This is a genomic window from Caulobacter sp. SLTY (genome assembly GCF_009905535.1).
In the GTDB taxonomy this organism is placed as follows: domain Bacteria; phylum Pseudomonadota; class Alphaproteobacteria; order Caulobacterales; family Caulobacteraceae; genus Caulobacter.
This window is the reverse complement of record NZ_JAAALA010000024.1, coordinates 1-54907: the sequence shown is the minus strand read 5'-3', so window position 1 is coordinate 54907 and position 54907 is coordinate 1. Positions and strand designations below refer to the sequence as shown.

Annotated in this window: 56 protein-coding genes and 1 tRNA gene (1 of these 57 cut by a window edge); 29 read left to right on the top strand and 28 right to left on the bottom strand. The window is 68.5% G+C overall.

The window, feature by feature from the left end; genetic code table 11:
- The 5 genes from GVN21_RS14275 to GVN21_RS14255 all read right to left on the bottom strand — a co-directional run.
- Positions 1–590, bottom strand: partial view of a carboxylesterase family protein gene (locus tag GVN21_RS14275; RefSeq protein ID WP_240902948.1) — the 5' end (the start) only. Its footprint begins 1030 nt before the window's first position; only the first 590 of its 1620 coding nucleotides appear in the window; the start codon lies at positions 588–590; its stop codon lies beyond the left edge, outside the window.
- 209 nt (positions 591–799) lie between these two features.
- Positions 800–2113 (bottom strand): MFS transporter, encoded by a 1314-nt coding sequence (locus tag GVN21_RS14270; RefSeq protein WP_166575429.1) that lies wholly within the window; start codon positions 2111–2113, stop codon positions 800–802.
- On the bottom strand, positions 2113–4359 hold the full coding sequence (locus tag GVN21_RS14265) for a TonB-dependent receptor (protein WP_166575428.1): 2247 nt from the start codon (positions 4357–4359) through the stop codon (positions 2113–2115). The genes GVN21_RS14270 and GVN21_RS14265 overlap by 1 nt, the downstream gene beginning before the upstream one ends.
- Positions 4360–4518: 159 nt before the next feature.
- The gene (locus tag GVN21_RS14260) at positions 4519–6081 is read right to left on the bottom strand and encodes an AbgT family transporter (RefSeq protein ID WP_166575427.1); all 1563 of its coding nucleotides are present in this window, start codon (positions 6079–6081) and stop codon (positions 4519–4521) included.
- A 79-nt stretch (positions 6082–6160) separates the two neighbouring features.
- On the bottom strand, positions 6161–7573 hold the full coding sequence (locus GVN21_RS14255) for a LytTR family DNA-binding domain-containing protein (RefSeq protein ID WP_166575426.1): 1413 nt from the start codon (positions 7571–7573) through the stop codon (positions 6161–6163).
- A gap of 111 nt (positions 7574–7684) precedes the next feature.
- On the opposite strand from GVN21_RS14255, the gene GVN21_RS14250 reads away from it, so the two are divergent.
- Complete coding sequence (locus GVN21_RS14250; protein WP_166575425.1) at positions 7685–9124, top strand: alpha/beta hydrolase; 1440 nt, start codon at positions 7685–7687, stop codon at positions 9122–9124.
- Here the strand turns inward: GVN21_RS14250 and kdsA are convergent.
- Positions 9121–9975 (bottom strand): 3-deoxy-8-phosphooctulonate synthase, encoded by an 855-nt coding sequence (kdsA, locus tag GVN21_RS14245; protein WP_166575424.1) that lies wholly within the window; start codon positions 9973–9975, stop codon positions 9121–9123. The two genes, GVN21_RS14250 and kdsA, sit on opposite strands and share 4 nt — an antisense overlap.
- A gap of 147 nt (positions 9976–10122) precedes the next feature.
- Here kdsA and GVN21_RS14240 point away from each other — a divergent pair, with 147 nt between their 5' ends.
- Positions 10123–10623, top strand: coding sequence for a CinA family protein (locus GVN21_RS14240; RefSeq protein WP_166575423.1), 501 nt, complete (start codon positions 10123–10125; stop codon positions 10621–10623).
- A 6-nt stretch (positions 10624–10629) separates the two neighbouring features.
- Here the strand turns inward: GVN21_RS14240 and GVN21_RS14235 are convergent, their stop codons facing one another.
- Complete coding sequence (locus GVN21_RS14235; RefSeq protein WP_205690098.1) at positions 10630–11226, bottom strand: TetR family transcriptional regulator; 597 nt, start codon at positions 11224–11226, stop codon at positions 10630–10632.
- 81 nt (positions 11227–11307) lie between these two features.
- On the opposite strand from GVN21_RS14235, the gene GVN21_RS14230 reads away from it, so the two are divergent.
- The 7 genes from GVN21_RS14230 to GVN21_RS21195 all read left to right on the top strand — a co-directional run bounded on the left by GVN21_RS14230 (position 11308) and on the right by GVN21_RS21195 (position 16489).
- Complete coding sequence (locus GVN21_RS14230; protein ID WP_166575421.1) at positions 11308–12231, top strand: SDR family oxidoreductase; 924 nt, start codon at positions 11308–11310, stop codon at positions 12229–12231.
- Positions 12232–12260: 29 nt separating this feature from the next.
- Positions 12261–13103 (top strand): SDR family oxidoreductase, encoded by an 843-nt coding sequence (locus GVN21_RS14225; RefSeq protein WP_166575420.1) that lies wholly within the window; start codon positions 12261–12263, stop codon positions 13101–13103.
- 532 nt (positions 13104–13635) lie between these two features.
- Entirely contained in the window at positions 13636–14202 is a 567-nt protein-coding gene (locus GVN21_RS20935; protein WP_346764268.1) for a TonB-dependent receptor, read from the top strand.
- A gap of 66 nt (positions 14203–14268) precedes the next feature.
- Entirely contained in the window at positions 14269–14784 is a 516-nt protein-coding gene (locus GVN21_RS14215) for a GntR family transcriptional regulator (protein ID WP_166575418.1), read from the top strand.
- Positions 14781–15518, top strand: a complete 738-nt coding sequence (locus GVN21_RS14210) for a GntR family transcriptional regulator (protein WP_166575417.1) — start codon at positions 14781–14783, stop codon at positions 15516–15518. Before GVN21_RS14215 ends, GVN21_RS14210 begins: the two co-directional genes overlap by 4 nt.
- A gap of 88 nt (positions 15519–15606) precedes the next feature.
- Complete coding sequence (locus GVN21_RS21200; protein ID WP_276608523.1) at positions 15607–16023, top strand: TauD/TfdA family dioxygenase; 417 nt, start codon at positions 15607–15609, stop codon at positions 16021–16023.
- On the top strand, positions 15998–16489 hold the full coding sequence (locus tag GVN21_RS21195) for a TauD/TfdA family dioxygenase (protein WP_276608522.1): 492 nt from the start codon (positions 15998–16000) through the stop codon (positions 16487–16489). Before GVN21_RS21200 ends, GVN21_RS21195 begins: the two co-directional genes overlap by 26 nt.
- Positions 16490–16535: 46 nt before the next feature.
- On the opposite strand, the gene GVN21_RS14200 is transcribed toward GVN21_RS21195, so the two are convergent.
- The 5 genes from GVN21_RS14200 to GVN21_RS14180 form a co-directional block, all read right to left on the bottom strand.
- A complete protein-coding gene (locus tag GVN21_RS14200) occupies positions 16536–16931 on the bottom strand; it encodes a MerR family transcriptional regulator (RefSeq protein ID WP_166575416.1) in 396 nt (131 codons plus the stop codon).
- 22 nt (positions 16932–16953) lie between these two features.
- The gene (locus tag GVN21_RS14195; protein WP_166575415.1) at positions 16954–17706 is read right to left on the bottom strand and encodes an enoyl-CoA hydratase/isomerase family protein; all 753 of its coding nucleotides are present in this window, start codon (positions 17704–17706) and stop codon (positions 16954–16956) included.
- 90 nt (positions 17707–17796) lie between these two features.
- A complete protein-coding gene (locus GVN21_RS14190; protein WP_166575414.1) occupies positions 17797–19176 on the bottom strand; it encodes an MFS transporter in 1380 nt (459 codons plus the stop codon).
- A 14-nt stretch (positions 19177–19190) separates the two neighbouring features.
- Positions 19191–21044, bottom strand: a complete 1854-nt coding sequence (locus tag GVN21_RS14185; RefSeq protein WP_166575413.1) for a feruloyl-CoA synthase — start codon at positions 21042–21044, stop codon at positions 19191–19193.
- An 83-nt stretch (positions 21045–21127) separates the two neighbouring features.
- Positions 21128–23365, bottom strand: a complete 2238-nt coding sequence (locus GVN21_RS14180; RefSeq protein WP_166575412.1) for a TonB-dependent receptor — start codon at positions 23363–23365, stop codon at positions 21128–21130.
- A 226-nt stretch (positions 23366–23591) separates the two neighbouring features.
- On the opposite strand from GVN21_RS14180, the gene GVN21_RS14175 reads away from it, so the two are divergent.
- Complete coding sequence (locus GVN21_RS14175; RefSeq protein WP_166575411.1) at positions 23592–24557, top strand: LysR family transcriptional regulator; 966 nt, start codon at positions 23592–23594, stop codon at positions 24555–24557.
- Here the strand turns inward: GVN21_RS14175 and GVN21_RS14170 are convergent.
- The 6 genes from GVN21_RS14170 to GVN21_RS14145 form a co-directional block, all read right to left on the bottom strand.
- Positions 24554–25306, bottom strand: coding sequence for an SDR family oxidoreductase (locus GVN21_RS14170; protein ID WP_166575410.1), 753 nt, complete (start codon positions 25304–25306; stop codon positions 24554–24556). The genes GVN21_RS14175 and GVN21_RS14170 overlap by 4 nt on opposite strands.
- Positions 25307–25313: 7 nt before the next feature.
- Positions 25314–26087 (bottom strand): enoyl-CoA hydratase/isomerase family protein, encoded by a 774-nt coding sequence (locus GVN21_RS14165; RefSeq protein WP_166575409.1) that lies wholly within the window; start codon positions 26085–26087, stop codon positions 25314–25316.
- 3 nt (positions 26088–26090) lie between these two features.
- Positions 26091–27362 (bottom strand): MaoC family dehydratase N-terminal domain-containing protein, encoded by a 1272-nt coding sequence (locus GVN21_RS14160; RefSeq protein ID WP_166575408.1) that lies wholly within the window; start codon positions 27360–27362, stop codon positions 26091–26093.
- Between the two features lie 30 nt (positions 27363–27392).
- Positions 27393–28907, bottom strand: coding sequence for a fatty acid--CoA ligase family protein (locus GVN21_RS14155; protein ID WP_166575407.1), 1515 nt, complete (start codon positions 28905–28907; stop codon positions 27393–27395).
- A 94-nt stretch (positions 28908–29001) separates the two neighbouring features.
- Positions 29002–30381, bottom strand: coding sequence for an MFS transporter (locus tag GVN21_RS14150; protein WP_166575406.1), 1380 nt, complete (start codon positions 30379–30381; stop codon positions 29002–29004).
- A gap of 26 nt (positions 30382–30407) precedes the next feature.
- On the bottom strand, positions 30408–31217 hold the full coding sequence (locus tag GVN21_RS14145; RefSeq protein WP_166575405.1) for an enoyl-CoA hydratase-related protein: 810 nt from the start codon (positions 31215–31217) through the stop codon (positions 30408–30410).
- Positions 31218–31340: 123 nt separating this feature from the next.
- Here GVN21_RS14145 and GVN21_RS14140 point away from each other — a divergent pair, with 123 nt between their 5' ends.
- From GVN21_RS14140 to GVN21_RS14130, 3 genes are read left to right on the top strand one after another with little or no spacing between them, the layout of a single operon-like run.
- Positions 31341–32570 (top strand): CoA transferase, encoded by a 1230-nt coding sequence (locus tag GVN21_RS14140; protein WP_166575404.1) that lies wholly within the window; start codon positions 31341–31343, stop codon positions 32568–32570.
- A complete protein-coding gene (locus GVN21_RS14135) occupies positions 32567–33373 on the top strand; it encodes a thioesterase family protein (protein ID WP_166575403.1) in 807 nt (268 codons plus the stop codon). Before GVN21_RS14140 ends, GVN21_RS14135 begins: the two co-directional genes overlap by 4 nt.
- Complete coding sequence (locus GVN21_RS14130) at positions 33370–34149, top strand: thioesterase family protein (RefSeq protein ID WP_166575402.1); 780 nt, start codon at positions 33370–33372, stop codon at positions 34147–34149. Before GVN21_RS14135 ends, GVN21_RS14130 begins: the two co-directional genes overlap by 4 nt.
- On the opposite strand, the gene GVN21_RS14125 is transcribed toward GVN21_RS14130, so the two are convergent.
- On the bottom strand, positions 34146–34988 hold the full coding sequence (locus tag GVN21_RS14125; RefSeq protein ID WP_166575401.1) for an enoyl-CoA hydratase-related protein: 843 nt from the start codon (positions 34986–34988) through the stop codon (positions 34146–34148). The genes GVN21_RS14130 and GVN21_RS14125 overlap by 4 nt on opposite strands.
- A 2-nt stretch (positions 34989–34990) precedes the next feature.
- Positions 34991–35998, bottom strand: coding sequence for a nitronate monooxygenase (locus GVN21_RS14120; protein ID WP_166575400.1), 1008 nt, complete (start codon positions 35996–35998; stop codon positions 34991–34993).
- Between the two features lie 140 nt (positions 35999–36138).
- Between GVN21_RS14120 and GVN21_RS14115 the strand changes: the two genes are divergently transcribed.
- A complete protein-coding gene (locus GVN21_RS14115) occupies positions 36139–36900 on the top strand; it encodes a GntR family transcriptional regulator (protein ID WP_166575399.1) in 762 nt (253 codons plus the stop codon).
- Positions 36901–36903: 3 nt separating this feature from the next.
- Here GVN21_RS14115 and GVN21_RS14110 read toward each other — a convergent pair whose 3' ends face one another.
- The gene (locus tag GVN21_RS14110) at positions 36904–38115 is read right to left on the bottom strand and encodes an acyl-CoA dehydrogenase family protein (protein ID WP_166575398.1); all 1212 of its coding nucleotides are present in this window, start codon (positions 38113–38115) and stop codon (positions 36904–36906) included.
- 99 nt (positions 38116–38214) lie between these two features.
- A tRNA-Ile gene (locus GVN21_RS14105) sits at positions 38215–38290 on the bottom strand.
- Between the two features lie 118 nt (positions 38291–38408).
- Here GVN21_RS14105 and GVN21_RS14100 point away from each other — a divergent pair.
- The 3 genes from GVN21_RS14100 to GVN21_RS14090 are packed head-to-tail and all read left to right on the top strand — an operon-like array spanning position 38409 to position 41317.
- A complete protein-coding gene (locus GVN21_RS14100; RefSeq protein ID WP_166575397.1) occupies positions 38409–39425 on the top strand; it encodes a sterol desaturase family protein in 1017 nt (338 codons plus the stop codon).
- Positions 39422–40525: an acyltransferase gene (locus GVN21_RS14095; protein WP_166575396.1), complete on the top strand. Its 1104-nt coding sequence runs from the start codon at positions 39422–39424 to the stop codon at positions 40523–40525. Before GVN21_RS14100 ends, GVN21_RS14095 begins: the two co-directional genes overlap by 4 nt.
- Positions 40526–40579: 54 nt before the next feature.
- A complete protein-coding gene (locus GVN21_RS14090; protein WP_166575395.1) occupies positions 40580–41317 on the top strand; it encodes an SIMPL domain-containing protein in 738 nt (245 codons plus the stop codon).
- A gap of 11 nt (positions 41318–41328) precedes the next feature.
- Here GVN21_RS14090 and GVN21_RS14085 read toward each other — a convergent pair whose 3' ends face one another.
- Both GVN21_RS14085 and panD read right to left on the bottom strand, forming a co-directional pair.
- Positions 41329–41805 carry a hypothetical protein gene (locus GVN21_RS14085; RefSeq protein ID WP_166575394.1) on the bottom strand — a complete coding sequence of 159 codons (477 nt, stop codon included), beginning with the start codon at positions 41803–41805 and terminating at the stop codon, positions 41329–41331.
- Positions 41806–41935: 130 nt separating this feature from the next.
- Positions 41936–42292 carry an aspartate 1-decarboxylase gene (panD, locus tag GVN21_RS14080; protein ID WP_166575393.1) on the bottom strand — a complete coding sequence of 119 codons (357 nt, stop codon included), beginning with the start codon at positions 42290–42292 and terminating at the stop codon, positions 41936–41938.
- Positions 42293–42506: 214 nt separating this feature from the next.
- Between panD and GVN21_RS14075 the strand changes: the two genes are divergently transcribed.
- Positions 42507–43022, top strand: a complete 516-nt coding sequence (locus tag GVN21_RS14075) for a DUF3828 domain-containing protein (protein ID WP_166575392.1) — start codon at positions 42507–42509, stop codon at positions 43020–43022.
- A gap of 3 nt (positions 43023–43025) precedes the next feature.
- Here the strand turns inward: GVN21_RS14075 and GVN21_RS14070 are convergent, their stop codons facing one another.
- Together GVN21_RS14070 and GVN21_RS14065 are read right to left on the bottom strand one after the other, a co-directional pair.
- Entirely contained in the window at positions 43026–43883 is an 858-nt protein-coding gene (locus GVN21_RS14070) for an alpha/beta hydrolase (RefSeq protein WP_205690096.1), read from the bottom strand.
- A gap of 11 nt (positions 43884–43894) precedes the next feature.
- Complete coding sequence (locus tag GVN21_RS14065) at positions 43895–44284, bottom strand: VOC family protein (RefSeq protein ID WP_166575390.1); 390 nt, start codon at positions 44282–44284, stop codon at positions 43895–43897.
- A 169-nt stretch (positions 44285–44453) separates the two neighbouring features.
- Here GVN21_RS14065 and rpmI point away from each other — a divergent pair, with 169 nt between their 5' ends.
- The 9 genes from rpmI (at position 44454) to GVN21_RS14020 (ending at position 51332) form a co-directional block, all read left to right on the top strand.
- The gene (gene rpmI, locus GVN21_RS14060; RefSeq protein WP_166575389.1) at positions 44454–44654 is read left to right on the top strand and encodes a 50S ribosomal protein L35; all 201 of its coding nucleotides are present in this window, start codon (positions 44454–44456) and stop codon (positions 44652–44654) included.
- 16 nt (positions 44655–44670) lie between these two features.
- Positions 44671–45027, top strand: a complete 357-nt coding sequence (gene rplT / locus GVN21_RS14055) for a 50S ribosomal protein L20 (RefSeq protein WP_166575388.1) — start codon at positions 44671–44673, stop codon at positions 45025–45027.
- Positions 45028–45131: 104 nt separating this feature from the next.
- The gene (locus tag GVN21_RS14050) at positions 45132–45605 is read left to right on the top strand and encodes a YdeI/OmpD-associated family protein (protein ID WP_205690095.1); all 474 of its coding nucleotides are present in this window, start codon (positions 45132–45134) and stop codon (positions 45603–45605) included.
- Entirely contained in the window at positions 45602–46543 is a 942-nt protein-coding gene (locus GVN21_RS14045) for a polysaccharide deacetylase family protein (protein WP_166575387.1), read from the top strand. The genes GVN21_RS14050 and GVN21_RS14045 overlap by 4 nt, the downstream gene beginning before the upstream one ends.
- A 40-nt stretch (positions 46544–46583) precedes the next feature.
- Positions 46584–47696, top strand: coding sequence for a phenylalanine--tRNA ligase subunit alpha (gene pheS, locus GVN21_RS14040; protein WP_166575386.1), 1113 nt, complete (start codon positions 46584–46586; stop codon positions 47694–47696).
- A gap of 42 nt (positions 47697–47738) precedes the next feature.
- Positions 47739–48137: a hypothetical protein gene (locus GVN21_RS14035; RefSeq protein WP_166575385.1), complete on the top strand. Its 399-nt coding sequence runs from the start codon at positions 47739–47741 to the stop codon at positions 48135–48137.
- Positions 48134–48526, top strand: coding sequence for a hypothetical protein (locus GVN21_RS14030; RefSeq protein ID WP_166575384.1), 393 nt, complete (start codon positions 48134–48136; stop codon positions 48524–48526). Before GVN21_RS14035 ends, GVN21_RS14030 begins: the two co-directional genes overlap by 4 nt.
- A complete protein-coding gene (gene pheT / locus GVN21_RS14025; RefSeq protein WP_166575383.1) occupies positions 48523–50961 on the top strand; it encodes a phenylalanine--tRNA ligase subunit beta in 2439 nt (812 codons plus the stop codon). The genes GVN21_RS14030 and pheT overlap by 4 nt, the downstream gene beginning before the upstream one ends.
- The gene (locus GVN21_RS14020; RefSeq protein WP_166575382.1) at positions 50958–51332 is read left to right on the top strand and encodes a VOC family protein; all 375 of its coding nucleotides are present in this window, start codon (positions 50958–50960) and stop codon (positions 51330–51332) included. The genes pheT and GVN21_RS14020 overlap by 4 nt, the downstream gene beginning before the upstream one ends.
- On the opposite strand, the gene GVN21_RS14015 is transcribed toward GVN21_RS14020, so the two are convergent.
- Both GVN21_RS14015 and GVN21_RS14010 read right to left on the bottom strand, forming a co-directional pair.
- A complete protein-coding gene (locus GVN21_RS14015; RefSeq protein ID WP_166575381.1) occupies positions 51329–51937 on the bottom strand; it encodes a DUF1134 domain-containing protein in 609 nt (202 codons plus the stop codon). The two genes, GVN21_RS14020 and GVN21_RS14015, sit on opposite strands and share 4 nt — an antisense overlap.
- Before the next feature lie 114 nt (positions 51938–52051).
- On the bottom strand, positions 52052–52999 hold the full coding sequence (locus GVN21_RS14010; RefSeq protein WP_166575380.1) for a tetratricopeptide repeat protein: 948 nt from the start codon (positions 52997–52999) through the stop codon (positions 52052–52054).
- 149 nt (positions 53000–53148) lie between these two features.
- Between GVN21_RS14010 and GVN21_RS14005 the strand changes: the two genes are divergently transcribed.
- Both GVN21_RS14005 and GVN21_RS14000 read left to right on the top strand, forming a co-directional pair.
- Positions 53149–53667, top strand: coding sequence for a CPBP family glutamic-type intramembrane protease (locus GVN21_RS14005; protein WP_166575379.1), 519 nt, complete (start codon positions 53149–53151; stop codon positions 53665–53667).
- A gap of 75 nt (positions 53668–53742) precedes the next feature.
- Complete coding sequence (locus GVN21_RS14000) at positions 53743–54681, top strand: ribose-phosphate pyrophosphokinase (protein WP_166575378.1); 939 nt, start codon at positions 53743–53745, stop codon at positions 54679–54681.
- Positions 54682–54907 lie beyond the last annotated feature (226 nt).

Here is a 54907-nt window from a genome sequence, read left to right as displayed (position 1 = left end):
GCGATGTTGCGCTTCACCCACTCAAGGCCGGCGACCTGATCGAGCAGGCCGTAGTTGCCGGAGACGCCGTCGGGCGATTCCGCCGACAGGTCGGGGTGGGCGAGGTAGCCGAGGACGCCGAGGCGGTAGTTGACGGTGACCACAATGACGCCCCGGCGGGCCAGGGCGGCGCCGTCATAGAGGCCTCCGCGGGCGCCGCCGGCGACCAGGGAGCCGCCGTGGATCCAAACCATGACCGGAGCCTTGGCGGCATTGGCGGGGCGCCAGATGTTCAGCGACAGGCAGTCCTCGCTGAAGGCGCCGAGGTCTTCGGAATAGATGCTGCGGACGACCGAGGGGGGCTGGATGCAGGCGGGGCCGAACTTGGTCGCGTCGCGGACGCCGGACCAGGTGGGGGCTGCGGTCGGGGGCTTCCAGCGGTTCTGGCCTGTCGGGGGGCCGGCGAAGGGCAGGTTCTTGAAGGAGTCGACACCGTCGAGGGATTGGCCTTTGACCGTGCCGGCGGGGGCTTTGACGACCGGCGCCTCGGCCGCGAAGGCGGGGGCGGTGAGGAAGAGCGCGGCGATGAAGGCGAGCAGGATGTTGAGCAAGGAATGGCTGTTACCCTTCTCACCCTGCCCTGCCTCTTTTCCGTCATCCCGGAAGGCCGCGAAGCGGGCTATCCGGGACCCAGGAGGGCGTGAACTCGCTGTCGAACCCAGCGTATCGGACGGCGCTCTGTCACCCCTGGGTCCCGGATAAGCGCTGCGCGCTTTCCGGGATGACGGGGATGTTTTCTGGGGTTGGAGTGACAGGTTGCTCATGCGGCCACTCCCGCTTTCGTCGCCGCTTCCTCGCGACCGAGCGCCCGCGCCAGGAACAGGTAGAGCACCACCGCCAGGCCGTAGAAGAAGACCAGGGTGTAGAGGGCCATCTGCAGGCTGTTGTCGGGGTTGGTCGCCTTGAACCAGTCGCTGATCGCGCCGAGGTAGGTGGGGCCGAAGCCCAGCCCGATCATGTTCATCACCAGCAGCAGCAGGGCGCCGGAGAGGACCCGCTGATGTGGCTTCACCTCCTCCTGGACCAGGGCCACGGAGGGGGAGAGGTAGAAGTAGTTGAGGAACATCGGCACGGTCAGGAACAGCAGCGACAGCTGCCAGGTCGGAGCCCAGACGAAGCCGATGAAGAAAGGGACTGCCAGCGTCAGGGAAACCGCCGGCAGCCAAGCGTAGGCCCTCTTGGTCTTCGGCACGAGCCAGTCGGCGAGACGGCCCGCGAGGAAGATGCCGCCGCCGCCGGCAATGCCGATGACGAGGGCGTACCAGAGGGCGACCTGCTGCAAGGTCATGCCCTTTTCCCGCATCAGGAACAGGGTGGCGAAGTTGAGCAGGGCGTAGGTGACGAACTGGGTCGCGCCGCCGGCCAGGGCGGTCAGCCGCAGGACCGGGCGCGAGAAGAACATGGCGCAGGTCTTCCAAAACCCTTCCGGCGGCTCGGCAGCAACCGGGGCCGCGTCGAGGCCGCCGCGCTTGGGCTCCTTGACGGTGAAGAAGACCAGGACGGCGGTGACCACCCCGACAGCGCCGATGGCGATGAAGGCGCTGCGCCAGTCATAGGCGGCGGCGATGGAGGCGCCGAAGGCAACCCCCAGCATCTGCCCTAGGGCCGGCCCGACGTTGAAGAAGCCAAGCGCCGTGCCGCGCGTGCCGGGGCCGAAATAGTCGCTGATAATGGCGTAGGAGGGCGGCACGCCGCCGGCCTCCCCGACCCCCACCGCCATGCGGGCGGCGACCAGCTGCGGGTAGTTGGAGGCCACCCCGCAGGCGATGGTGGCCGCGCTCCACAGGCCGCAGGCGACGGCGACCAGCTTCACCCGGTTGGTCCGGTCGGCCAGCCAGCCGACCGGGATCGAGATCGTACAGTAGAACAGGGCGAAGTAGAGCCCGGTGATCAGGCCGATCTGGCCGTCGGTGACCCCCAGGTCGTCCTGGATCGGCTTGGCCAGGATCGACAGCAGCTGGCGGTCCAGGAAGTTCAGCACATAGACGAAGCAGAGGACGCCGAGCACGAACCAGGCGCGCGCGCCCGGCTTGGCGGACGCAACAGCGCCCGCCGCCTGAGGAGTCGTGGCCATCAGAAGTCGTAGCTCAGCCGGACGCCGATCGTACGCGGACGCTGGGTCGCATACTTGTTGGCGACGAAGGCCTCGGGGTGGACGTAGGTGATGTTGTGCTCGTCGAAGAGGTTTTCGACGTAGACGCCGGCGGTCCACTTGTCGAAGGCCACGGCGAAGGTCGCGTTCACGTTGTCCCAGGTCTCGGTGTAGTCGAACACCGGGCTGGGCACGGTGGGCCGGCCGGGGGTGTTTGGGAAGGAGCCGGGGTAGGAGCCCACCCGCGAATAGACCATCGAGAAGTTGGCTTCCGCGCTGTCGCCAATCTGCCAGCGGTAGTTGAAGTAGGCCGAGCCCTGGAAGCGCGGGAAGGCAAGACGCCAGCCCTTCACGGCGCCGGAAATAGCGGCTTCCTGGGCGGTCAGGTCGGTGATCTCGGACTCGTTGAACGAGGCGTTGAAGCCGACGGTGAGGCCCTCGAACGGGAAGTAGACCACCTCCATCTCAACGCCCTTGCTGACCGCGCCGCCGATGTTGGTGGCGAACTGGACGGAGTCCGACACGCGGTTGGCCTGGACCTGGATGTTCTGCCAGTCGATGTAATAGAGGGCGATGTTGGCGTGCAGGCGGTTGTCGAACCAGCGGCCTTTGACGCCGACCTCGTAGTTGGTCAGGTCGTCGGAATCGGCGCCGAACGGTATGATGAGATCGGTCGGATCCACGATGCTGGGCCGGCCGGCGAAGGCGTTGACCACCGGGGTGCGGAAACCGGTCGAGTAGGTGACGTACGTGGTCACCGTGGGCACGGGGCGCCAGGACAGGCTGAGCTTCCAGGAGGGGCCGGTTTCCTCGACCTCAACGCCCGTGGCCTTGGCGACCGGAACGATGGTCAAGGGGCCCGGAATGAAGAACAGGGCGTTGACCAGATAGTTGGAGTTATAGCCGCCCTCGGTGAAACCCTGGGACTGGACCGAGCCGTAGCGGGCGCCGGCGGTGGCCCACAGATCGTCGGTGAAGCGCCAGGTGAACTCGCCGAACAGCGCCTTTTCGGAGCTGTTAAAGTGGGTGTAGGTCTTCTGGTAGTACTCGTCGGTCAGGCCGGTGATGCCGCGGGCAATCAGGAAGTCCTCCCGCGAGCGGTAGAGGTAGTCCACGTCTAGCCGGCGGTCCATGTAGAAGCCGCCGATCACCCAATCGAACCGGCCGCCGGGGTCGGAGACCAGCCGCGCCTCCTCCACGAAGGTATCCATGTAGCCGTAGGCGTCGAGACCGAAGGCAATGGCGCCGGCGAAGGTGCCGGCCAGGTCGACCCGGAACTCCTGGTCGAAGTTGGACTGGGTGGTCGAGCTGGTGAAGTGGAAGCCGTCGAACTGGTAGTCGATGGTGGCGTTGAAGGTGGTCAACTCGCCGACGAAGCGGTCGGGGCGATCGGAGACGCGCTTGTCCCAGCCGAGCGCCGGGTTGATCAGGGAGGAGTCCTCCGGTTCGCTCATCTCGTAGGAAGCGAGCAGCTTGATCGACAGGCGGTCGGTCGGCTCCCAAAGCAGGTTCACCCGACCGCCGTAGTTGGTCAGGGTGTTGGCGTTCTGGATGCCGGTGCCGAGGTTGTCGATGTAGCCTTCCTCGTCGCGGTAGAAGAGGACAGCGCGGACACCCAGGGTGTCCTTCACGATCGGCACGTTGCCCATGACGCTGTAGCGCTGGCGCAGGGAGCCGCCGTCGGTGAGGCCCAGATCGACCATGGCCGAGGCGTCGAACTCGGTCAGCTCGGGCTTCTTGGTCAGGATACGCAGGGCGCCGGCCAGCGAGCCGGATCCGAACAGGGTGCCCTGCGGCCCGCGCAGGAACTCGACCCGCTCGACATCGTAGAGATTGGGGTCGAGGTTGGTGGAGTTGCCGATGGTCGAGATCGGCAGCTCGTCGATGTAGATGGCGACCGTACCCTGCAGGTTGGCGCCGTAGCCGTTTGTGGCCACGCCCCGGGCGGTGAAGTTGTTGAAATTGGCGCTGGCCCGGTTGAGGACGATGCCGGGCGTTTCCTGGGCCAGGCCCTCGTAGCCGACGATGCCCTTGGCGGTCAGCTGTTCCTGCGAATAGGCGGTGATCGACAGGGGGACGTCCTGGATCTTCTCGTCCCGGCGGGTGGCCGAGACGATGACCTCATCGACGTCGCTCTCCGCGGCAGGCGCGGTTTCGGTTTGGCTGAAAGCAGGGCCGGCGGCGGCCATGGCGGCCAGGCATGCCGAGGCGAGCAGTATACCCTTCATAGTTCCCTCCCATTGAGCGCGATCTGACGCCGCGCCGTTGGATGAACGATGCTTGGTGATCGGCCGCCTGTCAATACTCACTCTCATGCGCGTGAATATTATCGTTGGCGTGAGGGACGTTGGGGAAGGCGATGCCGTTCCGAAGGGTTGGAGCTTGGGTTAGGGCGCCGGCGTGACGGGAGCCGTCGCGGCCGGCGGCGTGTAGTACACCCCCACTCCCGGCCCGAGCGGCAGGTTGAAGACCACGAAGGCGGTGACCATCAGCAGGCCCGCGACCAGGAAGGCCCCGGCGTAGGGGAGCATGGTGGCCATCAGGGAGCCGAGACCGAAGCGGGGGTCCCAGCGCTGGGCGAAGGTGAGGATGAGCGGGAAGTAGCTCATCAGCGGGGTGGCGATGTTGGTCACCGAATCGCCCATGCGGTAGGCGGCGGTGGTCATCTCAGGGCTGATGCCCAGCAGCATGAACATCGGCACCACGATCGGCGCGAGGGCCGACCACTTGGCCGAGGCCGAGCCGATGAACAGGTCGAACAGGCAGGAGACCAGCACCACCGCGATCAGCAGGATCGGGGCCGGCAGATTGATCGCCTTCAGCCCAGAGGCGGCGTTGACCGCCAGGATGGGGCCAAGGCCCGACCAGTTGATCATCGCCACGAAGTGGGCGGCGAAGAAGGCCAGCACGATATAGGGGGCCAGCTGAGCGATCCCCTCCCCCATCATGCGCACCATGTCGCGGTGGGATTTCACCGTGCCCGCGCCCGCGCCGTAGGCGCCGCCGGCCAGGAAGAAGGTGATGGCGAAGAAGGCGATCAGCGAGCGGTAGAGGGGGTTGTACTCCTGGCCGGGGTCGGCCTCGGGGTCGATGAAGGGCGAGCCCGGCATGACCAGCAGCAGCGACCACAGGGCGACCATGAACAGGATGGCGCCGCCGGCCCAGAGCAGGCCCTTCTTCTGTTCGGGGGTCAGGGCCTGGTCCTGCTTTTCCGTGGCCGGGGTATCGACACCCTCGGCCGGCGCCCATTGTCCCAGGCGCGGCTCGATCACCCGGTCGGTCAGGAACCAGACGATGGGGGTGAAGACCAGCACGACGCCTACGATGAAGAACCAGTTGCCGGCGATGTTGACCGAGTAGGTTGGGTCGATCAGCCGGGCGGCGGGCTCTGTAATGCCGAGTATCAGCGCGTCCTGGGACCCCGGGAACAGGTTGCCGGCATAGCCGCCCGACACCGCCGCGAAGCCTGCGGCGAGGCCGGCCAGCGGATGGCGGCCGACGGCGGCGAAGACGATCGCGGCGAGCGGGATGACCACCACATAGGAGGCGTCCGAGGCGTGGTGCGAACACATGCCGACGATCACCACGATCGGGGTCAGCAGGGCTTTGGGCGCGTTGAGCAGGGCGCCGCGGATGGCGGAGTTGAACAGGCCGGTGCGCTCGGCGACCGAGGCGCCGTAGATGATGGTGATCACGATGGCCAGCGGCGGGAAGTCCGCCAGGGTCTTTGGCATCGTGATGATCAGTTTTTCGAGGTTCTCGCGCGACAGCAGGCTCTGGGCGACCAGGGCCTCGCCGGTGACCGGGTTGGTGGCGGACCAGCCCAGGCCCGAGCCGACCACGCTGAGCACCACCAGGCCGGCGATCAGCCACAGGAACAGGAAGACGGGGTCAGGCAGCCGGTTGCCGATGCGTTCGACGACGTTGAGAAAGCGTCCGCTGGCGCTCATTCTTGTCCGACCCCTTCGTTGGCCGGCGATTAGCGCGCGAGCCCTGTCGTCATGGCAATACGAAAATGTGGACGGGTCGTCACCTGTCGTCCAGCGCTTCGCGCAGAGCAGACAGGCGAGCGCGGCTGACCGGCAGGGGCTCGCCTTCGCTGAGACAGAGGCGCCATCGGCCCTTGCCGCCCTCCAGACTGCGGGCCTGGGCCAGGTTTGCGATGGCGGAGCGGTGGATGCGCAGGAAGTTCGGCGGAAGCTGAGCTTCAAGGCGGTCGAGCCGGGCGGCGTGCAGCAGGCGGCGGCCCCCGGCCAGGCGCAGCTCCACATAGTCGTCGGCTCCGACCACGGCGAGGATGTCGGGGATGGGGACCAGCTCGACGCCCCGGGCAGAAGCCACGGTGAGGCGGTCGGGGCGGCTGGCGGCCTGCGTCAGCGCCGCCTCTCGGCCCCGGCCATCGCGTCCCAGGCGGATTACCTCGATCATCAGCAGGGGGAGGATCAAACAGGCGGCGAACAGGAAGAAGGAGAGGTCGACCACCCACACGGGGAAGGCCACGGCCAGGGCCAGGAACAGCAGCAGGTAGGCCAGGGCGAGGCGGGCGCCGGGAAGGCGTTGGCGGACGCCGGCGGCGGCGGCCAGGGCTGCGATGACCACCCCGACAAACAGCGCCCAACCGGTCTTCTGATCGAAGCCGGAGGCCAGGGCGGTGGCGCCGACGGCGAGGATGGACAGGCCGAGGATCGGGCGACGCGCGGCGGGCCAGAAACGGCCGGCAAAGGCGCTGATCAGAAGGATGGAGAAGCTGGCCGCCAGAACCCAGATGGCGACCAGCCGCCAGGCGTGCAGCGGATAGGGATAGTCGATCAGCGGGCGCAGGCTCTCGATGATCGCCTGGAGGCCGGCGACGGCGGCCATGGCCGCCAGGGTCAGGCTGGATCCGGTGCGGCGGACGGCGTGGATCACCCCGAAGCCGAACGCCGCTGCGAACAGGGCGCCGGCGGCGACGAAGATGACCGCCAGCAGGCCATGCCGGGAAAAGGCGGTAGGCGCCGCCACGCGGATCGCGCCCACCGGCCGGTCCAGCCGCAGGCCGCCATGAAACGCGGAGAGGCGTATGACGAGGCTGTTGCCGTCGGCCCGCCAGGCGCTGTCGCGGATCGGCAGGACGGCGACATAGCGGCCGGGGATCTCGGCCCGGGCTGTGGCGGCGGGCCGGCCGTTGGCCCCCAGCCGACCGCCATTGAGCCAGGCCTCGGACGAGGCGGCGCCGACCAGGTGCAGGGCCAGCGGGCCATCGCCGGCCGGCGTGGGGATGGTTGCGCGCAGCCAGAGTTCGCGGCCCTGCGGGTCGACGGGGCCAGCGAGCGGATGGCAGTCGGACAGCATCGGGCCTGCCGGGCCGAGGACGCCGCGACAGGTTTCCCAGGCCGGCGCCTGCGCCAAGGCCAGGGTCGGGAGGCAGGCCAGCAGGCCGGCGATGAGGAGCGTGCGCCACATGGGAGCAGTCTAGGGCGCCGTTCGCCGTCGCGCGCCGCCGTTCACCGATGCGGGGGCGCCGTTGGCCGATGCCCTGGCGAAGGCGGGCCGGGATCGAGGTCTGTAGGGGGCATGACAACACACCAGCTTCATCGCCGCGCCCTGCTCGCCGCCGCCGGCCTCGCCCTGCCCGGTCTGGCGTTCGCCCAAACGCCTTTGCCGGCCGGCCCCTTCCGCTTCACGGGATGGCGCGGCCAGGAGACTGACGCGGAGCGGGGCTTCTTCGAGGTTCCGGAGGACCGGCGCGATCCCACCTCTCGCCGCATCCGGCTTAGCTACGTCCGCTTCCGCTCGACGGCGGCCAGGCCCGGCAATCCCATCGTCTATCTGGCCGGAGGGCCGGGCGGCACGGCGACCGGGACCGCGACGGGGCCGAGGTTTCCGATCTTCATGGCCCTGCGCGAAGTGGCCGATGTGATCGCCTTCGACCAGCGGGGCACGGGCCTGTCCAATTCCATTCCGGCGCGGGCGCCGCCGGCCGCGCCGCTGACGGTGCTGACGCGGGATGCCATGACGGCGCGGGTGCGGGAGGGGGTCAAGGCGGCCTGGGCCGACTGGACCGCGGCCGGGGTCGCCATGCGCGGCTATAACACCGCCGCCAGCGCGGACGATATCGAAGACCTGCGCCGTCACCTGGGGGCCGAGCGGATCGACCTGTGGGGGATCAGTTACGGGACGCATCTGGCCCTGTCGGTGCTCAAGCGACATGGCGAGCGCGTGGGCCGGGTTGCGCTGGCCAGCCTGGAGGGCCAGGACCAGACGGTGAAGCGGCCGGCGCGAATCGACGCCTATCTGCGGCGGGTCGATGCGATGCTGGCCGCGGTTCCGGACGTGCGGGCGGCGGTTCCCGACCTGCCGGGACTGATGCGGCGAGTGCATGCGCGGCTGGACGAGCGGGCGGCGCGGGTGACGGTCACGATCAAGGACGCCCCGGTCGAACTGCAGGTCGGGGCCTTCGCGGTGCAGATCCTGGCCGGGGGGATGATCGCCAATCCGGAGGTTCTGGCCCGGCTGCCCGGCCTCTATCAGGCGCTGGACGCCGGCGAGATGGCGGTGCTGGCGCCCTTCCTTCCCGGACTGACCAGCCAGAGGGGACCGAGCGGCATGCCGGAGGCGATGGACCTGGCCTCGGGGATTTCGCCGGGCCGGCTGAAGCAGGTGGAGCGGCAGGCGCGAACGGCGGTGCTGGGCGATGCCCTGAACTTCCCGATGCCGCACCTGCTGGGCGCCGTGCCGGGGATGGACCTGGGCGAGGACTTCCGGGCGCCGATCCGCATCGACCACCCTGCCCTGCTGGTCGCTGGGACCTTGGACGGCCGCACACCGCTGGAGGAGCAGGCCGAGGTGGCGGCGCAGTTCCGCAATAGGGCCCAGGTGACGGTGGAGAACGCCGGGCACAATGTGTTCGAGGCGCACCCGGAGGTGCAGACCCTGCTGGTGAGGTTCTTCAAGGGGGAGGCGATGGGGAATTCCAAACTCGCCCTGCCCGCCCCGGCCTTCCGGCTGAGTTAGGCCCGCACGGCCGCGTGCAGCGCCTTCAGCGTGGTCAGCAGGCCGCGCGCATCGTCGAGAGCCAGGCAGCTGGGCGCATCGCACAGCGCTTTGTCCGGCTCCGGGTGGAATTCCAGGAAGACGCCGTCGGCGCCCGAGGCGATGGCGGCCTTGGCGATGATCGGCACCCCCTCGCGGCGCCCGCCCGTGGAGGCGCCGGCGGTGCGGGGGTCGGCGCCGGGGAGTTGCACCGCATGGGTGGCGTCGATCGTGACCGGCACGCCCAGGCGCTGCATCTCGCCGATGGCCAGCATGTCGACGACCAGGTTGTTGTAACCGAAGGAGGAACCGCGCTCGCAGAGCACGACCTGAAGGTCGGGGGCGGCCTCGCGCGCCTTGGTGATGATATTCTTGCAGTCCCAGGGGGCGATGAACTGGGCCTTCTTGACGTGCATGATCCCGCCCCGGGCGGCCGTGGCGCGGGCCGTGGCGACGATCAGGTCGGTCTGGCGGCAGAGGAAGGCCGGAATCTGGACGATGTCCGCGACGGCGGCGACCGGCTCTGCCTGGGCCGGCTCGTGCAGGTCGGTGGCGATCGGGACGTCCAGGGCCTTTTTGACCTCTGCCAGGATGGCCAGGCCCGCCTCGAGGCCCGGGCCGCGGTAGCTATGGATCGAGGAGCGGTTGGCCTTGTCGAAGCTGGCCTTGAATACATAGGGCAGGCCGAGGTCGGCGCAGATGGCCTTGAGTTCGGTCCCGACCTTCAGGGCCAGCTCAAGGTTTTCCAGCACATTGATGCCGGCGATCACGGCGAGCGGCTGGCCGGTCCCGATTGAAAGATCGTTCCAATGCTTCAGGGTGACGACGGACATGGTCCTTGCGACTCTCCGGTTGGGGTGGCGAGGCACTAGCATGAAACCGAGGCCTGGGGCGATTTGACGACCGTACCGCTACGGCAATGCTGACAGTCCCGCCCGAACCTGCCAGCAAGGCGGGCCGTCAGCGGAAAGGGACCCTCCATGCACGACCTCTACGCCTTGGGCGCTCGCGCCGGCGCCTTGCTCAAGGACCGCGGCGAGATGGTCGCGGTCGCCGAGACCTCGGCCGGAGGGCTGATCTCGGCCAGCCTGCTGTCCGTGCCGGGTGCGTCGGCCTATTACGCGGGTGGGGCGGTGACCTATTCGCGGCGGGCTATCCGGGGATTGACCCAGATTTCCATCGACCAGCTGCGGGCCGACGGCATCCGCTCCAGCTCCGAGCCCTACGCCCTGCTGCTGGCCGCCGAGATCCGCGAGCGGCACGGCGCCATCGCCTGGGGCCTCTCCGAGACGGGGGCGTCAGGCCCGGACGGCAACCCCTATGGCGACCCGGCCGGCCACACCTGCATGGCGGTCAGCGGCGCGATCACCGTGGCGCGCACCCTGCGGACCGGGTCCAACGACCGGGTCGAGAACATGTGGGCCTTTGCCGAGGCGACCTTGCAGCTGTTCGTCGAGGTGCTGGAGACGGCGCCCCGCTGACGGGGCTCAGACCTGGGTTTCCAGGGCTGAGAACACCTCGCGGACCAGCTCTGGAAGCGGGCGGCGGCCTTCGTCGCGGTTGAAGCTCTCCAGGGCCAGCCGCATGGCCCCGACCGCCAGCATCGCGACCAGCCGGTGGCCGGTCTCCCGCTCCGCCCCCGGCCATCGCTCGCGCAGGACCTCGAACAGTCCCTGCTCGTTCTGCACATAAGTGGCCTGTTTGCGGGCCTGCACCGCCGCGCTGGAGCGCATCAGCCGGTCGATGGCGATCATCTCATCGGCCGGATACTGCTCGGCGATGCGGATCATGGCGTTGCGGAGGGCGTCGAGCGGGCGCTGGTCCGTCGGCTCCTCGCGCAGGGCCGCGGCGAGCGCCTCGGCGCCGCCGCCCTGCATCGACAGCAGGATGTCATCCTTGGACTTGAAGTAGTGAAAAAAGGTGCGGCGGGAGATGTCCGCCGCCGCCGCGATGGCGTCCAGGGTCGTGGCCTCATAGCCGTTCTCGATGAACAGCCGGACCGCCGCCTCGGTGATCCGCTGCGCCGTCTCGCGACGCTTGCGCTCCCTCAGCCCCTCGTTCGCCGGATGGCCTTCGCTGCCCACGGTGCGAAATTTCCTCTGGTGTAATTTTGCACTGAGTGTATTTATATTTACACCGAGTGCAAATTTCTCTGAAGGCAGGATATGGCAAACTGGACCGTCTCCGATATCCCCCATCAGCGCGGCCGCAGCGCCCTGGTCACCGGCGCGGCGGGCCTGGGGTTCGAAGACGCGCTGGCCCTGGCCCGGGCGGGCGCCGAGGTGATCCTGGCCAGCCGCGACCCGGCCAAGGGGACGCGGGCGGTTGAGGAGATCCACCGGGCCGTGCCGTCGGCCAATGTGCGGTTCGAGGCGCTGGACCTGGCCAGCCTGGCGTCGGTCGCGGCGTTCAGCGCGCGGCTGCTGGGCCAGAGGGACAGCCTGGATGTCCTGATCAACAACGCCGGGGTGATGCGGCCGCCGCAGCGGATGGAGACGGCGGACGGGTTCGAGCTGCAGCTGGGCACCAACCACCTGGGCCATTTCGCCCTGACGGCGGGACTGATGCCGCTGCTGGTCAAGGCGCGCAAGGCGCGGGTGGTCACCCTTTCGAGCATTGCCGCGCGGGGCGGGGGGATCGATTTCGATGATCTGCAATCGACGCGGCGCTATCGGTCGATGGCGGCCTACAGCCAGTCGAAACTGGCCTGCCTGATGTTCGCTTTCGAGCTGCAGCGGCGCAGCGAGGCCGGCGGCTGGGGCGTGGCCAGCCTGGCGGCCCACCCGGGCCTGAGCCGCACCGAGCTGCTGCTGAACGCGCCGGGCGCCGAGGGCCGGATCAACCCCCTGTTCGCCCTGTTCCGCCGGACCATGCAGCCGGCCTCGCAAGGAGCGCTGCCCACCCTGTTCGCGGCCACCGCGCCGGAGGCCAGGCCGGGGGGCTACTACGGCCCCGATCGGATGAGTGAGACGCGCGGCCATCCCGCCCCGTCGCGGGTTCCGCCGCAGGCCGCCGACACCGCCGTCGCCGAGCGACTCTGGCGGGTCTCGGAAGAGCTGACCGGGGTCAGCTTTCCGGCCGCCGCCTGACCCATTTTTCACCCACCGGAGACCGATACATGACCGACAATACGCGACGCTCGCTCCTCACCCTCGCCGCCGCAGCGCCGGCCGCCCTCGCCCTGGGCGCCGCCGCCCAGGCTCAGACCGCCAAGGCGCCCGTCGCGGGCCGTCCCGGCGCCGGCCGCGCGGCCATCGTCACCGGATCCTCGCGCGGGATCGGAGCGGCCACCGCCAAGCGCCTGGCGCGTGACGGCTACGCGGTGACGGTCAACTGCCTGACCAACCGGGACCTGGCTGCGGGGGTCGTTCGCGAGATCGAGGCGGCGGGCGGCAAGGCCATTTGGCGTCAGGCCGACGTCGCTGACCCGGCCGCGGTCAAGGCGTTGTTCGACGCCAACCAGGAGGCCTTCGGCGGGGTGGACGTGGTGATCAGCAATGCCGGGATCATGAACGTCGCCCCCTTCGCCGCGATGACCGACGAGGCTTTCGACCGGATGGTGGCCACCAACCTAAAGGGCAGTTTCAACGTGCTGCGCGAGGCGGCGCGACGGACCCGGCCGGGCGGGCGGATCGTCGCCATCAGTTCGTCGTCCACCCAGGCCCGCAACCCGACCCACGGGGCCTATGCCGCCACCAAGGCGGCGCAGGAGATGTATGCCGGCTGCCTGGCCAAGGAGCTGGGCGGCCGCAGGATCTCGGTCAACGCCCTGGCGCCCGGACCGACCAACACCGCCCTGTTCAACGCGCCCCCGGCCCTGCGCGAGCAGGCGGCCCAACGGATTCCCTATGGCCGGATCGGCGAGCCGGAAGACGTGGCCAACGCCATCGCCGCTCTGTGCGCGGCCGACGGCGAATGGATCAACGGCCAGGTGGTGTTCGCCAACGGCGGCTTTCTCTAGGTTCCAACTATTCGTCAATAATTGACATTATGATTTGCGGGGCCTCACATCCGGGCATCGGATGGAGGCCCCCGCATGCACACCCGCCGCACAGTCCTGGCCGGAACGGCCGCTTTCGCGGCCTCGCCCGCCTTGGCGGCGGATGATCCGTTCGCGCCGGTTGATCGGCTGCTGGCCAAGCTGGTCTCCCAGGAGCGGCTGCCCTGCGCGGCGATCCGGGTGGCGCGGCATGGCAGGACCCTGTTCGAGGGCCATTATTCGGGCCGGGTGAAGGTGGGGCCGGGGAGCCTGTACCGGATCTATTCGATGACCAAGCCGGTCACCGCCTGCGCGGTGATGGCGCTGTGCGATGACGGCAAGCTCAACCTGGAGACGCCGGTCGCCGAGCTGGTCCCGGAGTTCGCCGCCCTGAAGGTAATGACGACTTCACCCGCCGATACCGAGCCGGCGCGGCCGATGACGGTGGCTCAGCTGCTGACCCACAGTTCGGGGATCGCCAGCAGCTGGTCGACGCCCGCCCTGACGCCCGCCTATCGCAAGGCTGGCCTCGACGCCGATCGTCCAGACCGACAATGGCTGCGCCATCTCGCTGCCGACCTGCCCGACCCTGGCGGTGTCCTACCCGATCAACGCCGGCATGGCCGAAAGCTGGGGCGTCGAGGCCGAGGCGGTCGGGCGGTTCAGCCTGCTCGGCGGCGATCTGAGGCTCAGCGGCAGCCTGTCGCGGCAGGAGGGCGAGGTCACCGACGGCGTCTACAAGGGCGAGGAGCTGGCCCAGGTTCCCGAATGGATCGCCGGGGCGGATGTCAATTACCGCCGGCCCTTCATCGGCGACACGGCCGTGTTCTTCAACATCAACTGGAGCGGCCAGTGGGGCGGTGTGCAGGAACTGATCCGGCCCGGCCTGACCACCCCCAACTACGACCTGGCCGATATGTCGTTGGTCAACGGACGCATCGGGGTGGATATCAAGAACGTCCAGCTGTCGCTGTTCGTCACCAACGCCACGGACGAGGAATTCAGCGTCTTCAACAGCTCGACCACCGAGCGGTTGAACACGCCCCGGAATTGGGGCGTACAGCTTCGCTATCGTTGGTAGCGCCGCGCCGCTTGCTAGCCACCGTCCCCGGGTTTACCGGGGACGGATGGTCCTGGTCCCGATCCCATGACGAAAGCTGACAGATCCGACCCCTCGCCGGGCGGCGCCATCGTTGAGACGGCGGCCGCCATGCGCCGGCTGGTGGTCGATGGCCAGTTCGAGGCCGGGGCGCGGATCACGGAGCGTCAGGTTTCGGACCTGTTCGACTGCACCGCCGCCACGGCGCGGGAGGTCTTCCACCTGCTGGAGAAGGCCGGCGCCATCACCCAGTCGGCCCGGCGCGGGGCGCGGGTGGTCGACCAGGCCTCCGCCCCGCCCGATAACGTCTTCGTGGTCTGGCGCCATCTGAGCCGGCTGATCTGGTCGGAGCTGGAGAGGGCCGCCGCCGCCCCGCCGCCCTGGACGCCGCCGTCGGCCTCGAACCGTTCGCGCCGGTTGGAAGCCATCGAGCAGCGGCTGGCGGTCATGGCGTGGCTGGCCAACAGTCCGCGCCTGGGTCAGATCCTTGGCCGGCTGGCCATGCACCTGGCCATCGTCGCCCCGGAGCGGCTGGCCGAGGCCGAAGCGAGCCTGGCAAGATGAGGTCGGTTCACGAGCCCCAGGTCCGCGCCTTCGCGGCCAAGGCCGAGGCCCTGGCCTCGCAGACCCAGCCGCCCGCCCCTTCCCTGCCCGGCTACATCGCCGGCTGGATCGCCGACCGAATCCAGTTCGGCGACTTCAAGCCGGGCGATCCAATCCGTGAGCTGATGATCGCCGAACAATTCGACGTCAGCCGCGGGCCGGTGCGGGACGCCTTCCGGTTGCTCGACCGGGATGGGCTGATCACCATCAACGGTCGGAAAGGCGCCTGCGTGCGCGCCTTCTCCAGGGTCGAGATCGGCGCCCTGTTCCGCATCCGCGCCGAGCTATTCGGCGCTCAGGCCAGTCTGGCGGCCACGGCAAAGGGGCGCGATCCGCAGATCCTGGCCGCGCTGATCGAGGGGGCGGAGCTGCTGGCCGTACTGGCCGCCGCCGACCCTCCGGCCCCGGTCGGCGAGTACATCACCGTGCGCCGGGCCACCTCCTGGCTGATCGCCCACATGTCGGGCAACGCCTATATGGCGCTGCTGCTGGCCCAACTGGAGCGCGAGGTGTCGGTGCTGTGGGCCAGCGTACTTCGCCCCGACCGGCGGCGGCAGTCGGCCGTCAATTGGATGGCCCTGTGCCGGGCGATCCATGATGGCGACGCCGCGCAGGCCGAGCCGCTGGGGGCGGCCCTGGTGCTCGACGGCCTGGCCGAGATCGAGCGCCGCTGGACGGAAGGCGGGAAGCGGTAGGAAGGGAGTCCCGTTCCTCCGCGTTGAATATTTATGTAAATTATTGACGAAAATGAACGCCGGCGGTTCTGTGGCCCGAGGAGGCGACATGATCCAGGACAGACCTAGGCAGCCCCCCGGCCGGGCCGTGGCCGCCCCGGAGGGGCCCCCTTATCGCCGGCTGGCGGTGCGCAAGCTGACGCCGATCATCGGGGCCGAGATCGAGGGCGTCGACCTGTCGATCCCGCCCGACAGCGAGACCCTGGCCGAGATCGAGCGAGCCTTCGCCGAAAACCTCGTGATCTTCTTCCGCGACCAGCGCCTGACCCCCGCCCAGCACATCGCCTTTGGGCGGCTGTTCGGCGAGCTGCACATCCATCCGGCCGCGCCCAGCGAGCCAGGCCATCCAGGGCTGATGATCATCGCCGCGGACGAGACCTCCAGCCGCGCCAATGGCGAGGGCTGGCACACGGGATGTGTCCTGCGATCCCGAGCCGTCGATGGGCAGCCTGTTGTACCTGCGTGAGAGCCCGTCCGATGGGGGCGACACCTTATTCGCCAACATGTACTCCGCCTATGAGGCGCTGTCGGACCGGATGAAGGCCTACCTGGAGGGTATGGAGGCGGTGCACGACGGCGAGCAGGTCTATCGCGGCCTCTATGCGGACCTGGGCGTGTCCGACAGGCCGACCTATCCCCGCTCACGCCATCCTGTAGTGCGCACTCATCCGGTCACCGGCCGGCGGGCGCTGTACGTCAACGCCGGCTTCACCACCCATCTGGTCGGGGTCGGGCCGGCGGAGAGCGACGCGGTGCTGCGCTATCTGTACCAGCACCTCACCCATCCGGCCTTCCAGTGCCGCTTCCGCTGGACCCCGGGCGCCCTCGCCTTCTGGGACAACCGCTGCGCCCAGCATCACGCGGTCTGGGACTACTGGCCCCACCGGCGCTACGGCAACCGGGTGACCATCGCCGGGGACCGGCCCAGATAGCCCTGGCCTTCGCGGCAGGCCGGGCCGCCGTCCTCGGCGGCAATGGTCACAAGGCCACGAGCTGCGGCCGTTGCGGAGACAGGCTGAAGCCGAGCGCCTGGGCGCTGCGTTCGACGGCGGCCCGCTGGGCCTCCAGGTCGGCCAGGCGGGCGCGGTAGAGATCCTGAGTGCGGGCGGCCTGCTGAGCCTCACCGTCGCGATCGCCGATGGCCAGGAGCTGACGGATGTCCGTGATCTGCAGGCCGGCCTGGCGGGCGAGGCCGATGTAGATCAGCCGGGCCACGGCGTCCCGGTCATAGCGCCGCTGCCCGAGGCTGTCGCGGCGCGACTCGACGAGGCGCTTGTCCTCATAGAAGCGGATGGCCCGGTTGGTCATGCCGGTCCGGCGGCGGACTTCGCCGATGGAAACCAGATGGTCGGGGGCGCGAAGGGTGCGAAGCATGGGGTGAACTCCGTCGGCTGAATCAGGATGCGGAAAAGGCGGCGACACGGCCGGCCCGGTCTCCGAGCGGCAGGTCGGCTTCGGCCTCGAACCGCAGGCCCTCGTCGAGGGTCAGGGTCTGGGCCTTGCGATAGAGAATCTTGTAGGCGGCCAGGGCGTCGGCGCTGTTGGCCAGCATCTGGTCGATGAGGGCGCCGATCCGGCGGTCGAGCTGCTCTTCGGGCACGGCGTCGAGGATCAGGCCCAGCTCCAGCGCCTCGGGCCCCGGCACCCTGCGGGCGGTGAATGACATCTCCCGCGCCTTCACCAGCCCGATGCGGCGCGGTAGCCGCTGACTGAGGCCCCAGCCCGAGCGCATGCCCAGCCGGGCATGGGTGTCGCAGAAGATGGCGGTGTCCGCCGCGACGATGAAGTCGCAGGCCAGGGCGATCTCCAGCCCGCCGGTGAAGCAATGACCGGCGACCCGGGCGATGGTCGGCTGCCGCATGGATTCCAGCGTCACGCACAGGCACCGCGCGCCGTCCGAGAAGCCCTTGCGGACCTGCGGCGTGTAGTCGGGGGCGGTGACCGCCTTGAGGTCCACCCCGGCGGAAAAGGACCGGCCTTCGCCCTCGATGACCAGGACCCGGGCGTCGGACGCGGCGACGGCCTCCACGACCTTGAGGCATTCCGCGATCAGGGTCGGCGACAGGGCGTTCAGGACCTGTGGCCGCGCGAGCGTCAGGGTGGCGCGTTCGCCATCCCGTCGAAACCGGACCTGCTCCAGACCGTCCATTCAAGCGTCTCCCGGCCGGGTCTTTCCGCCCGGCTGACGCTCACAACGTAGATTAATTAGTTATACAATTAAAGCGGAATTTTCTGCCTGCTACGAGGCGGCCTGAGGAGGCGTCGACACCCTGTCAGCCGCCTCCAGCGCCGTCACGGCATCGCGCAGCGGCTTGAGCGACAGGCGCAGGAGGACCAGCGCTACCGGCATGGCGACGCAGACCAGGATGGCCAGGGAGTAGCCGAGCTTGGCGTCGTCACGGAACACGAAGTCGGTCAAGGCTGCGACCGCCATCGGCCCGATCGACCCCCCGATCACCGTCAGGCAGAACAGGAAGACGGCCACGATCTGGCCGCGCAGGTTGCCCGGCACGATCAGCTGGATCGCCGCCGACATGAAGACGATGGTCGGCAGGGCGACGACCTGCAGGATGCCGTAGCAGATCAGGAAGATCACCGGGTTGGGGATCCAGAAGGTGACCGCCGCCACCGGCAGGCAGCCCATCAGCAGCCAGGTGTAGAAGCGGATGTGGGCGTCCTTGCCGCCCTTCGCATAGAGCCAGTCGACCAGGGCGCCCTTGAACACCAGGGTCAGGGCGGCGGCCATGCTGACCGCTCCCAGGATCGGGCCGTACTGCAGCGGCGTCCACTCGAAGCGGCGCGCGACATAGGTCGGGGCCCAGGCGGCCAGGGCGAAGGAGCAGACCGCCATCAACGAGAAGCCGAGCAGCATCGGGATGAGCAGCTTCCGCTCGGCCTTGAGGAAGCCGAGGATGTTCTGCGAGGGCACGCCCGGCTTGGCGACCTGGGTGCGAACCGGTTCCTTGAAGGTGAACAGCAGCAGGGCGAGCAACACCGCGGGGATGCCGGCGATCAGGAAGACCAGCCGCCAGGCCTGCAGCTCGCCGACGATCGGCACGACGATGGCCGTCCCGCCGGCCAGGCCCAGCGCGATCCCGCCGACCGTATAGGCCGAGGCGGTGCCGAGCTTGGCGGCGGTATTGTAGACGGCGCTGGCGGTGGCGAAGAGGCTGCGCGGGAACTTGTCGGCCATCAGCGAATAGGCGGCGGGCGACAGGGAGGCCTCGCCGATAGCGATCAGCATCCGGGCGATGAACAGGGCGATGAAGGTGTCGGCCAGGGCCGAGGCGGCGGTGGCCAGGCCGAACATCACCGCCCCGGCGAAGATCACCCAGCGGCGGGGGAAGTTGTCCGCCACCCAGCCGAGGGGCAGGCCGAAGATCGAATAGAAGATGGCGAAGGCCGGGCCCAGGATGATGCCCATCTGGAAGTCGGTTAGGCCCAGCTCCGCCTTGATGTCCGGCACCAGCATGGTGATCACATGCCGGTCGATGAAGGAGACCAGGTAGAGGCTGAACAGCACCGCCAGCACCCACCAGGCGCCGAGCGTGGCCTTGGGCTTGGCCGGAGTGACGACCGGAGCAGCGGGCGTAACCTGTTCGGGGGTGACGTCGGCCATGGAATGCTCCGGGGTCAGGGACGGATGACGGCGGGGTCGGGATCGGCGGCGTAGAGCCGCTCGACCACGTCGGCGCGGCCGCGGAGCACGCCCCGCTGGTTGATGTAGCCTTTGTCGGCGATCTCCTCGCCCACGGGAGGCTTGTCGAGCAGGATCAGCCTGGCCACCCGCTTGGAAGAGCCACCGGCGGCGGCGTTATGGGCCGCCAGCTTCTCGCGGACGTGAGCGACCACGGCGGGCGCGGCACAGATCTCGGCCAAGGGCGCCTCGCGCGGCAGGCCGGCCATCTCGGCCGCCTCGGCGCGGCGGGGCCAGGCCATGACGCAGATCTCGTCACGGTTCTCGCCGGCGATCACCGCGTCCTCGACGATGGGCGACAGGTTCTCGATCAGCTCCAGCCGCAGCGGCCCGACCGACACCCAGGTGCCGGTGGCCAGCTTGAAGTTCTCGGTCACCCGGCCGTCGAAATAGAGGCCCTTGGCCGGGTCGGCCGGGTCGACGAAGCGGGCGGCGTCGCCGGTGCGGTAGAAGCCTTCCTCGTCGAAGGACTTGGCCGTGGCTTCGGGGTTCTTGTGATAGCCGGGGGTGATGGTGTCGCCCTTGGCGCGGACCTCCAGCTTGTCGCCGACCGGGGCCAGCTTCACCGTGATGCCGGGGAACGGCAGGCCGATCGGGCCGGTATAGTCGAGCGGCTCGGAGACGATGGTCACCCCTTGGGTCTCGGTCGAGCCGTATTTGGTGATGATCGGGATGCGCTGGCCCGTGGAGGCGACCGACAGGGCCTGTAGCCGCTCGAACAGGTCCTGCGACAGGCCGGCGGTCGAGTAGTTGAGATAGCGCAGCCGCCCGAAAAAGTGATCGCGCAGGCCAGCGTCCGCCTCCATGGCCGCGACCATGTAGCTGTAGAAGATCGGGGTGGATCCGAACTCTCGCGGCTGGATTTCCCGCAGGTTGCGCAGCGTCTCCTCAAACTGACCGGGGATGGGCTTGCCCTCGTCGATGTAGAGGCACGCGCCGTCGTTGATCACATCGCCGAAGACGATGTTGTTCGAGCCGACGTGGCTCCAGGGCATCCAGGTGAGGTGGGCCTCCGGCTCGTTGGTCTCCGGAGCGATGTAGAGGGCGTCGTGCTGGGCGATGATGGCCGTCAGCATCCGCTGGGTCTGGATCACGCCCTTGGGGGCGCCGGTGGAGCCGGAGGTGAAGATTACCTTGGCGAAGGTGTCCGGCGTGATCTGGTCGATCGACGCGTCGACGGCGGCGGTCACCTCGGTCTTCAGGAGATCGGCGATGGCCAGGGCCGGGCCGGAAGCCTTGCCGGCGACCACCACCTTGCCGTCGAGCGGCAAGGCGGCCAGGGCGGGCTCAAATTTCTCGGCGTCCTCGACGAAGATGATCTTCGGCGCGCAGAGGTCGAAGACGTGGCGAAGCTTGGTGAAGCTCTTGTCGAGCAGGCTGTAGCCAGGAGAGATGGGGGCGTAGGGCGCCCGGGCCATCTGGGCGGCCATCATCACCAGGGCATGGTCGAGGCCAGGGCCCGACAGGACCATGACCCCGGCGTCCGGCCCGGCGCCCAGGTCGATGAAGGCCTGGGCCAGGCGGCGGGCTTTGTCGAGGGCGTCGCCGTAGGTCAGGGTTTGCCAATCGCCCCAGCCGCCGCCGGGCAGCGCCTCTCGCTTGGCGACGAAGGGGCGGTCGGCGAACTCGACGGCCCGCACCTGGAACAGGTGGGGGACCGAGCGCCAGGCCGCCGGCATCTCATAGGCCTGTTCGATGATGAAGCTGCCGTCGGGGCGCGCCTCGCATGTGATCCTGGGCTTGCGGATCGGCAGTTGGCGATAGGCGGGCCGGGCTTCGTCGAGGGCCATGTCGGGTCGCATCCACGCACTTGAAGCAAAGAGCCGGCGCGGCGGTCCAGGTATGGATTCGCCGCGCCAACAGGGGGAGGAGTTTACCAGTTGTAGGTCAGTTCGATGCCCACCGTGCGCGGCTTGGCCAGGACCTGGGTCTCGGCGGTGGCGGAGATGACCCGGGTCAGGCTGTAGACCTCGTCCGACAGGTTCTCACCCCACAGGGTCAGGGCGAAGCGGTCGCCCGGCAGGTTCCAGGTCAGGTCGGCGTTGAACAGCCACACCGCCGGCTCCTCGAAATAGTTCAGCGTGTCCCAGTAGGACTTGCCTTTGTAGTAGGCGTTGCCGCTGAGCACGAGGTCGCCCATGCCGCCCAGCGGGATGGTGTAGTCGCCCCCGATATTGGCAGTCAGGAAGGGCGTGCGGATGATGTCGTTGCCGGTGACATCACAGAACACCGAGCGGTTGCCACCGATGGCCGGACCGGTCCCGAGCATGCAGGGCGTGGCCGCGGGCGGGTTGGTGGTGGTCTGGGGGATGCTGACCAGCGCGGCGCCGAAATCCTCATACTCGCCGTGCAGCCAGGCGGCGCCCAGCCGGATGTTGAAGTTGTCGCTGGCCCGGATGAAGGCCTCGCCCTCGATCCCGTAGATGGTCGCGCCGCCGGCGTTCTGGAGCAGGGACGACAGGGTGACCGGGTCGCGGACATTGGACTGCAGACCATTGTAGTCGGTGTAGTAGGCCGACAGGTTCAGGCGCAGCCAGCTCGTCGGGTCCGACTTCATGCCCAACTCGTACTGGGTGACCTCTTCCGGATCGACCGGCACGGCAGCGGCCGCATTGCTGGCGCTGGCGTTGAAGATGCCGCTTTTGAACGCCGAGCCGGCCTTGAAGTAGAGATTGTAGCGGTCGCTGGGCGAGTATTGGATCGTCAGCGTGGGGCTGAAATTTTCGAACGTCTTGGAGCCCTTCAGGTAGGTGAAGGTCGTTACCCCCACCCGGCTTTGATAATCCTTGTTCTCGGTGCTGTAGCGTCCACCGAGGGTGATCTTCCATTGGTCGCCGAGTTCCAGCGTGCCCTGGCCATAGACGGCAATGGCGTTGGTCTCGATCCGGGGCCGGGTGCGGCTGACCGACTGGGCGCCGACGACACCGGCGGTGGAGACCGAGCGGCTGTAGGTGGTGCTATAGGGGCTCATGCCCGAGATGTCGTGGTAGTAGACCGCGCCGACGATCCAGCTGAAGGGTCCGTCGCCGTTCGAGGTGGCGTAGGTCTCGTAGTACTCGTTCGCCGAGACCTGGATGTAGGTCAGGGTGGCGATTTCGAGCGGCGTGCCGTCGGAGTCGGCCTTGATGCGCAGCTTGTTGTTGGCCATCCCGGCGATGGCCGTGACCGTGAAGGGCTCGAACTCGAACACCCCCGTCAGCGAGGCGTTGGCGATCCGCAGCTTGTTGTACGGGCGGTAGGACAGAGCCGACTTGTAGTCGCGCGTTTCGACGGTGTTGCCGGGCACACGGGCGCCGATGCTGTTGCCGTTGGGCAGGCGGTAGGCCTCGCCGGTGACGTCCGAATAGTTGGAATAGCCGACCGCAAGGCGCAGCTCGGTATTGTCGTTCGGCGTCCAGACCACCTTGCTGCGGGCCGAGAAGCCGTTGGAGTAGCCGTAGGTGTCGTTGCGCAGGTCGTCCTCGATGTAGCCGTCGTCGCGGCGGCCGAAGAGGGCCAGGTCGGCGGCGATGTTGTCCGTGCCGCCGGCGATGTAGGCCTTGCCGATCACCTCGTTGAAGCTGCCGTAGGAGACGCCCATCTTGCCCTCGAAACCGGGGCCGGGGGTCTTGGTGATAACGTTGATCGCGCCGCCGGTGGCGTTGCGGCCCAGCAGGGCGCCCTGCGGCCCCTTCACCACTTCGATGCGCTGGATGTTGTTGAACTGCATGTCGGCGGCGCCGATGAACGACTGGTAGACCCCGTCGATATAGATCGGCACCACGCTCTCATCGCCGGCGCCGACGCCGCGCACGCCGATGCCGCGAATGGTCGGCTGGGGCGAGAACACCGACTGGGTGAAGTTGAGGCCGGGGGTGATCTGGCCCAGCTCCTTGGAGCCGTCGATGCCCAGCTTCTCGAGCTGGTCCTCGGTGAAGGCGTTGACCGCGGCGGGCACGTCCTGCAGCCGTTCCTCACGGCGCTGGGTGGTCACGATGACCTCATCGACCGCAGTCTCTTCGGCGGGGGCGTTATCCTGGGCGAAGGCGAGGCCGGGCAGCGCCAGGGCGCAGGCGGTTGAAGCCAGCAGGATAGCGGTCCGGCGCGAACGGACGTGGGTGCGGATCAGCATAGTCTTCCCTCCCTTAGGACAGGGGCTTGGCCTGCATCCAGGGCGCAAGGAGGGCGTCGGGCAAAGCGCCCGCTTTGAACTTCCTGGCGGTTTCCCTGGAGGGCCGATGCCCTTCTTGTTGATGGCAGCACCCTGATCGAAGCCAATGGGTTTTGCAAATATATATAACTAATAAAACCATTTCCAAATCCCATGAATGGGGCGTAAGTATTGGCCCTGCCAATAGGTGCAACCTGTGGAAGGCGACGGCATGGTGTTCGACCCCAGGCTGGCTTTGACGTTCGCGGCCGTGGCGGAGGAGATGAGTTTCACCCGCGCCGCCGAGCGGCTGGGGGTCGCCCAGCCCTGGGTTTCGGAACAGATCCGCCGGCTGGAGGAGCGGCTCAAGCGCCGGTTGCTGGTCCGCACCTCGCGCCATACCGAACTGACTGCGGATGGCCTGGCCTTCCTCCCCTATGCCCAGGCCCTGGCCAGGGCCAACGACGCCGCCCAGCGGCTGGCGGCGGAGATGCGGTCCGGTCGTCGCGAATCGCTGCGCATCGGCGCCGTGGATTTCGTCAACGAGTACCCGGAGCGCACCGAACTCATCGACCGCTTCATGCATGCCTGGCCCGAGGTGGAGCTGCAGATTCACAACGGCTCGGCCGAGGATGTCCTGCGGCGTCTGACGGCCGGGGAGCTGGACGCGGTTCTGGCGTTCTCGACCTCGCGACTGGAGGGAAGCGATATCCAGGTGGCCACCCCGATCTGCCTGCGCTACGCGGCCCTGATGGCGCCCCGGGAAGACCCGATCGCGGCGATGGAATGCGTTCCGCTGGCGGCCGTCGATCGACGCGTGGTGGTCAGCTCTCCCGGTCGATCGGATCCGGTTGCCCTGCGTTCGACCTACGCGGCCCTGACCGCCAATGGAGCCGAGCTGTTTCCAGCCCCCGAGCCCAATCGCACCACGATCGAAAACCTGGCCCGCGCCAGGCGTTGGTGCTGCCTCAAATGGACGGTGGAGCCGGAGCCGCGGCAGTCGTACGGCGACATGGTCTCGGTGCCGATCGAAGGAAACCCGCTGACACTTGAACTGGCTGTCCTGCGCGCCGCCCAGGCCCCCCGCAACCGGTTGGCCGATGAATTGGTGAAGCTGGGCGCCGCCCTCTATGCCGAGAGCATCGAGCCTGGCCTGAAGTCCCCGTTGGGCTAGAGCTGTGCGGTCCAGCCGCCGTCGACGACCAGCACGCTGCCGGTGACGTAGGAAGCGGCCGGCGAGGCCAGATAGACCGCCGCCCCGCCGATCTCTTCGGGCCGGCCATAGCGTTGCAGCATGGCGCGGCGTCGGGCGATCTTCAGGCTGGCGTCAGAGGTCATCAGGTGGGCGTTGGTCTCGGTGGCGAACCCGCCGGGGGCGATGGCGTTGCAGGTGAGCCCATCGGCGCCGTACTCAGCGGCGAGCGCTCGGGTCAGGGCGATCATCCCGCCCTTGGCGGTAATGTAGGCGACATCCCCCTTGCGGCCGGCGATGCCCTGGGTCGAGGAAACCATGATGATCCGGCCATAGCCGTGCCGCTTCATGATCTCGGCAGCCAGCTTCGAGAGGGCGAAGGCGGCGACCAGGTCGACGTCGAGCATGGTGCGGAAGGCGTCGGTGGTCACCTCGTGCAGCGGTGCGCGCAGGCGCAGGCCGACGTTGTTGACGAGAATGTCGAGCCGCTCGAACCCCGCGATGGCCGCCGCCGCCGCGGGTTCATCGGCCACGTCGAAGACGCTGGCTCTGGCATCGATGCCCTCGGTCTTCAGGACCTCGAGCGCCGGCGCAAGCCGATCGGCGGCACGGCCGTTGAGGAAAACCGTCGCGCCGGCCTGGCCGAGCGAGCGCGCCATCTCCAGGCCGAGACCCCGCGCCGCGCCGGTGACCAGGGCGACCTTGCCGGTCAGATCGAACGGATGCGTCACGGGCCGGCTAAACCTTGTCGGCCATCGCGGCGCGCGCGGCCTTGTTGACGCGATACAGCTCCACGAACGCCTCGGTCTCGCGGCCGAGGTAGGCGTTGATGTCGTCCTCGACGGCGTTGGCGTAGATCAGGTCCTTGGTCTTCTTCAGCGTGAAAGCCGGAAAGCCCGCCAGCCTTTCAGCCAGGGCCACCGCCTCGTCGACCAGGACGGCGTCCTCGAATACCCGGGTAATCAGCCCGATGCGCAAGGCCTCGTCCGCATCAACCTTGCCGGCGGTCATGCAGAGGTCCAGCGCTCGCCCAAGGCCGATCAGCTGCGGCAACAGGGCGGTGGCCCCGATCTCCGGCATCAGGCCAAGGGAAGTGAAGGGGAAGGCGTAGGTCGAACTCCTCGAGCCCACCCGGATGTCGGCGGCCAGGATCTGAGTGATCCCCGCCCCGATGGCCGCGCCGTTGATAGCGCAGATCACCGGCTTGGAACGCTGGATCAGGTGGATCCAGCTGTCGTCCGGCGCCATCGACAGGGTGGCCACGTTGGGGCGAACGCCGGTGACCGGATCCTTCTCTTCCGGCGGCGCCTTGAAGTCGACGCCCGAGCAGAACACCGGGCCATCGTTGGTAATCACGATGGCGCCGACGCCGTCATCCGCATTGGCCGCCTCGATGGCCGCGACGATTTCGCGGTACATCGGGACGTTCCAGGCGTTGCGCCGCTCCTGGCGGTCGTAGGTGATCAGCGCGACCTTGCCGCGCTGCTCGCAGCGGATGGTTTCGTAGGCCACGGATCAGTCCTGCCGGTAGCGCGAGACCTCATGGGCGTACATCTTGTCGATGTCCTCCTCGGCGGGCTTCGGCAGCTCGACCGGGGCGTCACGGGTAGGCAGCAGGACCACGGCGTTGCCGGGGCTAACGATGGTGCCGTGCTGGTTCTCGACCCAGATGTCGAGATGGACCTCGTTGCGGCCGTCGACCTGCTTCTTGGCCACGACCTTGCCCTTCATCCAGTAGGTGTCGCCCGTGTAGACGAACTTGCGGTGCTGGCAGCTCATCTTCCACAGCCAGCCGTCGTCCCCCATCCAGTTGGTGACAATGTTGGTCAGGAAGGTCTCGCGCAGGCCGCCGTAGTCGTAGGGCAGCGGGATGCCAAGGTTGTTGGCCCAGGCCTTGTCCCAGTGCAGGCGCTGGACGGTGTCGGGGACGTTCAGGTCGTTGGGGGTGTACATCCCCGGGACCTTCTTGCGGATCTTGTAGCTCAGGCGGAAGGCGCCGGGAGGCGTGAGCTGCATGCCCCAGCCGATGTGCCAGATGACCAGGTCTGACGTACGCATCGGGCCGCGGACGATGGTCGGGACTTCGTCGCCCTCGTTGACGTCTTCGAAGTAGAGGGTGTCGGCGCCGCGGATGGTCTCGGCCTCATAGGCGGCGTCGATCTTCCTGAGATACTCGTCGGTGTAGGGCTCGGGGAGGTCGTACTCCTTCTTGCGCTCAGCCGAGGCGTGGCGTTCGGCGCGCATCCAGGTGCCGCGCTGGATGGCGACCAGCTCGTCGTTCTGGTTCTGGTAAACATAGCCCTGGACTTCCGAGACCGTGCGGCCGGAGAACTTGCTGTTGCTGTTGACCTGCACCCCGATCAGGGCGGCGCGCTGGCGCAGCCGATCGCCCAGCTTCAGCGGGCGCCACCACTCGAACTCCATCACCGCCTGGTAGGAGCCGAGGCCGACCAGCGGATCGCCCTTCAGCAGCGCCTTCTGGGCCGCCGCCTCTTCCGGAGTCAGCTTCGGAGCGTCCGGCTCGCCCATGGTGTAGAGGAAGTTCGGCGGGGCGATCAGGCCGCCCCAGCGGGTGGTCTTGCCGTATTCAGGATCGCACCACAGAGGGTTCTCGTCGCCATAGCCGAAGGCGAAGTGGCGCGTGCCGTCCCAGGTGACCTCGTAGTTGTGCGGCGGGGTCGGCTTCTTGTGCTGCACGCCGACGCGAAGGCGCAGTTCGGCGATCCCCTCGTCGGTCAGCACGCCGTATTCGCGCTTGGGCTTCTTCTCGGCCACAGTATCGGTCATCTCTTTCGTCCTTGTCCTAATGGGGCAGGCTCAGGCGGCCTTGTTCAGAAACAGCTTCTTCAGATCGGGTTGGCTGACCTTCAGCGAAGGCGTGCGGGGCATCTCGTCGACAACCAGGATGGTCACCGGCACCTGGTAGGGGAGCAGCCGCTCCTTCAGGAACGCGCGCAGCTCCTCCTCGCTGGGCAGGCCGGCGCCGCTCTTGGCGATGTAGGCGGCGGCCGGGACCTGGCCGAGGCGCGGGTCCGGCAGGGCCACCACGGCCGCCTCGCGGATCGCCGGGTGCTGCTCCATGGCGCGCACCACGTCGTCGGGAAAAATCTTGAAACCGCCCCGGATGATGGCGTTGTCGAAACGGCCGTTGATCCAGAGGAAGTTGTCGGCGTCCAGAACGGCCAGATCCGTCGTCCGCATCCAGCTGGCGCCGTCGCCCAGGTGGCCGGCCCTCAGTTCAAGCAAGCCCTCGGTCCCGAAGGGCTGAACCGCGCCCGATTCCGGATCGACAATGCGGGCCTCGCAGCCGGGATTCATCCGCCCCACGGCGCCGCGCTTATCCTTGTGGTGCTTGTGGAAGTCGCCGATCGTCCAACCGGCCACGCCGCCGGCGAACTCGGTGGCGCCGTAGTTCTGCAGCACCGGGATGCCGAACTTCTCATAGAAGGCATCGGCCAGGTCCGGGTCCAACGGCGCGGTGCCGGTGCGGAAGGCGACCAGGCTGGCGACGTCCTCCTTGGTCACATCGGCGTCGAGGATCATGCGCAGGGCCGAGGGCGGCGCTCCGGCCACCTTCGGCCGGTGGCGGCGCACGGCGTCGACCCACTCCGTCACCGAGAACTTGTCCAGCAGGCAGGAACTGCGACCACCGGCGATGCAGTTGAACAGGCCGAACACCCCGCCGATGTGGGCGAAGGGCGCGTTTAGAATCTGCACCCCGCCGCGCAGGCGCGGCGGATCGCCGGGCTTGCGGTTGTCGTAGACGCCGGCGTCGATCACCGCCTGTTCCAGGGTGCGGGCCTTCAAGGGCACGCGCTTGGGCGCGCCGGTTGTGCCGCTGGTCAGCATCTCCACGCCGATGCCCGGCGCGTTCCAGTTGAGATCCACGCCGACGGCGGCCGACAGGCCGTCGACGACCGTGACCGCGCCGCCGGGTTCCGCCGGCAACCGAAGCGCCACGGCGCCGATCTGGCGGACGGCCTCGACCAGGGCCGGCCGCGCCCAGTCCTCGGCCATGCCGATGACCACCGGCGGCCTCAGGCCGAGGATGTCGGAGGCCAGCCGATCGTCAGGCAGGCTGGGGTTGAGGGTGACCACGCACCGCTCGCCGGTGACCACGCCGAGCAGAAGGGCGGCGACCTGCGGCCGGTTGCGCAGCAGGCCCCCGACGCGCACGCCCGGACCGATGGCGGCGGCCGCCAGCGCCTGGTCGATGTTCTCGATAAGGGCGTCGATGTCGCCCCAGGTCCACCAGCGGCCCTGGTATTCCATGGCCGGCGCGGCGGGATCGACCCGCATCACGCCCCGCACCAAATCCGCTAGCTGCGACATATCCTGAGCCGTCCCGTCCCTTTATTAGGTTTAATTGTATACCTATTTAATCCCGACCGTGCAAGCGCGATCGGATCCGTTCGGTCATGCGATTTCAGGTCGACAGGTCAGTGCTCGGGACAGGGACGCCGGCGTCCCGTTCCTCATGCATGCGGCGCATCTTGCGAGCCACGAACCACAGCACGCCGAAGATGACCGGGGCGACCGCGACGGTCACGACGATCAGCGACAGCCCGACCTTGTGCTTGTCGCCGAACACCAGGTCGGTGATCAGGGCCGGAACCGTCGCGCCGAGCGCCGTTCCCACCACGGTGACCACGGCCAGGAACATGGCGGACACCCGGCCCCTCAGGTGAGCGGGCGCGAAGAGCTGCAAGGCGGCGGCGGCGTAGCCCACGAACGGGTAGGTGAGCAGGTAGAAGAAGCCGGTGAGCACCAGGTAGGCCCAGGGATTGTTGCTGAGCACCGCCAGGATCAACATCGGCACGGAGACGAACAGGCCGTACATCATGTACTTCACATGGGCGTCCTTCATGCCGCGGCTGTAGAGCCGGTCGACCAGCATGGCCCCGCCGATCTGGCCGATGCCGCTGGCGATCATGTGCTGGATGCCCCAGGCCAGGCCGACGTCCCTGGCGTTCCAGTCGAAGTCACGCATCAGCAGGGCCGGGCTCCAGCTGCCCCAGGCATTGGCCAGGATGTTGGTGCAGCCGAAGCCCACCGGCAGGCCGATGTAGAACAGCCAGTCCTTCTTCAGCAGGGACCAGAACGACAGGCCCCCGCCGGCGATGGCCGCGTTGCTGGCCCGCCGCTCGGCCGAGGGCCGTTCCTTCACCAGGAAGATCACGGGCGAGAGCAGGATGGTGGGCAGGCCGACGGCCACGAAGATCGCCTGCCAGGGCCGCAGGTCGCCCAGCAGCGGCAGGGTGACCTTGTCCAGGTCGGTGACCATGTGGACGATCGTGCCGCCCACGATCGTGGCGATGCCGCCGCCGATCACCGCGCCCAGGGTGTAGACCGAGAAGGCCGTCGCCAGCCGCTTGGGCGGGAAGGTCTCGGCGATCATGGCGTGGGCGGCGGGGGTCAGGGTCGATTCGCCCACCCCGACGCCCATGCGGAACAGGAACAGCTGCGCATAGCCGCCGGCCATGCCGCAGAGGGTGGTGGCGATCCCCCAGATGAACACCCCGATGGCGGTGATCCAGCGCCGCGAGAACCGGTCCACCAACCAGCCCATGCCCAGTCCGCAGACCACGTAGAAGAGGCCGAACGCCGGCCCCATCAGCAGGCTGAGCTGGAAGTCGGAGAGGTGCAGGTCGCGCTCGAGCGGCTTGACCATCATGGTGATGATCTGCCGGTCGATGAAGCTGAAGATGTAGAGCAGCAGGAAGATGCCCACCATGCCCCAGGCCGCGATGGACGACTTGCGGTCCATGGGAACGTCTGGCGCGTTCGGGTCGATGTGGGGACGCATGTGGCTACTCCCTGCCGCGCTGTTGATCAGGCGGTCTTGTCGAGGACCGACACAGGCAGGCGGCCGGTGTCGCGAACGGTGCGGGTGGCGAGACCCATGGTGGTGACCTCCGACTGCAGGACCTGATCCAGCGACGCCGTCTCGGCGAGGTTCAGGTTCCGCTTGGCGTAGGCGTAGGACCAGCGGGGGCCATCGGCGAGGCTGTGGGCGATCTCCATGGTCCGCTCGCGCAGCTCGGCGTGCGGCCACAGCCGGTGCAGCATCCCGCGGGCCAGGGCGTCGGCGGCGGCGATCTTCTCACTGAGCAGATAGAGTTCGCGGGCCTTGGCCGTGCCGAGGATCTGGGTCCAGTAGTAGGTCCCGCCGTAGTCGCCCGACAGGCCCGCCCGGGTGAAGGCACTGCTCAGCACGGCGCTCTCGGCGGCGAACCGCAGGTCGCAGGCGCCGGCCATGCTGAGCCCCGCCCCGGCGCAGGCGCCGTTGATCATGGCGATGGTCGGTTTGGGCATGTCGTGCAGCAGCCGCGAGGCCTCGACGCGAGCCTTGAGCACCTGGTCCATGACATAGGGCATCTGCAGCAGCTGGCGCTCGGCGTCCGACAGCAGGGCCTGGGCGTCGAGCTCGGCCTGGCGGCTCTTGAGATCGCCGCCGGAGCAGAATCCCCTGCCCGCCCCGGTCAGCACCACGCAGCCGACCTCCGGGTCGGCGGCCACGCCCCGGATCACCTGCGGCAGGTATTCCATCAGCTCGGAATCGATGGCGTTCAGCCGCTCCGGACGGTTGAGCGTAACGATGGCGACCCCGCCTTCGCGGGCGACCTGCACCGTATCGGACATCGGCGCTCTACTCCTTTTGCGTTCCCGCCGGCCACTCGACGGTTGCCGTCGGCGGCCTTTTCTTTAATAGTTAGCTTATTAAGCTATATCGGGTTCAGCCGATAGCGCAATGGGAGGCATGAGATGACCCTGCCGCTGGCCGGAGTCCGGGTGCTGGAGCTGGGACGGGTGTTCGCCGCGCCGTGGTGCGGACAGATGCTGGGTGACCTGGGCGCCGAGGTGATCAAGGTCGAGGCCATCGAGGGCGACCCGATGCGGATCATCGGCACCGGCCAGATCCGCGACGCCGAGGGCCGGGAGACCGGCGAGCGCAGCGTCTTCGCCGCCGTGAACCGCAACAAGAAATCGATAAGCGTCGATCTGGCCAACCCGGCGGGCGTCGGGATCGTCCGGCAGCTGGCCGCCCGGTGCGACGTGTTTATCGAGAACTTCAAGGTCGGGGACCTGTCCCGGCGGGGCCTCGGCTACGCAGACATCCAGGCCGTGAACCCGGACATCGTCTACCTGTCCCTCAGCGGCTACGGTCAGACCGGTCCCTACGCGCCCCGGCCGGGCATGGACAATATCGTCCAGGGCCTGTCCGGCTATCTGAGCATGGCGGGGGAAGAGGGGCGTCCGCCCGAACCCTGTCCCGTGTCGATCATGGACTTCTCGGCCGGCATGCACGCCGCCGTGGGTATCGTCTCGGCGCTCTACGCCCGCAAGGCCAACGGGGCGCCGGGGCAGTACATCGACCTGTCCCTGCTCGATTCCGGCCTGGCTCTGGTCGGCTACAAGATGATCGCCGCCCTGATGCAGGGCGAGCAGCCGGCACGCGGTGCGAAGATCCGCGGCTACATCCCGGCCGGCGTCTTCGAGACCGCCGACGGCTGGATCCAGCTGACGGTGCCCAACGACGTGGATTGGAAGCGGTTCTGCGAGGCCGCCGAGACACCGGACTGGGTGGACCATCCCAGGTTCAGGGACCGCTGGCTGCGTACCGAGCACCAGGCCGAGCTGTTGCCACTTGTGGCCAACGGACTGAAGCAGCGGACGACGGCCGACTGGGTGGATCGCTTCGCCAGGGTCGGGGTGATGGCCGGCGCCGTGCTGACCCTGGGCGAGGCCGCGCGCGATCCGCACATCATTGAGCGCGAGAGCATCCTGACCGTGCCGCACGCCTCCGGGGGGACTATCCCGATCGTCCGCAACCCGATCCGCTACTCGCAGACCCCGCTCGACACCTATACCTCTCCGCCCCTGCTGGGCGCCGATGCCGACGCGGTGCTGAGCGAGCTCCTGGGTCTCTCCGCCGAGGAGATTGCCGGACTGCGGGCCGGCGGCGCCCTGGGCGCGGCGAGCGCCGCCGGATGAGCGAGCCGACCAGCTTTTACACCGGCGCCGACGGCGCCTTCACGGCCACGCCGCGCGCCGCCAGCCCGTGGAATCCCGCCAACCAGAACGGCGTGGCCATCGTCGCGCTGATGACCCATCTGATCGAACAGACGCCGACTCTGGCGCCGATGATGCTGGCCCGGCTGACCGTCGAGATCGCCCGGCCGACCCCGATAGCGGCTTTCGAGGCCGACTGCCGGATCGTCCGCGAGGGCCGGAGGATGCAGAACCTGGAGGTCGTCTTCCGGGCCGGCGGCGAAATCCGCGCCCGCGCCACGGCCCTGCGCGTGCGCCGCGCCGACTCGCCCGTGGTGGCGGAGACGCTGTCCTACCCCGCGCCGGAAGACACCCCGGCCCGATCCCTGTCCCGCAGCGACGGGCCGCGCGGCGGTCTCGAGACCCGGGTGCTTTCGGGTGGCCTCCTTGAGCGGGGTCCCGGCCGCGGCTGGGTCCGTCCCGCCGTCGACATCCTGCCGGGCGTGGCCGCCACGCCGCTGGTCGCCGCCGCCATGGCGGCCGACATCGGCAGCGCCATGTCGAGCATCTTCGAGCACGGCGTCTGGAGCTTCGCCAACGTGGATGTCGCCCTCCATTTCGTCCGCCCGCCCGAGGGCGACTGGATCTTCGCCGACGCCGCGACGGTGAGCGCCGGCGACGGCTCTGCCCTGGTCAACACCACCCTGGCCGACCGTCGCGGGCCCTTTGCCCGGGCGCACCAGACCCTGTTCGTGGAGCCGATGCGCATCCCCAGCCTATCGGTCCTGGAGGCCGCCCGCGCATGAAGCCCGCCTTCTACCGCCAGGTCGGCGACAGCCTCTACCAGCCGCTGGTCCCGGCCACCGGCTCCTGGAACCGCCGTCACCAGAACGGCGTCGCGGTCGGCGGCCTGCTGGCCCACGCGCTGGACGCCACACCGACGCGCAGCCCGATGAAGGTCTCGCGGCTGACCATCGACATCATGAAGCCGGTGCCGTTCCAGCCTGTTGAAACCCGCGTCCGCCTGATCCGGGACGGCGCCCGGATGCAGCTTGTCGAGGCCGAAATCGTCGCCGGTGGCGAGGTCACCGCCCGCGCCAGCGCCATGCGAATCCGTCTTGAGGACACCCCGCCGGGCGCGGACGTGACGACCGATCTGCCGCTGCCCGAGGACCTTCCCGCCCGGCCGGTGACCAGCGTCCTCGACGCCGGCCATCCGATGGAGACGCGGCTCGCCAAGGGATCGATCCGCGAGGCCGGCCCCGGCGCCTTCTGGACCACTTTCAACGCCGACCTCGTCGAGGGCCTTCCGATGCCCGCCGTCGCCCGCGCCGCCATGGCCGCCGACGTGGCCAGCGCCCCCTCGAGCATCGTCGAACGCGGCAAGTGGAGCTTCGCCAACCTCGACCTGTCGGTCTATTTCGTTCGCCCCCCGGTCGGCGACTGGGTGCTCTGCGACGCGGTGACCCTGAGCGACGGGGCCGGGGTCGGGCTGGTCAACACTGTGCTGGCCGACCGCGACGGCGTCTTCGGCCGCGCCCACCAGACGCTGTTCCTGGAGCCGATCGAGGCGGTCGCCTAGCGACCGGTAAACTTCGGCGCCCGTTTCTCCACGAAGCTGGCCACGCCCTCCTGGAAGTCATCACAGGCCAGCGAGGCCACCACCTCGTCGTAGGCAAGGATCACCGCCTCGCGCTGGGTCTGATCGGCGGCCAGCCGCAGCTGGCGCTTGATAGTGCGGGTCGAGCGGGGGGAGCAGTTGGCCGCGATGTCTTTGGCGTAGGCCAGGGCATGGGCCAGGACGTCCTCCTCGATCACCGAGTTCAGCAGGCCCATCTTCTCCGCTTCGGCGGCGGTGATGCGTCGGCCCGACAGCATCATGTCGCTGGCGGCCGCGCGACCGACGATGCGCGGCAGGCTCCAGGCCAGCCCGGCCTCGGCGGTCAACCCCCGGCGCGGAAAGGCGGCGCTGAACAGGGCGGTGGGGCTGCCGAAGCGGATGTCGCTGGCCACGGCGATGGCCAGCCCGACGCCGGCGCAAGCCCCGTTTATGGCCGCGATCACCGGCTGGGGCATGGCCATGGGCGCAAGCAGGCGCGACCGCAGATAGTCCGGCGCGTCCAGCGCGTCATAGACGGGATGGGGGTCCTCCGGCCTGCGGCTGGCCAGGCCCGCGCCCTTGTCGGCGACCAGACCCTGCAGCCGGCCCATGTCGGCCCCGGCGCAGAAGCCCTTGCCGGCTCCGGCGATGACCACCACCCGCACGTCCGGGTTGGAGCCGACGTCGGCAAAGGTCTGCTCCAGCCGTTCGCTCATCTCCTGGGTCAGGGCGTTGAGCTGGGCCGGCCGGTTGAGGGTGATCAGCGCCAGCCCGTCCTCGATCGACAGCAGGACCGGCGGTTCGGCGGGGGCGTTCGTCATGCTCAGGCCCCGGCGGCTTCGAGCGCCCGGTCGGCCAGTCGCGCGGCCTCGGCGTAGCTGGGCGCCTCGCAGGCGGCGACGTATTCGGCGCGCAGGCGAGCGACCAGTTCGGCGACGCTGGGCACATCCTTGATCAGGTCGATCCCCTGCCCCGCGCTCCAAAGGGTCTTCCAGGGGCGGACATCGTCGGGCAGGTGATCGTGGCGCATGCCCTTGCCCAGGGGCTCGGGCAGGGCCAGGGGGTCGAGGCCGTTCTGACGGATCGACTCGACCATCCAGTTGGCGGCCACCCCGGCGACCTTGGGCGTGTACAACAGGTCGGCGGAGGTCTCGCTGACCAGCAGGGCCTTGTAGGCGGCCGGGGCGTCGGACTCCCGGGTGGCGATGAACCGGGTGCCCATGTAGGCCAGGTCCGCCCCGAGGATCTCCGCCGCCCGCACCACCGCCCCGGTCGACACCGCCCCAGCCAGGATGATGGTCCCATCGAAGATCGCCCGCACCTGCGGGATCAGCGCCAGGTGGCTGATCGTTCCCGAATGGCCCCCGCCGCCCGCCCCGATGCAGGTCAGCCCGTCGGCCCCGCCGGCGATGGCCTTCTCGGCAAAGCGGATCGAGGTGACGTCGTGGAACACCTTGCCGCCCCAGTCGTGGACCTGGGCGACCAGCTGGGTCGGATCGCCCGCCGCGCTGATGACAATGTCCGCGCCGTATCGGCGCATAATGTCGAGATTGGCCTTCAATTCGTCGGCCGGCAGCCGAGTGTTGAGGTTGACGGCGAGCGGCGCGATCCGGGCGCCTGGGTTCTCCGCCTTGTGCGCATCCAGCGCCTCGCGGATGGCCTTCATCCAGGCCTCGAACTCCTCCAGGGTGCGGGCATTGGCGCGGGGCAGGCCGCCGATCACCCCGGCCTTGCAGGCCTCGCGCACCAGATCCGGCCCGGTGACCAGGAACATCGGGGCGCAGATGACCGGCAGGGTCAGTTGGTCGCGGATGATCGGGTCGAGCGCCATTGTCGCCTCCAATGGTTATTTGTATTAATTAGTTAGATAATAAGCGGGAGCACGACCGCCATGCAAGCGACCTTGCCTCGCGTCGAGGAAACGATTCAACTAGGTTGGCGATTTGGGCGCCGACGCCCGGAAGGTTCCCCATGTTCGACTCGGCCATCAGCGGCTCCATCCGCATTCCCAAAACCGCCGAGGTCCTGGCCAGCAGGGTGCGCAAGGCGATCATCCGGGGCGAGCTGAAGCCCGGCGACAAGCTGCCCTCCGAGGCCCAGCTGATCACCGACTTCGAGGTCTCCCGCCCGACGATCCGCGAGGCTATCCGCATTCTCGAGTCCGAGGGGCTGATCAGCGTCTCCCGCGGGGCCCGGGGCGGCGCGCGGGTCAACGCCGTCTCCAGCGAGATGATCACCAAGGCGGCCGGCATCGCCCTTCAGGCCCGCGGCGCGACCATGGCCGACATCTACACCGCCCGCTCTCTGATCGAGCCGCCGGCCGCTCGCTATGCCGCCGAGACCCGGCCGAAGGAGGCCGCGGCGGCCCTGCGCGCTCAGTTGGAGATCGAGCGGACCATCGGCGGCCAGCAGGCCCTGGCGGCGGCCATCGCCGAGTTTCACCGGGTGCTGCTCGACGAATGCGGCAACATCGCCTTGGGGGTGGTCGGCAAGGCCCTGCAGGACGTGGTCGAGCTCCATATGCAGCTGTCGATCCGCGCCAACGCCCGCAGCCTGGATGTCAGCGACCGCCGCACCCGCTTCGGCCTGCGTTCCCAGGAAAAGCTGATCGAGCTGATCGAGGCCGGTGACGGCCCCGGCGCCGAAGCCCACTGGATCAGCCACATGGCGGCGGCGGGCAAGGTCTGGCTGGAAGGCGTGGACTCTACAGCGGTGGTCGACGTCGTCGAATAGGGCTCAGCGCAGGCCGCTCGGCAGGTCCTTGAACGGCGTATCCTTGTCGAGCCGGACGTCGCCGGGCATGCCCAGCACCCGTTCGGCGATGATGTTCTTCATGATCTCGTCCGTGCCGCCGCCCAGCCGCGCGCCGGGCGAGTACGCCCACAGCTTCTGGAAGATGGCGTCCATCGGCGAGAGGCCTTCGTCGTCGATGATCCCGAACTGGTCCTGCAGTTCGAGCCCGGCCGAGGTGATTTCCTGCAACTGGGTCGAGGCGGCGACCTTGCCGACGCTGGCCGCCGGGCCGGGCTGGCCGGTTCGGGAGATGTCGGTCAGCAGCCGGAAGCGGGTGAAGCGCAGCCCCTCGGCCTTGACGTACCAATCGGCCAGTTGCTCTCGGAACGCCCCATCCTGCATCGCGCCGGGGAGCGAGCGGGCCAGGGCCATGATCTCTTCCCAGTTGGGTTTGCGGGTCGAGCTCATCACCCCCATGCGCTCGTTCATCAGAGTGGTCAGGGCGACCGCCCAGCCGTTGTCAATGTCGCCAAGCCGGTGGGAATCATCGAGCCGCAGGTCGGTGAAATACACCTCGTTGAACTCGCTCTCGCCGCTGGCCTGGTGGATCGGCCGCACCTCGATGGCTGGGTCGCTCATGTCGACCCAGAACATGGTCAGCCCCTTGTGCTTGGCCTTGTCCGGGTTGGTGCGGGTCAGGAGCAGGCCGTAGTCGGCCCGGTGAGCGAAGCTGTTCCAAACCTTCTGGCCGTTGATCCGCCAGCCTTCGCCCTCGCGCACGGCCCGAGTGCGGACATTGGCCAGGTCAGATCCGGCCGAGGGCTCGCTGAACAGCTGGCACCAGATCTTTTCGCCGGTGATGGTCGGCCGCACCAGCGCCTTGGCCGCATCGTTCCCATGGGCCAGCACCGTGGGCACGCACATGCCGATGCCGATCATGAACGGCCCGGAGTAGGTCAGCCCCGCCGCCTCCTCCTCCTGGGCGAAGATGATGTCCTGCATCATCGTGCCGCCCCCGCCGCCCCAGTCCTTCGGCCGGCGTATGCCGGCAAAGCCGGCCTGGGCCTTGGTCGTCTGCCAGGCCTTGGCGGCGGCGATGAAGGCGGGATCGCCCCGGCCCAGGCGCGGATCCGCGGGTGGCGGCTTGTGGGCCGCGATCCAGCCGCGAACCTCGGCGCGATAGGCGGCCTCATCGGGCGTATCCGTGAAATCCAACCTCGCCTCCCATGATTAATTAGTTATCTTAGTTATATGTTTAAAGTCGGGCCATGCAAGTCCCTGCGGGCCGGTCGTGGTTTGGGCGGGAGAAGGGATTGGTAGGGGCGGCAGGACTCGAACCTGCAACCAGACCGTTATGAGCGGTCGGCTCTAACCATTGAGCTACACCCCCTTGGGTCAGACGCGCCTAGCATGCGGCGGCCCGCGTCGAAAGGGCCAGGCGGCTTTAAGGAAGGGCTCACCGTACCTCGCTACAACGGTCGCCCAGCAGTGGGTCGAGGGCGGGCGGGATGTCCCCATTCGGGGTTCAGGACTTGGCGGGAGCGGCGATGGGCGCGGCGCAGGATGCCGGGCTGCGGCTGGTCGGCGTGTTCGTGGCGCCGGGCTCGCCGGGATCGCTGGCCTCGCTGCTGGCGGCGCTGGCGATCGGGGGGCTGTTCCTTCTGATGACCCGCCGGCCGGGGAAGCGGCCGGTTCCGGTGAAGGTTCTGGTCCGGGCGCTGATGCCGCGCCGGCTGTGGGCCAGCGCCTCGGGGCGCACCGACATCGGCTTTTTCCTGTTCAACGTGGTGCTGTTCGGCGGCCTGTTCGGCTGGGCCATCGCCTCGCAGGCGGTGATCAGCGGCTGGCTGCTGGAAGGCATGCGCGCCGGTCTCGGCGAGGGGCCGGGGTCGGTGATCGGGCCGGTCGGGGCGCTGATCGTGGGGACGGTGGCGCTCTTCCTGACCGGGGAGCTGGCCTACTGGACCATCCATTTCCTCAGCCACCGCATCCCCTGGATGTGGGAGATCCACAAGGTCCACCACAGCGCCGAACACCTCTCGCCGCTGACCAATTTCCGGGTCCATCCGATCGAGGGTGTGCTGTTCGCCAACCTGCTGGCGGTCATGATGGGCACGGCGAACGCCGTGCTGACCTGGGCGCTGGGTGAGCCGGCCGGGGCCTTCACCGTCTGGGATCGCAACGTGATCGCCCTAGCCGGGCTCTATGCCGTCCAGCACCTGCAGCATTCGCACCTGTGGATCACCTTCCCGGGCGTACTGGGCCGGGTGGTCTACAGCCCGGCGCACCACCAGATTCACCACTCGACCAACCCCGCGCACTTCGGCAGCAACCTGGGCAGCCTGACCACCCTGTGGGACTGGCTGTTCGGCACCCTCTACACGCCGGACCGCACGAAGATGGCGCTGGAGTTCGGCCTGGAGCCCGGCGAGTCGAAGCATGAGACGGTGATGGAGGGTATGGTCCTGCCCGTCGCCAGGGCCGCGGGCCTGGGCCGCCGGCCGGTGGGCGAGGCGGAGGCGTGAGCGGCGTCCAAGGCGTTCCGAGGTTGGCGGCGCTCGATGGGGTGCGCGGGGTCGCCGCGCTGATCGTCATGGGGCTGCACATCGCCGGAGCCATGGGGTCGGGGCTGCTCGGCCATGGCTACCTGATGGTCGACCTGTTCTTCCTGATGAGCGGCTTTGTGCTGTCTGCGGGCTATGGCGCGCGGCTGGCCGAGGGCGGCGCCGGGACCTGGTTCGCCGGCAAGCGGCTGGTGCGGCTCTACCCCCTGGCCCTGGCCGGCTTGTTGCTGGGCGCGGCGGTGGCGGCGGGGCTGGCCTTTGGCGGCCAGCGCGGCCTGGAGGATCAACCCCTGCTGCTGCTGGTGCTGGCGGCGCTTTTCCTGCCGTGGCTGGGCGGCGGGCTGGTGGTTCCGTTCAACGGGCCGGCGTGGTCGCTGCAATTGGAACTGTGGATCAATGTCGCCTACGGCTATGCGGCCCGCTGGCTGACCGATAGGCGGCTGGCGACGCTGACCGGCGTGGCGGCCGTGGTCCTGATCGGCGTCACGCTGGCCACGGGGCAGTTCGACGGCGGCTTCGCCAACAACGATCCCGGCCGCTCTGCCGGACCGTGGAGCTATTTCGTCGGCTGGGCCCGCGTGCTTTTCGCCTTCCCGCTCGGCATCCTGCTGCATCGCTGGTGGGCGGCCGGGAGGTTCCAAAGCGTGAGCGCGGCCAACGCCGGCTGGCTGCTCCCCGCTGCCCTGCTGCTGGTCGCCCTGCCCGTCCCCGGCTTGTCGCCGCTCTATGACCTCGGCGCCGTGCTGATCCTCTTCCCCCTGCTGGTGGTGCTGGCCGCCAACACCAGGGTCAGCGCCCGGGCGGCGGGGATCAACGCTCTGCTCGGGCGGCTGTCCTACGGCCTCTATGTGCTGCACGGGCCGATCCTGGTGGCCTTCAAATACCTGGAGCCCGCCGGCCTGCCCCTGCCCGCGCGGCTGGCCTGGTATGGTCTGGCCGCCGCCCTGGCCATCGTCGCGGCCGCCCTGGCCGAGCGCTGGATCGACCGGCCGGCCCGGCGCTGGGCGGCTGGCGAACGGGCAACGAAGCGGACAGCAACCATTCAGGTTGGATCGGCTTAAAGGTCTCCCGTACGGACCGGATCAACCGGACCGACAGGTCGGAGACTGAACGTCATGAAATCCCTGTTCCGCGCCACCGCCATGAGCGCCCTGATCCTGGCCGGGACCGCCGGCGCCAGCGCCGCGCTCGCGCAGGCCCCGAGCGCCGAGGCCGCCTTCCGCGCCACCACTCTGAACCTCTCGGCCCAGGGCGAGGTGCGCCGCGCGCCCGACATGGCCACCATCACGCTCGGCGTGCAGACCGACGGCGCCACCGCCGCCGACGCCATGCGCGCCAACGCCGCCAAGATGACCCAGGTGATCGCCAGCCTGAAGCGGGCCGGCATCGACGCCAAGGACATCCAGACCTCCGGCCTGCAGCTCAATCCGCAGTACGTCTATCAGGAGAACCTGCCGCCCCGGCTGACCGGCTATCAGGCCACCAATCAGGTGACGATCGTGGTGCGTGACCTGGGCAAGCTGGGAACGGTGGTCGACGCCTCGGTGAACTCCGGCGCCACCAACGTCGGCGGCATCAGCTTCGGCATCGACAAGGCCGACGCGGCGGAGGACGCCGCGCGGCTGGAAGCGGTCAAGGCCCTCCAGGCCAAGGCCGATCTCTACGCCAAGTCGCTGGGCTACCGCGTCGCGCGCCTGGTGACCTTCAGCGAGTCGGGCGGTTATGCGCCGCAGCCGCCTATGCCCATGGCCAGCTTCGCCCGCGCCGAGATGAAGGACGCCTCAACCCCGGTCGAGGCCGGAGAGTTGAAGGTCACCATCGGCGTCAGCGCGACCTACGAACTGGTGAAGTAGAGCGCCTCGGCTCAGAGCCCGCCCTCGACCAGGGCGGGCTCAAGCCGCGCCTTGATCTCGCGTCCGGGCAGGGACTTCTCGTTCGGCTCGTCCATCACCGCCGCATAGACCAGCTTGCGCCCGTCCTTGCCGGTGATCGGCCCGGAGGCCCAGGCGGTGGTGAAGCCCGGGCTGCTGTCGCAGCTGGCCGCGCGATCGACGCCCTGGGCCGCCAGGGCGGCGAAGTCCCGAGCACTCATCAGCCCGCCTTCATCCTGGCAGGTCGGCAGACCCCGGCCGCAGGGGGTGGTGGCGCCATACTGGTAGACTGGCTTGGTCCCGCCCGGCTCCATGATCAGCACACAGGTGCTCTGGCCGCCGATGGCCTTGGAGATGGCCGCGCCCAACGCGTCTGTGTCCGCGCCGGTCTTGTTCTGGCCGCCCTGAGAACAGGCAGCCAGCACTGCGGCAGCGACAAGATATCCGAAAACAGGAACGAGGCGGCGCATGGCGTTTCTCCCAATCAGGGGAGCACCTTGCGCCATCCGGCCGCGGGGAAAAAGCCCCGGAGCGCGTTCCGACAGGTGGAAGCCGGTTGTCGGTTCAGGCGCGCGACCAGGACGACCCTGGAGCAAAGCTCTAGGCCGCCCGCTTGATCTCGTTCTGATCGTCGAGCAGCACGACGGTGGGGTTGTAGTTGCGGGCTTCCTCGGCCGGCAGCTGGCCATAGGTCACGACAATGATCTTGTCGCCCTTCTGGACCAGGCGGGCGGCGGCGCCGTTGACGCCGAACACGCGCGAACCCCGCGGCGCCTCGATGGCGTAGGTGGTGAAGCGGGCGCCGTTGGTGATGTTCAGCACGTCGACCTGCTCGTGCGGCAGGATGCCCGAGGCGTCCAGCAGGTCACGGTCGATGGCGATCGAGCCTTCGTAATCCAGGTCCGCCTGGGTCACGGTGGCGCGGTGAAGCTTGGCCTTCATCATGGTCAGCAGCATGGGGGGAGATGCCTCAAAGCTGGGGATCGAGATGGGCGGCGCCACACAAAAAAGGTCGCCGAGGGGAGGTGCATATAGCCTCTCGGCCGCCCCCCTTCAATGCACCGCAATATGAACGCTGATCAGATAACCCCCGCCGACCCCCCGTTTCGGGTCTGGCGGCCGGCGCGATCCCAAGCCAGGATTGGTCCTCACCCTGGGGGAGCCCCGCCGCATGCGCCGCATCATCGCAGCCTTGTTTTTCAGCCTCTTAGCCGTCGCGCCGGCCGCCCGGGCGGCTCCGCGCGACGCCGAGCCGAAGGTGATCATCGCCGACATCTACGCGGCGCTGATCAAGGAGCAAAATCGGCCGGCGGGTGACGAAGGCCCCGCCTACAACCCGCCCGACGACCTCTACACGCCCGCCCTGGCCCAGGCCTTCAAGGACGAGGACCGTGATCGGGGCGATGAGCTGGGACGGCTCGACTTCTTCTTCTGGGTCAACGGCCAGGACTGGCAGCTGAGCGGGGTCGAGATCGAGCAGCGCACGGTCTGGCGCCGGACCGACCGGCGGGTGGTAACCGTGGCGTTCAGGAACTTCGACCAGGAAAGCCTGTTGGCCTTCTACTTCCAGAAGATCGGCGGGCGGTGGCTGATCGACGACGTCGAATCCATCGACGTGGTCGAGGGCGAGGAGGGCTATGACTGGACCCTCTCGCTGATCCTCAAATACGCCCGCGAGGAAGAGTAGCCGTCAGCTCAGGCCAACCTGCTTGCGCAGAAAGCCGGTCATGTCGGCGTAGACGCTCGATCGGCCCCGGAAGGTCCGGGACAGGTGGAGCAGGACGTCGGCGTGGCTCAGGCCCGCATAGATTTTCGACTCCACCTCGACCCCCTCCTTGCGAAGGGCCGCCGCCAGCCGCTCGGTATTGCGCGGCAGAACCGTCCGGTCCGCGCTGCCGGCGACCAGGAAGGCGGCCGGTGAGCCGGCAGTGGCGTAGTCCAGCGTCTGGTAGATCTTGTCATCCGTCCCGCCGAAGGTGCGGCTCAGGATCGGGCCATCGAGGTTGGGGAAATAGTAGGGGCCGGCCAGGCCCGCGAAGGCCTTGATCCGCTTGCGGTCCACCCCGACCGCCTTGAGATAGCGGGGGTCGAGCGCCACCATGGCGGCGTTGTAGGCCCCGGCCGAATGGCCGATCAGGACGATCCGCGAGGGATCGCCGCCATGCTCAGCCGCATGATCGACGGCCCAGCGCACGGCCTGGGCGACATCCTCGATGAAGGTCGGGAACTTCACCTCGGGCGTCAGCCGGTAGTCGGGCACGACCGTGACGAAGCCCTGGGCGGCCAGCATCTTTCCGGTCCACTGGTATTCCCTGCGCGAACCGCTGGACCAGCCGCCGCCGTAGATGAAGATCGCGACCGGCGCGCCTTTGGCGCCTCTGGGCGGGCCGTAGACGTCCAGCTTCAGCCTCGGGCTGTCGCCGAAGGAGACGTCCTTGACCAGGGTGGCCGCCGCGTCGTCCGCGACCACCGCGTCAAGCAGGCGGGCCGGGGTGCAGGCGGCGAGGAAGGCGCCGGCCAGGCCGATCAGGCCGGTGCGTCGGGTCATCTGTTCGGGGCTCACGGGGTGTTCAATCTCCAGGGCGGAAAGCGACGGTTTTCCCCCGCGCGATACAGGCAGACCCGGTTCCCGGCGGGATCCGTGGTCCAGGCTTCACGCCACAGCCAGGTCTGGTCGTCCGGCCCACTGTCGAAGGTGACGCCCTTGTCGATCAGGGCCTCCACCGCCTCGTCGAGGGCCTCATGCTCGAAATAGACGCTCGCCGCGCCGGGCGTGGCGTCCGGATCGAGGTGCAGCGAAAAGGTCGGCGGATGCTCGCCGTCCCCGTCCGGGCATTCGAAGCGAGCGTAGTGCGGACTCTTGACGATCAGGATGAGACCCAGCGCCTCGTAGAAGCCGATGGACTGCTCGAGATCGCGGGCCGGAACGGTGACCTGGTTAAGGCGCATGGTTGGGCAGATAGTTGGCGGCCTCCGCGCGGCAAGGCCTTGGCAGGATTGGCTTGCCTTCCGGCCGCATATCCCCTATCAGCCTCGCCTTTCCGCGACTGCCGGGCCAAATGGCATGCCTTGGCGGTCCAAATGCTAGTCCCAGAGGACAGGGTTCGCCCTGAGCAAAATGCCGAAACTGAAAACCAAGTCGGGCGCCAAGAAGCGCTTCAAACTGACGGCCACGGGTAAGCTGAAAGCCGGCGTCGCCGGCAAGCGCCACCGCCTGATCAGCCACAATTCCAAGTACATCCGCCAACAGCGCGGCACGAAGGTCATGAGCGCTTCTGACAAGAAGACCATCATGACCTACCTGCCCTACGGCCTGTAAGAAGGAGCGCTGAACAATGGCTCGCGTTAAACGGGGCGTCGTCGCCCACGCCAAGCACAAGAAGGTTCTCGAGCAGGCCAAGGGCTTCTACGGGCGCCGCAAGAACACCATCCGCGCCGCCAAGGCCGCGGTGGACAAGGCCGGCCAGTACGCCTACCGCGACCGCAAGGTCCGCAAGCGCAGCTTCCGCAGCCTGTGGATCCAGCGGATCAACGCCGCTGCCCGCCTGGAAGGCTTCACCTACTCGCAGTTTATCCACGGCCTGGACGAGGCCGGGGTCGAGATCGACCGCAAGGTTCTGGCGGACATCGCCGGTCAGGACCCCGTCGCGTTCAAGGCCATCGCCGACAAGGTTCGCGCCGCGCTGGCTTGATGGTTTAGGGCTGCTGCCCTGACAGATCGAAGAGCCCCTCGGTGTGAGCCGGGGGGCTTTTTGTTTGCGCCCCATCCGCCCGTTCCAACCCGCAGGATGACCCCGTGACCCTTCCGGTCCAGCACTTCCAGACCACCCTGACCGCCGGCCCGGCGGGGCATGTCTTCCTGCCGACGCCGTTCGAGCCGGCGGCGCTGTGGGGTCAGCGGGCTGTGTATCACCTGGCCGGGACCATCGACGGCATGGCCTATCGCGGCGTGCTGGAGGCGCAGGACGGGGCCTGGGTCATGCGGCTGGGCGCCGCCTGGCGACGCGATTGCGGCCTGGCCGCCGGGGATGTGGTCGACGTGATGCTCACCCCCGAGGGCCCGCAGCGCGAGGGGCTGGCTCCGGACATCGCCTCGGCCCTCGACGCGGAGCCCGAGGCCGGCGCCTTTTTCGACGAGATCGCCCAGTTCTACCGCCGCGCCTATCTGACCTGGATCGACGCCACCAAGCGCAGCCCGGCCAAACGGGCCGAGCGGATCGCCGCCACGGTCGAACTGCTCAAAGCCCGCCAGAAGGAGCGGCCGAAATGAGCCTGCGCCTCCTCCTGGCGGTGATCGCCGCCCTGCTGGTCGCGACGCCGGCCCTGGCCCAGACCCGCAAGGTCGCGGTCACCTTCGACGACCTGCCCTACCAGGCCGCCGACGCCCAGCTGTGCGACCCGGCCCAGGCCATGGCGCTGACCCGCGACTTCCTGGCCATGTTGAAGCCGCTGAAGACCCGCGCCACCGCTTTCGTCAACGAACACAAGGTCTGCGAGGCGCAGCGGGCCACCCTGCTGCCGAGCATTCTCGATGCCTGGCTGGCCGCCGGCATCGACCTGGGCAACCACACCGCCACCCATCCGAATATCCACAGGATCACCGCCGAGGCCTGGCTGGCGGATGTCGACGCCGGCGCGCCCTACACCGCCGCCGCACTGAAGCGGCGCGGCAAGACCCTGCGCTGGTTCCGCCACCCCTTCCTCTTCACCGGCGAGACGCCGGAGAAGAAGGCGGTCATGGCCGAAGGGCTGAAGGCCCGCGGCTACACCGTCGCCCCGGTGACCATCGACAACAACGACTGGATGTTCGCCGCCCTCTACCGCAAGGCCGAGGCGGCCCGCGACAAGGCCCAGATGCAGAAGATCGGCGAGGCCTACGTCACCCACATGACCACGGTGCTGGATCACTTCGAGCCCTACAGCGCCGAGTTGACCGTCGGCCGCGATCCGGCGCAGGTGTTGCTGCTGCACGCCAACAGCCTGAACCGCGACTGGTATCCGAAGATCCACGCCCTCTACCTGGCGCGCGGCTATCGCTTCGTGCCGCTCGGCGAGGCGTTGAAGGATCCCGTCTACGCCCTGCCCGAGACCTGGGTGAAGAAGAACGGCGTCTCCTGGCTGCACCGCTGGACGCAGGCCCAGGGCCGCCCTGTGCGCTGGGAACCGGACCCGCCCGAGTGGGTCATGACCGCCTACAAGGCGCTCTGACCGTGACGAACCGAACCAACATCGCTAGACGAAGCCCGCCATGACCGACCTGACCGCACTTCAGTCCGACCTGACCGCCCAGATCGCCGCCGCGCCCGACGCCGCGACGCTGGAAGCCATCCGCGTGGCCGCCCTCGGCAAGTCCGGCTCCGTCTCCGCCCTGCTCAAGACCCTCGGCGCCATGAGCCCCGAGGAGCGCAAGGAGAAGGGCCCGGCGATCAACCAGCTGCGCGACGCCGTGGCCGGATCGATCGCAGAGCGCAAGGCCGCCCTGGAGACGGCCGAGCTCGACGCCCGACTGGCGCGCGAGAGCCTGGACCTGACCCTGCCCGCGCCGCCCCGCCGCAAGGGCAGCGTCCACCCCACCATGCAGACCATGGATGAGATGGTCGCCATCTTCGCCGAGATGGGCTTCGCGGTCGCCGAAGGCCCCGACATCGAGGACGACTTCCACAACTTCACTGCCCTCAACTTCCCGCCCAAGCACCCGGCGCGGGAGATGCACGACACCTTCTTCTTCAACCCGGGCCCGGACGGGGAGCGCAAACTCCTTCGCACCCACACCAGCCCGGTGCAGGTGCGCGCCATGCGCAGGGGCAACACCGCCCCGCCCGCGCCCTGGATCGCGGCCGGCCAGGAGCCGCCGATCCGCATCGTCGTGCCCGGCCGCACCTATCGGATGGACAGCGACGCCACCCACACCCCGATGTTCCATCAGGTCGAGGGGCTGGTGATCGACAAGGGCATCCACATGGGCCACCTGAAGTGGACCCTGGAGACCTTCATCGCCCGGTTCTTCGAGACCGACGCCGTGACCACCCGCTTCCGCCCCCACCACTTCCCCTTCACCGAGCCCTCGGCGGAGATGGATGTGGGCTGCGACCGCAGCGGCGGCGAACTGAAGATCGGCACGGGCAGCGACTGGCTGGAGATTCTGGGCTGCGGGATGGTCCATCCCAACGTCCTGCGCCACTGCGGCATCGACCCGGACGTCTATCAGGGCTTCGCCTTCGGCATGGGCGTGGATCGCCTGGGCATGCTCAAGTACGGCATCCCGGACCTGCGCGACATGTTCTCCAGCGACACCCGCTGGCTGGCCCACTACGGCTTCAGCGGCTTTCAGGCGCCCAACCCGGTTTCGGGCCTGAGCTGACCGCCGCATCAACCTGATCGAGACTCTCTCGGAGACCGCCCCATGACCGAATTCTACGGTCCCCTGCCCGCCGGCGTCACCCGCGCCACCGACTTTGAACAGGCCGCCTACGACAGGCAGGCGGTATCCCTGGTCGACCTGCTCCGCGCCCGCATGGCCAAGGGCGAACGGGTGGTGAAAGGGGTCACCTTCACCGATTGCCGCATCGAAGGGCCGGCGGTGATGCTGGTGCTCGGCTGTCAGTTTGAGGGCAGCGACTTCGGCAACCCTTCCGGCGACATCCGCAACCTGATCCTGCGGCCCGCGTCGCAGTCGGCGGTGATCGGGGCCATTCCGGTCGACAGCTGCAGCTTCACCCGCTGCGCCTTTGTCGGTGTCGGCTACACCGGGGCCGACCATTTCCTCGACCAACTCCTCGCGCTTGGAAAGCAGAACGGATGACCGATCAAAGCCAAACGGGCTGGACCATCGCCGAAGACCTGACCGCCGATCATTTCGAGAATGTCGCCCTGTCACTGGTCGATCTGCATCGCGCCCGGCTGCGCATCGGCCAGAGCGCCATCGTCGGGGTCAGCTTTCGCAACTGCCGGATCGAGGGTCCGGCGGTGATGCTGGTGGTCGGCGGGTGCCAGTTCAGCGCCGTCGACTTCGGATTCGCCGGCGGCGACATCCGCACCCTGGTGCTCAGGCCCGCCTCGCCCAACGGCGTGGTCGGGGCCATCCCGGTCCGTGACTGCACCTTCGAGGGCGGCCAGTTCTTCGCCGTCGGCTACACCGGCGGCGATGCTTTCCTGAACCAGATCCTGGCCCTCGGAGGGCCCTTGCAATGAAGTTCACCCTTTCCTGGCTGAAGGACCATCTGGAGACCGACGCGACGGTCCAGGAGATCGTCGACGCCATGACCATGGCCGGCCTCGAGGTCGAGGATGTCCACGACCCGGCGGCCAAGCTCGCCCCCTTCACGGTCGCCAAGATCGCCTCGGCTGAGCAGCACCCCAACGCCGACCGCCTGCGCGTCTGCCAGGTGGACACGGTCGATGGCCGCAAGGAGATCGTCTGCGGCGCCCCCAACGCGCGGGCCGGCCTGACAACCATCTACGCGCCGATCGGCGCCTATGTGCCGGGACTGGGCGTCACCCTGGTCGAGAAGCCGGTGCGGGGCGTGGTCTCCAACGGCATGCTCTGCTCGGCTTCCGAGCTGGAAGCGGCCGAGGAGAGCGACGGCATCATGGAGCTGCCGGACAGCCTCGCGGTCGGTACGCCCGCCGTGGAAGCGCTCGGCCTGGAGGCGGTGATCGATTTCGAGGTCACCCCCAATCGCCCCGACTGGCTGGGCGTCGCCGGCATCGCCCGCGACCTGGCCGCCGCCGGCGTGGGCAGGCTCAAGACCCCCACCGTCGAACCAGTGGCCGGCCAGTTCCCCTGCCCGATCCGCATCGAGGTGGACGGCGAGGCTTGCCCGGTGTTCGCCGGCCGGCTGATCCGGGGCGTCAGGAACGGCCCCTCGCCCCAGTGGCTGCAAGACCGGCTGCGGGCCATCGGTCTGCGGCCGATCAACGCCCTGGTCGATGTCACCAACCTGATCAGCTACGACCGCGCCCGGCCGCTGCACGTCTATGACCGCGCCCTGATGGTCGGCGATGTGATCACCGCCCGCCTGGGCCGCGGCCCGGCCGAGCCGACCGGCGCCGACACCCCCACCCCCGCGCCCCACAAGGACGAGCAGCTGATCGCCCTGGACGGCAAGACCTACGACCTCACCCCCGAGATGAGCGTCATTGCCGATGCCAACGGCGAGCGGCCCATCGGCCTCGGCGGCGTCATGGGCGGCGAGAGCACCGGCTGTTCGGAAACCACCACCGACGTCTTCGTCGAGTGCGCCTGGTTCGACCCCATCCGCACCGCCCAGACTGGACGCACGACCGGCATCACCAGCGACGCCCAATACCGCTTCGCCCGCACGGTCGATCCCCAGTCGGTGGTTCCCGGCCTGGAGCTGGCTACGGCCCTGATCCTGGAGCTGTGTGGCGGCGAGCCGTCGGAGGTGGCGGTGGCTGGCCAGGCCCCTGCCCCGCCGGAAGCCTTCGCCTTCGACCCGGCCTATGTCCGCGCGCTGTCAGGCCTCGACATTCCCACCGACAAGACCATCGAAATCCTCCGCGCCCTCGGATTCACCGTCGAGGGAACCGCGCCCGCCCTGAGCGTCACCCCGCCGACCTGGCGGCGCGACGTCGAGGGCAAGGCCGACCTGGTCGAGGAAGTGGCCCGCATCGCCGGCTATGGCGCCCTGCCCTCGACCCCGCTGCCGGAGACGCCCCGCGCGGTGGGCGGCGTGCTGACCGCCCGCCAGGCCCGCGCCCGCGCCGCCCGCCGCTTCCTGGCGGCCAGCGGCTATGCCGAAGCCGTCACCTGGAGCTTCACCGCCCGCGAAACGGCCAGGCTGTTCGGCGGCGGGGCGGACGAGCTCGTCCTGGCCAATCCGATCGCGGCCGAGCTGGATTGCATGCGGCCCTCGATCCTGCCCAACCTGATCGAGGCGGCCGCCCGCAATGCGCGGCGCGGTTTCGCCGACGTGGCCCTGTTCGAGATCGGCCCGGTGTTCGGCGGCGATCAGCCCCAGGACCAACGGATGGTCATCGCCGCCCTGCTGGCCCCCCACGCCCCGCGCGACTGGGCCAAGCGCGCGTCCGAGGACCTGTTCACGCTGAAGGGCGACCTGCTCGCTCTGCTGGAAGAATTGGGCGCGCCGGTCGCCAACCTGCAGACGGCGCAGGGCTCGGCCTCCCCCTGGTTCCACCCCGGCCGCTCGGCCCGGCTGCAGCTGGGACCCAAGGCAGTGCTGGCCGAGTTCGGCGAGCTGCATCCGGCCGTCCTCAAGGCGATGGATGCGCCCGGCCCGATGCTGGCCTTCGAGGTCTTCGTCGAGGCGATCCCCGAGCCGAAGAAGAAGGCGGTGAAGACCCGTTCCGCCCTCGACCTCTCGCCCCTGATGCCGCTCAGCCGCGACTTCGCCTTCCTGGTCGATGCCGCCAAGCCGGCCGGCGACCTGGTCAAGGCCGTGGCCGGCGCCGACAAGGCGCTGATCGCCGGCGCGCGGGTGTTCGACGTGTACCAGGGCGCCGGGGTGCCGGAGGGCTTCAAGTCGCTGGCCGTCGAGGTCACCGTGCAGCCGCGCGAGAAGACCCTCGCGGACGCGGAGATCGAGGCGCTATCGGGCCGGATCGTGGCGGCGGCTGAGAAGGTCGGGGCGAAGCTCAGGACGTGATCGCCAATGTCGCCCTCCTCGTCCGCGACTATGACGAGGCCATCGCCTGGTATCGCGACAAGCTCGGCTTCGTGATAACCGACGCAGACCTAGGCGGGGGGAAGCGATGGGTCACGGCCGCGCCGCCCGGCGGCGGCTGCGCCCTGCTGTTGGCCCAGGCGGCGACGCCGCAGCAGGCAGCGTCCATAGGCCATCAAGCCGGCGGCCGCGTCTTCCTGTTCCTGCACACCGACGACTTCGCCCGGGACCACGCGGCCATGACCGCCGCCGGCGTGCGGTTCCTGGAGGCGCCGCGCCACGAAGCCTACGGGTCAGTGGCGGTGTTTGAGGACCTCTATGGCAACCGCTGGGACCTGCTGCAGCCAGCCTAGAACGGGAAGGCGTTCCGCTCGCGGCTGTAGGACAGGTAGCCGATGCTGGCGCCCAGGCGCAGGCCGACGCCGGTGCGGATCGGCGCCAGGGTGATCCCGTCGGCCCGCTGGTAGTTCACCCCCACCCCGCCGATCAGATAGGCCGAGCCATCGACCCCGGGATAGCGGCGGAAGATCATGTCCGGGTAATGCAGGTTATAGCAGAGGGTGAACACCCGGCTGGCATTGCCGCCCCAGTCGAAGCCGATGGTCGGCCCCTGCCAGAAGACCTCCATCTCCGGCCGGTCCTTCATGTACATCAGGCCGCGGCCATAGCGGACGCCGGCCACCACAGCCCCGCTGCCCTCTTCGCCGGCGATGTAGGCGGTGGGCTCACCCTGGTCGCGGAACACCCGCTCGACCACCTGGCCGACGGTCTCGGCCGCGACGCCCAGGAAGTCGCTGGTCTGCTGCTTGATCTCGCCGACCGTGTAGGTCTCGATGCTGCGCTGCTCCTGGCCGACGCCCGGGTCGGCGCCATTGTAGCCGCCGTTCGTCCCCGTGGACGCGCAGGCGCTCGCCCCCAGGGTGGCGAGACCGGAAGCGATAAGGCTGCGGCGATTCATCGGGACCTCCCTGTGCGTGACGGGGCGATGAGTCCCACGCCATTGGGACGGGTTTGCGGCGCAGAGGTAAACGCGCCGTTAACCATGCCCGCCAGACAGGCCACGCAGCCGAGTTCAGAGAAGCATGGCCCTGTAGCGAGCGGCTGCTTCCGCATCGAGCGGCTGAAGTTGGTCGATGCGGCGCCGCGCCGCCGCCGGGTCCCCAGTCTGGATGAGGATGGGGATCAGCCCTTTGAGCGCCAGCGTCTGCTTTGCATCCAGGGCCAACGCCGCCTCATAGGCTTGCCGGGCGCCCGCCAGATCCTTGTTGAGGCGCAGCGCGTCGCCGAGATAGGCATGCGCCGTGGCCATCTTCGGCTGCGCCTGGGTGGCGCGCCGATAGTAGATGGCGGCGCCGGCATAGTCCTTACTGTTGTACAGCTGTACGCCCTTGGCGATGTTGTTGTCGTAGTTGCCGGGCTCGATCGCCAAGGCGCGGTCGAAGCTCTCGAGCGCGCCGGCGCGGTCGTTCAGCTTCAGTTGCGTATTGCCGATCATCCGCCACCCGGCGCTGTTCGATGGCTGAAGGCGCGTGGCCGCTCGGTAGGCAGTAAGGGCTTCGGGGTAGCGGCCGGCCTTGTACAGCGCATCGCCCAGGCTCAGCTGCACGGTCGGATCAGCGGGCTTGGCGATGGCTGCCTTGGCATGGGCGTCGGCGGCCAGGCTGAACTGGCCGGCGCGGAAGTGCGCCTTGCCCATCTCCGTCCAGGCGGACAGCTCGCCGGGCGGCAGCGCAGCCGCCCTCTGATAGACAGCGATCGCCTCGGGGTAGCGACCGCCGTTGTCGAGGGCGTTGCCATACATGACCAGATCGTCGGCGAGTTGGGTCTGTTTCGACAGCGCCTCGAAATCGACGATGGCCCGCCGATAATCCTTGGCCTTGAAGTAGGAGAGCCCGCGATTGCGCAACACGACGGGCTGCGGGTTCGTCCGGTAGACCTCGTCGAAGGCTGCGACCGCAGCAAGATAGTCGCCTGCCTTGTAGGCCTGCACACCGCGATCGAAGACCGGGTTCTGGGCCATGACAGGCGCTGCACCCGCCAGAATGGCGGCGACCAGGCCCGCCAGCAGTAAAGTCCTCATGGGTCTCGCTCCGCCTTGGATAAGCGGACAGTCTGGTGTTTCGCGAGTCGCGGAGCACCCCCCATAACCGGGGGAAAAGCGCAGAGAAGATGATCGGCAATCTGAAACGCCGCCTTTGGTCGAGCCTGATCACCCTGCCTGATGCGAAGGGCTGGCTGATCTCGGGTATCGTGGGCGCGCCAACCTTGCTGGCTATGGCCGCCATCGGGCTGTCGACCGGTCTTTACGCCCTGGGTCCAGGCAACATGTCCGCCCTGCCCCTGACCTTGCTGACCGTTTTCTTCGTGCCGGCCATCGGCGAGGAGGTCGTGTTTCGCGGCCTGATGGTCCCCAGCCGCAACGAGGCGGCGCGCCCGATCATTGCCATGGCCCTCTCCACCTCGCTCTACGTCCTCTGGCACCCGCTGGAAGGCTTCACCTTCCTGCCCGGCGCCCGCGCGCTGTTCGCCAGGCCCGACTTCCTGCTGGTCACCGGCCTGCTCGGCCTGGCCTGCGCCGTTACCCGCTGGCGGACCGGATCGATCTGGCCCGCCGTTTTCCTCCACTGGGCCGCTGTGGTCGTCTGGAAGACCTGGCTGGGCGGCCCCGCGCTCGACGACCTCGGTTAGTCCGAATCCGCCTTGCCGCCGGGCCTCCGCGCCCCTAGACACCCCGCAACATTCCTCCGCCCAAAGAGTCGTCCGATGAAGCTGCTGGCTGGCAACTCCAATCGCACCCTGGCGGAGGCGATCGCCCAATACCTCGACATGCCCCTGACCAAGGCCCAGGTGCGGCGGTTCGCCGACAACGAGGTCTTCGTCACCATCGATGAGAATGTGCGCGGCGAGGATGTCTTCGTCATCCAGTCGACCAGCTACCCGGCCAACGACAACCTGATGGAGCTGCTGATCTGCATCGACGCGCTGAAACGCGCTTCGGGCCGGCGGATCACCGCGGTGGTGCCCTACTTCGGTTACGCCCGCCAGGACCGCAAAACCGGTGGCCGCACCCCCATCTCGGCCAAGCTGGTCGCCAACCTGATCACCAGGGCCGGGGCCGACCGGGTGCTGACCATGGATCTGCACGCGGGCCAGATCCAGGGCTTCTTCGACATCCCAACCGACAACCTGCTGCCCGCCCCGCTGATCGCCCAGGACATCCGCGACCAGCACGGGCGCAAGTCCAGCGAGCTGATGATCGTCTCGCCCGACGTCGGCGGGGTGGTCCGCGCCCGGGCCCTGGCCAACCGGCTCGGCGCCGACCTGGCCATCGTCGACAAGCGCCGCTCGGGTCCGGGCAAGAGCGAGGTGATGAACATCATCGGCGACGTCTCGGGCCGCAGCTGCATCCTGTTCGACGACATTGTCGATTCCGCCGGCACCCTGTGCAACGCCGCCAAGGCCCTGACCGACGCCGGCGCCACCGAGGTCAGCGCCTATGTCACCCATGGGGTGCTGTCCGACCCGGCGGTCCAGCGGATCACGGACTCCGTCATGCGCGAGGTGGTCACCACCGACAGCATCGAAGGGCCCGACCACGTGCTGAAATGCCCGAAGATCCGGCAGGTCTCCTGCGCCTCGCTGATCGGCGAGGCCATTCGACGCATCGCCAACGAGGAGTCGGTGTCGAAGCTGTTTGATTGATTTGGGAATTTTCAGGCGCTGACCTATCGCCAGCGTCAATGTATGGTTAACGCCCCATCGTCACATTCCCGCCCGGAGCGACGTGCTATTGACGCCCCTTCGGGCTCCGGGGAAAGCTTTCCACATGATCCAGAAACACGCTGTGCTGACCGGGCTTGCGGCCCTGGCGTTGACCTTCACCCTGGCGGCCTGCTCGACGCCCGAGCCGGTCGCGCCGCCGCCTCCC

Excerpts from the sequence above, each read along its gene's own strand:
- GVN21_RS14270 (WP_166575429.1), bottom strand. The coding sequence starts at position 2,113 with ATGGCCACGACTCCTCAGGCGGCGGGCGCTGTTGCGTCCGCCAAGCCG.
- GVN21_RS14265 (WP_166575428.1), bottom strand. The coding sequence starts at position 4,359 with ATGAAGGGTATACTGCTCGCCTCGGCATGCCTGGCCGCCATGGCCGCC.
- GVN21_RS14260 (WP_166575427.1), bottom strand. The coding sequence starts at position 6,081 with ATGAGCGCCAGCGGACGCTTTCTCAACGTCGTCGAACGCATCGGCAAC.
- GVN21_RS14255 (WP_166575426.1), bottom strand. The coding sequence starts at position 7,573 with ATGTGGCGCACGCTCCTCATCGCCGGCCTGCTGGCCTGCCTCCCGACC.
- GVN21_RS14250 (WP_166575425.1), top strand. The coding sequence starts at position 7,685 with ATGACAACACACCAGCTTCATCGCCGCGCCCTGCTCGCCGCCGCCGGC.
- kdsA (WP_166575424.1), bottom strand. The coding sequence starts at position 9,975 with ATGTCCGTCGTCACCCTGAAGCATTGGAACGATCTTTCAATCGGGACC.
- GVN21_RS14240 (WP_166575423.1), top strand. The coding sequence starts at position 10,123 with ATGCACGACCTCTACGCCTTGGGCGCTCGCGCCGGCGCCTTGCTCAAG.
- GVN21_RS14230 (WP_166575421.1), top strand. The coding sequence starts at position 11,308 with ATGGCAAACTGGACCGTCTCCGATATCCCCCATCAGCGCGGCCGCAGC.
- GVN21_RS14225 (WP_166575420.1), top strand. The coding sequence starts at position 12,261 with ATGACCGACAATACGCGACGCTCGCTCCTCACCCTCGCCGCCGCAGCG.
- GVN21_RS14215 (WP_166575418.1), top strand. The coding sequence starts at position 14,269 with ATGACGAAAGCTGACAGATCCGACCCCTCGCCGGGCGGCGCCATCGTT.
- GVN21_RS14210 (WP_166575417.1), top strand. The coding sequence starts at position 14,781 with ATGAGGTCGGTTCACGAGCCCCAGGTCCGCGCCTTCGCGGCCAAGGCC.
- GVN21_RS21200 (WP_276608523.1), top strand. The coding sequence starts at position 15,607 with ATGATCCAGGACAGACCTAGGCAGCCCCCCGGCCGGGCCGTGGCCGCC.
- GVN21_RS21195 (WP_276608522.1), top strand. The coding sequence starts at position 15,998 with ATGGGCAGCCTGTTGTACCTGCGTGAGAGCCCGTCCGATGGGGGCGAC.
- GVN21_RS14200 (WP_166575416.1), bottom strand. The coding sequence starts at position 16,931 with ATGCTTCGCACCCTTCGCGCCCCCGACCATCTGGTTTCCATCGGCGAA.
- GVN21_RS14195 (WP_166575415.1), bottom strand. The coding sequence starts at position 17,706 with ATGGACGGTCTGGAGCAGGTCCGGTTTCGACGGGATGGCGAACGCGCC.
- GVN21_RS14190 (WP_166575414.1), bottom strand. The coding sequence starts at position 19,176 with ATGGCCGACGTCACCCCCGAACAGGTTACGCCCGCTGCTCCGGTCGTC.
- GVN21_RS14185 (WP_166575413.1), bottom strand. The coding sequence starts at position 21,044 with ATGGCCCTCGACGAAGCCCGGCCCGCCTATCGCCAACTGCCGATCCGC.
- GVN21_RS14180 (WP_166575412.1), bottom strand. The coding sequence starts at position 23,365 with ATGCTGATCCGCACCCACGTCCGTTCGCGCCGGACCGCTATCCTGCTG.
- GVN21_RS14160 (WP_166575408.1), bottom strand. The coding sequence starts at position 27,362 with ATGACCGATACTGTGGCCGAGAAGAAGCCCAAGCGCGAATACGGCGTG.
- GVN21_RS14155 (WP_166575407.1), bottom strand. The coding sequence starts at position 28,907 with ATGTCGCAGCTAGCGGATTTGGTGCGGGGCGTGATGCGGGTCGATCCC.
- GVN21_RS14150 (WP_166575406.1), bottom strand. The coding sequence starts at position 30,381 with ATGCGTCCCCACATCGACCCGAACGCGCCAGACGTTCCCATGGACCGC.
- GVN21_RS14145 (WP_166575405.1), bottom strand. The coding sequence starts at position 31,217 with ATGTCCGATACGGTGCAGGTCGCCCGCGAAGGCGGGGTCGCCATCGTT.
- GVN21_RS14140 (WP_166575404.1), top strand. The coding sequence starts at position 31,341 with ATGACCCTGCCGCTGGCCGGAGTCCGGGTGCTGGAGCTGGGACGGGTG.
- GVN21_RS14135 (WP_166575403.1), top strand. The coding sequence starts at position 32,567 with ATGAGCGAGCCGACCAGCTTTTACACCGGCGCCGACGGCGCCTTCACG.
- GVN21_RS14130 (WP_166575402.1), top strand. The coding sequence starts at position 33,370 with ATGAAGCCCGCCTTCTACCGCCAGGTCGGCGACAGCCTCTACCAGCCG.
- GVN21_RS14125 (WP_166575401.1), bottom strand. The coding sequence starts at position 34,988 with ATGACGAACGCCCCCGCCGAACCGCCGGTCCTGCTGTCGATCGAGGAC.
- GVN21_RS14120 (WP_166575400.1), bottom strand. The coding sequence starts at position 35,998 with ATGGCGCTCGACCCGATCATCCGCGACCAACTGACCCTGCCGGTCATC.
- GVN21_RS14115 (WP_166575399.1), top strand. The coding sequence starts at position 36,139 with ATGTTCGACTCGGCCATCAGCGGCTCCATCCGCATTCCCAAAACCGCC.
- GVN21_RS14100 (WP_166575397.1), top strand. The coding sequence starts at position 38,409 with ATGTCCCCATTCGGGGTTCAGGACTTGGCGGGAGCGGCGATGGGCGCG.
- GVN21_RS14090 (WP_166575395.1), top strand. The coding sequence starts at position 40,580 with ATGAAATCCCTGTTCCGCGCCACCGCCATGAGCGCCCTGATCCTGGCC.
- GVN21_RS14085 (WP_166575394.1), bottom strand. The coding sequence starts at position 41,805 with ATGCGCCGCCTCGTTCCTGTTTTCGGATATCTTGTCGCTGCCGCAGTG.
- panD (WP_166575393.1), bottom strand. The coding sequence starts at position 42,292 with ATGCTGCTGACCATGATGAAGGCCAAGCTTCACCGCGCCACCGTGACC.
- GVN21_RS14075 (WP_166575392.1), top strand. The coding sequence starts at position 42,507 with ATGCGCCGCATCATCGCAGCCTTGTTTTTCAGCCTCTTAGCCGTCGCG.
- GVN21_RS14070 (WP_205690096.1), bottom strand. The coding sequence starts at position 43,883 with ATGACCCGACGCACCGGCCTGATCGGCCTGGCCGGCGCCTTCCTCGCC.
- GVN21_RS14065 (WP_166575390.1), bottom strand. The coding sequence starts at position 44,284 with ATGCGCCTTAACCAGGTCACCGTTCCGGCCCGCGATCTCGAGCAGTCC.
- rpmI (WP_166575389.1), top strand. The coding sequence starts at position 44,454 with ATGCCGAAACTGAAAACCAAGTCGGGCGCCAAGAAGCGCTTCAAACTG.
- rplT (WP_166575388.1), top strand. The coding sequence starts at position 44,671 with ATGGCTCGCGTTAAACGGGGCGTCGTCGCCCACGCCAAGCACAAGAAG.
- GVN21_RS14045 (WP_166575387.1), top strand. The coding sequence starts at position 45,602 with ATGAGCCTGCGCCTCCTCCTGGCGGTGATCGCCGCCCTGCTGGTCGCG.
- pheS (WP_166575386.1), top strand. The coding sequence starts at position 46,584 with ATGACCGACCTGACCGCACTTCAGTCCGACCTGACCGCCCAGATCGCC.
- GVN21_RS14035 (WP_166575385.1), top strand. The coding sequence starts at position 47,739 with ATGACCGAATTCTACGGTCCCCTGCCCGCCGGCGTCACCCGCGCCACC.
- GVN21_RS14030 (WP_166575384.1), top strand. The coding sequence starts at position 48,134 with ATGACCGATCAAAGCCAAACGGGCTGGACCATCGCCGAAGACCTGACC.
- pheT (WP_166575383.1), top strand. The coding sequence starts at position 48,523 with ATGAAGTTCACCCTTTCCTGGCTGAAGGACCATCTGGAGACCGACGCG.
- GVN21_RS14015 (WP_166575381.1), bottom strand. The coding sequence starts at position 51,937 with ATGAATCGCCGCAGCCTTATCGCTTCCGGTCTCGCCACCCTGGGGGCG.
- GVN21_RS14010 (WP_166575380.1), bottom strand. The coding sequence starts at position 52,999 with ATGGCCCAGAACCCGGTCTTCGATCGCGGTGTGCAGGCCTACAAGGCA.
- GVN21_RS14005 (WP_166575379.1), top strand. The coding sequence starts at position 53,149 with ATGATCGGCAATCTGAAACGCCGCCTTTGGTCGAGCCTGATCACCCTG.
- GVN21_RS14000 (WP_166575378.1), top strand. The coding sequence starts at position 53,743 with ATGAAGCTGCTGGCTGGCAACTCCAATCGCACCCTGGCGGAGGCGATC.